We start from the raw sequence: 45,846 nt of genomic DNA, 5'->3' as shown, positions 1-45,846 counted from the left end.
CGGCGGCCCGGCGTAGCCTTTTGGCATGAGCACTTTCGTAGATCCCCCCACCCCTGAGTCGTTCGAGCACAACGGGCAGCACCCCGAGGTCGACGACGAGTACGAAGAGACCGACAGCTTCGACGAGAAGGTCGAAGACGAGTTCAAGGAGTTCATCGGCGACGCCACGCCCACCGACGGCCCCGCGCCCGCAGGCTGATCACGGGCCCCTGCGAATCCCTCCGGGCCGAGCGTCAGCGCACCGAAGCGCAACTCGCCGCCCTCTCGAGCGCGCTCGATGAGCTGAGGCGCATCCGTGAGTCGTCGTCGGATGACGACGAGCACGATCCTGAAGGGCCGACCCTCTCCAGCGAGTGGTCGCGATTGGACGGTCTGCAGCGCGAGGCGACGGCGCGCCTGGCCGAGGTCGACGCCGCCGTCGCCCGCGTGGCCGAAGGCCGCTACGGCATCTGCGAATCCTGCGGCGGGCGGATCGCCTCCGGCCGCCTGGAGGTCCGCCCCACCGCGACCTTCTGCGTCACCTGCGCGTCGCGCCCCGTACGCCGCTGAGGTCAGTCGCGGCGCGGGCCGCCGAGCTCCCAGGGGAGGTCGTCGTCGTCGAGCTCGACCGGCTCTTCGGGCGGGCGGTCGAAACCGCCGGGGCGCTGCACGCGGCCGAAGAAGCCCATCTGGTTCGATTTGGGGAGCGAGGACTCGCTCTCGGCTTCCGCCGCCGCATCCGTTCCCGGGCGGGTCCGGCCGAAGTAGCGGTCGCGCAGACGCTGGTTGAAGGTCTTGTTGTGCGCGCCGTCGCCCTCGGCGTCCGGGTTGTCGTCGTGCTCGACGGTGCCGGCGCTCATCGTTCGAGGTGCTTCAGCATGCGGGTGTTGCCGAGGGTGTTGGGCTTCACCCGGGCGAGGTCGAGGAACTCGGCGACACCTTCGTCGGGGGAGCGCACGAGTTCGGCGTAGACCTCGGGCTCCACCAGCGCGAGCGGCGAGGCCGTGTAGCCGTTGCGCTCGAAGAACGGCACCTCGAAGGTGAGGCAGAACAGGCGCGAGAGACCCAGGTCAACCGCATCCGTCTCGATCTGCGCGAGAAGGGCCCGGCCCACGCCCCGGCCGAGCCAGTCGTCGTGCACCGCGAGAGTGCGCACCTCGCCGAGGTCTTCCCAGAACACGTGCAGGGCGCCGCAGCCGACGAGATTGCCCTCGCCGTCTTCGGCCACCCGGAACTCCTGCACGGCCTCGTAGAACACCACCGCGTCTTTGCCGAGCAGGATTCGTCGCTGCACCAGGGGCTCCACCAGCTCCTGGATGCGGGGGACGTCACTGGTACGCGCACGCCGCACGGTCACGGCGCTCTGCGTCTTGCTCGAACTCATCGCACCAGCGTATCGCCGCCTGCCCGGTGCTCGTGCATCCGCTCCCCCGCCTCGACCCGTCACGTAGTCCCGCTATGTGCGTGCGATAGCGGGACGACGAAGGGCCGGACACCGCGTGGTGTCCGGCCCTTCGGGGAGGCGGCCGGGGCCGCCGAGGGGTGACTAGTCGAGGTCGCCGAGGGCGGCCGCAGCCGCAGCGGCCGAGGCCTGCTGCTGGTCGCCGGCACCCGCGCCGATGGCGACGGGCTCCCGCGAGGTCTGCGTGAACAAGAACTTGCCGTCGGCGAAGTCGACGTGCACGTGGTCGCCCGCGTTCAGCTCACCCTGCAGGATGCGCTCGGACAGCTGGTCTTCGACCTCGTGCTGGATCGCGCGACGCAGCGGGCGCGCACCGAGCGAGGGGTCGAAGCCGACCTCGATCAGGCGCTCCTTGGCCGCGAGCGTCAGCTCGATGGTCATGTCGCGGTCGAGCAGGCGGTCGCGCAGGCGCTTGATGAACAGGTCGACGATCTGCAGCAGCTCGACCTTGTTCAGCTGCGGGAACACGATGGTGTCGTCGACGCGGTTGAGGAACTCCGGCTTGAAGTTCTTCTTCAGCTCCTCCGAGACCTTCGCCTTCATGCGGTCGTACGAGGTCGACTCGTTGCCCGACACCTGGAAGCCGATGGGGCTGCCCGTGATGTCCTTGGTTCCGAGGTTCGTCGTCATGATGATGACCGTGTTCTTGAAGTCGACGACGCGACCCTGACCATCCGTCAGACGCCCCTCCTCGAGCACCTGGAGCAGCGAGTTGAAGATGTCGGGGTGGGCCTTCTCGATCTCGTCGAACAGCACCACGCTGAACGGCTTGCGGCGCACCTTCTCGGTGAGCTGGCCGCCCTCTTCGAAGCCGACGAACCCGGGAGGGGCACCGAACAGCCGCGAGACCGTGTGCTTCTCGCCGTACTCCGACATGTCGAGGGAGATCAGCGCGTTCTCGTCGTCGAACAGGAACTCGGCGAGCGCCTTGGCGAGCTCGGTCTTACCGACACCCGTGGGGCCGGCGAAGATGAACGAGCCCGAGGGGCGCTTCGGGTCTTTCAGACCCGCACGCGTGCGGCGGATGGTGCGCGAGAGGGCCGCGATGGCCTCGTTCTGGCCGATGACCCGCTGGTGCAGAGCCTTCTCCATGAACACGAGCCGAGCCGACTCCTCTTCGGTGAGCTTGAACACCGGGATGCCTGTGGCCTGGGCCAGCACCTCGGCGATGAGCCCCTCGTCGACGATGCCGGAGGTCTGCACGTCGCCCGACTTCCACTGCTTCTCCAGGCGCAGTCGCTCGCCGAGGAGGTTCTTCTCCTCGTCGCGCAGGCTGGCGGCCTTCTCGAAGTCCTGGTCCTCGATCGCGGCCTCTTTCTGGCCGCGGACGGCGGCGATCCGCTCGTCGAACTCACGCAGCTCCGGCGGGGCCGACAGGATCGAGAGGCGCAGGCGTGCGCCGGCCTCGTCGATCAGGTCGATGGCCTTGTCGGGCAGGAAGCGGTCTTGCACGTAGCGGTCGGCGAGGTTCGCGGCGGCGACGATCGCGCCATCCGTGATCGACACCTTGTGGAAGGCCTCGTACTTGTCGCGGAGCCCCTTCAGGATGTTGATCGCGTGGGGCAGCGACGGCTCGGCCACCTGGATGGGCTGGAAGCGGCGCTCGAGCGCGGCATCCTTCTCGAAGTGCTTGCGGTACTCGTCCAGCGTGGTGGCGCCGATGGTCTGCAGCTCACCGCGGGCGAGCAGCGGCTTCAGGATGCTCGCCGCGTCGATCGCACCCTCGGCGGCACCCGCACCCACCAGGGTGTGGATCTCGTCGATGAAGGTGATGATGTCGCCGCGGGTGCGGATCTCCTTCGTGACCTTCTTCAGGCGCTCCTCGAAGTCGCCGCGGTAGCGGGAGCCGGCGATCAGCGAACCGAGGTCGAGCGTGTAGAGCTGCTTGTCCTTCAGGGTCTCGGGCACGTCGCCGCGCACGATCGCCTGGGCCAGGCCCTCGACGACGGCGGTCTTGCCGACGCCGGGCTCACCGATCAGCACGGGGTTGTTCTTGGAGCGGCGCGAGAGGATCTGCATGACCCGCTCGATCTCCTTCTCGCGGCCGATCACCGGGTCGAGCTTGTTGTCGCGCGCGGCCTGGGTGAGGTTGCGGCCGAACTGGTCGAGGATCTGCGATCCCTTGTCGGGCGCCTGGTCGTTCCCGCCGACCGCGACCTGCTCCTTGCCCTGGTATCCGCTGAGCAGCTGGATGACCTGCTGACGCACCCGGTTGAGGTCGGCGCCGAGCTTGACGAGCACCTGCGCGGCCACGCCTTCGCCCTCGCGGATGAGGCCGAGCAGGATGTGCTCGGTGCCGATGTAGTTGTGGCCGAGCTGCAGGGCCTCGCGGAGGCTCAACTCGAGCACCTTCTTCGCGCGCGGCGTGAAGGGGATGTGACCGGTGGGCTGCTGCTGGCCCTGGCCGATGATGTCTTGAACCTGCTCGCGCACGGCATCGAGCGAGATGTTCAGCGACTCGAGAGCCTTCGCTGCGACACCCTCACCCTCGTGGATGAGTCCGAGCAGGATGTGCTCGGTGCCGATGTAGTTGTGGTTGAGCATCTTGGCCTCTTCTTGGGCCAGGACGACGACGCGACGGGCGCGGTCGGTGAATCTCTCAAACATGTCTGTCTCCTTGGCCGCCAGGGCAGGATGACGGCCGATACGAAGAGACTAGCCAGCGAACCGACCCCCGACAGCCCCTGTTCGCCGTGGGCGTGACTGAGTTACGCCCCGTTCTCCACAGGCGCGCCCCCGCGCGAGGTTCTGCACAGATTCCGGATGCGCCACCCTCTCGCGATTCGCATCACCGACGATCAAGCATGACTATTGCTCAATACAAGTTGACTTGTAGCCTTCGATGAGCCGACATGTTTGAGAAGTACGAGCCCAAAGACGAAGATCTGATCGACGGCCCCGCCTACGACGCCCTGTGGGAAGCAGCGGCCGCCCGGCGGAATGCAGAGGTGGTGCTCGCAGATGCCATAGCTGCCGCGCGCGCCGGCAACATCAAGTGGGGCACGATCGGCGCCGCCCTGGGCACCTCGGGAGAGGCGGCCCGGCAGCGATACGGGCGGCCACGGCGAGAAGCCGCGACCGCCCGTGAACGCGAGTAGGTGATCAGACGGTGACGGCGGGGGCGGCGCCCTCGGGGCGGGGGCCCTGGTACTGGGCGCTGCCGAAGCCGAGGATCGGGTAGCCGATGAAGGGGAGCGGCCAGAAGAGCAGGAAGAAGCCGAAGACACCGCCCTTGCCGAAGCGGCGGGCGACCTCGAGCGCGACGATGATGCCGACGATGATGTTCGCGATCGGGATGATGTACCAGATGAACCACCAGCCGGGGCGTCCCGCCAGCTTGCACAGCGTCCAGATGTTGTAGAACGGCACGATCGCGGCCCAGCCGTGCAGGCCGGCCTTGTTGAACGTGAGCCACATGCCGATGATCGTGAGCGCGACGAGCACGGCACTGATGATCGACGAGAACGGGTCGGCCTGGTAGCTGTAGGAGTACGAGTAGCTCTCGGCGAGCGTGGACGTGATCATTGGTTTCCCCCGGATTGTCGGATTGTCGGATGCGCGGGGGCGCGACGAAAGCGATCCCCCGTCGAGAATCGTAGCGAACGTAGGATTCGTTCATGAGCAACCTCGAGCAGAAGCCCGCCGAGACCTGGGTCGAGTGCGACGCCGTCCTGGCCGCGGGCCCGGCACTGCCCGAGATCATCCAGGCGCGTGAGGTGCCGCTCGGCGGACCGCGCGCGATGACGGTTCACCGCACGCTCCCCAGCCGCGAGCGCACCCTCATCGGAGCCTGGTGCTTCGTCGACCACTACGGTCCCTCCGACGTCTCGGTGACCGGCGGGATGGTGGTGCCGCCGCATCCGCACACCGGGCTGCAGACTGTGAGCTGGCTGTTCGCCGGCGAGATCGAGCATCGCGACAGCGTGGGCAGCCACGCCTTCGTGCGCCCCGGCGAGCTCAACCTGATGACCGCAGGCCGCGGCATCTCGCACTCCGAGATCTCCACCTCCGCCACCACCACGCTGCACGGCGTGCAGCTCTGGGTGGCGCTACCGGAGGCCTCGCGCCAGGTCGGCCCGTTCTTCGAGAGCCACCGCGCGGTGCCGGCCACGGTGCAGGATGCCGAACTCGCCGTTTTCGTGGGCTCACTCGCCGGCGCGAGCGTCGGGGCCACCACCTTCACGCCCTTGGTGGCCGCCGAGATCCGCCTGCCGGCCGGCGGCGTGGCCGAGCTCCCCGTGCGGGCCGACTTCGAGCACGGCGTGCTCGTGGATGCCGGGGAGCTCTCCGTGGAGGGCGGCCGGGTGCAGCGCACCGAACTGGCCTACACCGGGCTCGGCCGCACGAGCATCCGTCTCGAAGCGGGCGCTCGGCCCGTGCGCGCGCTGCTGATCGGCGGCGCCCCGCTGCGCGAGCAGATCCTGATGTGGTGGAACTTCGTGGGCCGCAACCACGAAGAGGTCGTCGGCTACCGCGCCCAGTGGCAGCGGGAGTCGGGCGCCGAACCCGCGGATGCCCCGGATGCGTCGTCCGGGCCCGCGGACCAGGCCGCAGCATCCGCACTCCCCCGCCGTTTCGGCGACAGCGACCACCACTTCGCAGGGAACCCGCTGCCCGCCCCGGTGCTGCCCGGCGTGCGACTGCGGCCCCGCGACTAGAGCCCAGAGACCCCGCGGCTAGAACGGCCCCTACTGGATGGCGGAGGTGAGGCGCGCGAGGTTGTCGAGGATCGTCGAGCGCAGCGGCTGCTTGTGCCACTCCTCGAGGGTCAGTTCGCGGCTGACGGCGCGGTACCCGTCTTCGACCGCCCGCATCTCGCTCACGAACGAGCGGCCGCGCACCATCAGCGACACCTCCATGTTGAGGCTGAACGAGCGCATGTCCATGTTCGAGGAGCCGATCACGGCCACGTCGTCGTCGATCGTGAAGTGCTTGGAGTGCAGGATGTACGGCGACTGGTACATCCAGATCTTCACGCCCGCCCGCAGCAGCACCTCGTAGTACGAGCGCTGCGCGTGGTAGACGAGCGCCTGGTCGCCGATCTCGGAGACGAACAGCTGCACCTCGACACCGCGCTGCGTGGCCGTGGTGATGGCGTAGAGCATCGCGTCATCCGGCACGAAGTAGGGGCTCGTGATGATGATGCGCTGCTGCGCGTTGTAGAGCAGCGCCAGGAACAGGCGCAGGTTGTTCTCGCCGTCGAACCCGGGACCGGACGGCACCACCTGCATATCGAGGGCATCCGGCTCGTCGTCGATCACCTCGTCGGTGATGGCCCGCGTCTCGCGCAGCAGCAGCTCGTTCGACTCGCTGTACCAGTCGGTGATGAAGATGGCGTTGATGCCGGCCACGATCGGGCCTTCGAGGCGGGTCATCAGGTCTTGCCATTTCAGGCCGCGACGGATGTTGCCCTTCTTGTTGTAGCTGCGATCGACGACGTTCTGCGAACCCATGAAGGCCAGGTCGCCGTCGATGACCAGGATCTTGCGGTGGTTGCGCAGATCCGGCCGCTGCCACTTGCCCTTGAGAGGCTGCACCGGCAGCATGTAATGCCACTTCACGCCCATCGCGTTCAGGCGCTTGGCGGTCTTCTTGTTCCCCGGGGCGCGCACCGAGGCGATGTGGTCCAGCAGCACGCGCACGGTCACGCCGCGCTTGGCGGCGGCCTCGAGGGCGTCGAAGAACGGGGCCGTGGTCGCATCCAGCGACAGGATGTAGAACTCGGCGTGCACGTAGCGCTGCGCCTGGTCGATCGCCACGGTCATCTGGCGGATCGCCTCGTCGTAGTCGCCCACCAGGCTCGCGTTGTTGCCGCCGACCAGGGGCATCGCGCCGAGGGTGCGGTTCAGCTCGACGACGTTCTTGAACCAGGGCGGCCAGGGCTGGTTGTTGCTGACCCGCTCGATACCTTCGGTGGTCTCGATGATGAACTCGTTGATGGCGTGCTGCTTGTCGCGCCGCGACTTCGGCAGCTTGTACGAGCCGATCAGCAGGAACAGCAGAAAACCGACGTACGGCAGCACGAAGATGGCCATCAGCCAGGCGATGCCGGTGGAGGGCCGGCGGTTGCGCGGAACCACGATCACCGCGATCACACGGATCACCAGGTCGATCAGCAGCAGCGCGAGGGCGACGAAGACCGCCACATCAGATGCCGACATGCTCCCCGCTCCCCTGGCGAACTCCCTGTTCCCTAGGGATACCGTATCGGGTCGGAGCGAATGCGCCGGGCAGGCGATCGGGGGTGACCTGACCTATTCGGCGGACGCCTTGGCGGGCAGGCCGAGTCGCGCGCGCTCCTGGGCCTCGATCTTCGCCTTCGCCCGGCGCTCGGCCTTGTCGGAGCGGATCAGGGCGCGCATGACGAACCAGAACACCAGCCCGATCAGAACCGTCGGTGCGAGTGCCGCGAGTGCAGGCCAGAGATCGTCCATCCCGTCAAGGGTACGCCATCCGGATGCGGCCGGGCTGTGCCCGGCCTGACCGCTCAGCCGCCGTTCGTGATGATGCCGTAGATGCCCGAGCCGATGAAGTAGAGGCCCACGGCGCTGACGATGATCCAGATCGCGATGCGCGTGGTTGTGGGCTTGCTCGGATCCCGGTCCTTGTCGTCGGGGTTCACCCGGCCCGCGTTGCCCGCGTTGTTCTCGCGCTCGGTCTTGCCGGGCTGGTACGGATCTTTGGGACCGCTGCCGAGAAAGCTCATGCGCTCATCCTCGCACGCCCCGCTGAGAGGGCTACTTGACCAGGGGGAACAGGATGGTCTCGCGGATGCCGAGACCGGTGATCGCCATCAGCAGGCGGTCGATGCCCATTCCCATGCCGCCCGACGGGGGCATGCCGAACTCGAGCGCGCGCAGGAACTCCTCGTCGAGCCGCATCGCCTCGTCGTCACCGGCCGCGGCCTGCTTGGCCTGCTCGACGAAACGCTCGCGCTGGATGACGGGGTCGACCAGCTCGGAGTATCCGGTGGCCAGCTCGAAGCCGCGGATGTAGAGGTCCCACTTCTCGACCACGCCCGGGATGCTGCGGTGCGCGCGGGTGAGCGGGCTCGTCTCCAGCGGGAAGTCCATCACGAAGGTGGGGCGGGTGAGGCCGCCCTTCACGAAGTGCTCCCAGAGCTCTTCGACCAGCTTGCCGTGGTTGGGCAGGTGCACCTCGACGCCCTCGCGGTCGGCGATGGCCTGTAGCTCGGCCACGCTCGTCGACGGGGTGATCTCCACACCGGCCGCCTCGGAGAGCGAGCCGTACATGCTGATGCGGTCCCACTCGCCGCCGAGGTCGTACTCGGTGCCGTCGGCCCAGGTGACCACGTGCGATCCGGCCACGGCGAACGCCGCGTTCTGGATGAGCGACTGGGTGAGCTCGGCGATCGAGGTGTAGTCGCCGTAGGCCTCGTAGGCCTCGAGCATCGCGAACTCGGGGCTGTGGGTGGAGTCGGCGCCCTCGTTGCGGAAGTTGCGGTTGATCTCGAACACCCGGTCGATGCCGCCCACCACGGCGCGCTTGAGGAAGAGCTCCGGAGCGATGCGCAGATACAGCTCGGTGTCGAAGGCGTTGGAGTGCGTGGCGAACGGACGGGCCGCGGCGCCGCCGTGCATGGTCTGCAGCATCGGCGTCTCGACCTCGAGGTAGTCGCGATCGGCGAAGGTGCTGCGCAGCGATGCCATCGTCTGCGCCCGGGTGCGCACCATCTGGCGGGCCTGGTCGCGCACGATCAGGTCGAGGTAGCGGTTGCGCATCCGCACCTCCTCCGAGAGCTCGGAGTGCAGGTTGGGGAGGGGCAGGACGGCCTTGCTGGCGATCTTCCAGCCGGTGGCCATCACGCTCAGCTCGCCGCGGCGGCTGGAGATGACCTCACCCGAGACGAACAGGTGGTCACCGAGGTCGACGAGTTCCTTGAACTCGGCCAGCGACTCCTCGCCCACGTTCGCGAGCGAGAGCATGGCCTGGATGCGGGTGCCGTCGCCCGACTGCAGCGAGACGAAGCACAGCTTGCCCGTGTTGCGGAGGAACACGACACGACCGGCGACCCCGACGGTCTCGCCGCTGGTCTCGTCGGCGGCCAGGTGGCCCCACTTCGCGCGCACGGCGGGGATCGTGGTGGTGACGGGAACGGCCACCGGGTAGGCCTCGGCACCGGACTCGTTCAGCTTGTCGCGCTTGGCCAGGCGCACGGCCTTCTGCTCGAAGATCTCGTCCTCGGTGGGCTCGACGATCTCGGTCTCGGCGGAGGCGGGGGTGGTGCGGGGCGCGGATGCGTCGGTCATGCGGAACGGGTCTCCTATAGTCCCGCCCAGTTTACCGGGACCGCGCGGGCCGCCCGCCGCCCTTGCGGTCCACTGCAGCGACTCTCAGCGCAAGCTCGGCCATAGTGGCGGAGTTCGGGGTCAGGCTCGCTGGAGTGAACGCGACGAAGCGGGTCGCGGCGACGTCAGGCGCCGAGGTAGATCGCGGCGTTGTCGATCAGGCGGTTGTCGCCCACGCGGGCGGCGATGATGACGCGGGCGCGGCCGGTGTAGTCGTCGTCGACGGGCAGGAAGGTGTCGGGATGCACGATGGCCAGGTAGTCGAGGTCGACCAGCTGCTCGCCCATGGCGGCCGCCTGTGCCGCCGCGAGCACCGCGTCGATGCCACGGTCGGCCGCGGACTCGGCCGCCTCGAGCACGTGCGGGAGCGTGACGGCGGCCCGGCGCTCGCGCGCGTCGAGGAAGCGGTTGCGGCTGGAGAGCGCGAGTTCGTCGCCGTCGCGCACGGTCTCGATGACGTCAAGCGTCACCGGCATGTTCAGCTCGTCGATCATCCGCCCCACCAAGAAGACCTGCTGGGCATCCTTCTGGCCGAACAGGATGACGTCGGGTCCGACCGCGTTGATCAGCTTGGCGACGACCGTGAGCACCCCGTCGAAGTGACCCGGACGGCTGCGGCCCTCGAAGAGGCCGCCGACCCGCCCGGCGGTGACGCGGGTGGCCACGTCGCCGTGCGGGTAGAGCTCGGTGACATCCGGGGCGAAGACGTAGTCGACGTGCCCACCGCCGGCGGCGATCGCGGCGAGGTCGCCGTCGAGATCGCGCGGGTAGCGATCGAGATCGGCCGGATCGCTGAACTGCAGCGGGTTCACGAAGATCGACACCACGACGATGTCGGCGACCTCGGCGGCCCGGTCGACCAGGGCCAGATGCCCGGCGTGCAGGGCGCCCATGGTGGGGACGAGGGCGACCCGCGCCGTGCTGCCGCGCGCGGTGCGGGCCTCGGCGAGCGCCTCGCGCAGGCCCGCCACCGTCGTCACCACGACAGGCGTCGATGCGGCGACCGGAACGGTGCCCGCTGCGGCGCTCGGCGCGGCGTTCAGGGCGAGGTCTTCCGAGAGGGAGACGGAGTCGGCCACCTGGGGCTCCTTCGAGGGTGCAGTGGCGCCCGAGGATCCGGCGCCACGACGATGCTACCCGGGCAGCGGGCCTCCGGCGCGCGTCAGGGCGTTCTCCACCGACGAGCGCACGAGCGGAGCGAGTAGGCGGCCGGGCCTCTCGATTCCGATCCCGCTCAGGATGCCGGCGGCCTGTTCCACGATCGCCGTCGAGAAGGTGGTGGCCGTCTCGATCGCCTCGGCGTAGGCCGCGCGGTCGGCCTCGTCGACCACCACCGGTTCGCCGCCCATCTCGACGACCAGCGCCTGGGCGATCGGCAGCACGGGCGTGGGGGCGGTCACCGCGAAGTGGGTGCCGGCCAGCCGCGCCAGGTCGACGCTCGTGCCGGTGAACGACATCGCCGGATGCACCGCGAGCGGGATGACACCGGCTGCACGGGCGGGCGCGAAGACCTCGACGCCGAAGGGCGCCGCGGTGTGCAGCACGAGCTGGCCGGGCTGCCAGGCGCCGGTCTCGGCCAGGCCCTTCACCAGCGCGGCGAGCTGGTCGGAGGGGATGGCGATGATCACGAGCTCGCTGCGCTCGACGAGCTCGGGAATGGGGAGCACGGGCACTCCCGGCAGCATCGCATCCGCTCGCTCGCGACTCGCCTCGGAGATGGCGGAGACGCCCACGAGCGCATGGCCCGCTCCGGCGAGCGCCGCGCCGATGACGGGGCCCACGCGGCCCGCGCCGATGATGCCGACACCCAGGCGGCCGGTGCGTTCGGACGGTCTCATCGTTCTCCTCCGGGGTCGGGGGCGGAATTCGGGGTGGGGGCGGTGCCGGCTTCGGATGCGCCGCGGTCGGCGGGGCCCGGCGTCTGGTCGGGCACGGCTCCGGATGCGGCCCAGCGGTGCGAGCGGTCGGCCCTGTCGGCCGCCACCACCTCGGCCGACCAGCGGGCGAAGGCCTGTTCCCCCACCGAGCGGTCGAGCACGGGCACCGTGGCGCGCACCGGACCGGCGACGGTCTGCACGCTCAGCTCGACGAGGTCGAGCATCCGGAGCAGGGGGCCCTGCGAGACGCGCAGGCTCTGCACCCGCGCGAGCGGCACGACCGTGAGGTGGCGCCAGGCGAATCCCGAGCGGATGAGCACGGCGTCCGGAGTCTCGGCCCAGCCGGTGCGCCGCCACGAGAACGGGCGCAGCGGCCACGCCCGCCGAGGCGCGTCGACGAAGCCCTCGCCGGCGCGCGCCTGGAGACCCGCGAGCACGAGCTCGCGGGTCTCGGCGCCGGCGAGTCCCGGAAGCAGCAGTCCGAGCACCTTCCGCACGTCGTCGACCGTGCCCACGGGCAGCATGAGCGTGCTCGTCTGCGCGCTCCCCTCACCGGCCGCCCCCGCCCGGTTGATGCGGATCATCCACCACCCCGCCGGCCGCCAGAGCAGCGGCTGGCTCACCTCGACGGCGTGGATGCGCCCGGGCGGCAGGGTGTCGTTGCTCGTGGAGAGCAGGCCGAAGCCCACCCGCACACCGTCGGAAGTGCCGGCGATGCTGTAGCGCAGCGACTTCGTGGTGCGGTTGAAGTAGTAGCCGATGGCGGCCGCGGCACCCGGCAGCACGAGGATGGCGAAGAACTCGCGCCGCCCGAGCAGACTCGTGGTCACGACGAACGCGCCCACGATCAGCAGCGCCACGGTGAACCCGCTCAGCACCAGCGACGCGATGAGCCGGCCGGCCGGGATGCGCACCACGGACTCGGGAGGCGCCGCCGAGGGGTCGAGCTCGGGGGCGAGCAGCTCGCGCATCCGCCGGTCGACGACCCCGGTGCGGAGAGGCTCGGAGCTCACCGAGGCGCCAGGCGCTGGGGCGGGAGCGGGAGCAGATACGGACACGGATGCGGTTGCGCGCAGGCCGGAGGCGAGGGTGAGCACCTCGCGGCGGAGGCGGTCGGCGTCGGCACTGCCGAGGTAGGCGAGCTGCACCATGGCGTCTTGGCCGGCGACACTGATCTCCAGGCGCGCCGCACCGAACAGGCGCGCGAAGAGCGGACGGCCGATCGCCACCCCTTGGATGCGGTCGAGCCGGGCACGCCGATGAGTGCGGAACAGGATGCCGCTTCGCACCTCCACCACGTCGTCGCCGACCCGGAACGAGTGCATGCGCCACGAGGCATAGAAGACGATGACGCCGACGACCAGCCCCACGGCGAGGATGACGACGGCCCAGCCGAGCTGCCCGCGCTCGTACGCCACCTGGAACGGATCGCCCGGCAGTTCGGGGGCCGCGAAGACCCAGTCGAGGAAGCGCTCCCGGAAGTTCGCGATGACGAATCCCAGGATGGCGATCAGGACGATGCCGCCGCGCAGCAGCGGCGTGGCCGGGTGCAGCCGGTGCCACTCGCCGTCGACGAGGTCGCCCGGCTCGCGGCGGAGCCCGCCGGGCCCGCTGCCGTCGGTCTCGCCGCCGGATCCGCCGGTCATCGCCACACCGTCAGAGCCCGACCCGGCGCGACTCCGCGAGCGACACCAGCTCGTCGCGCAGGCGCGTCGCCTCGGCGTCGACCAGACCCGGGATGCTGACCCCGGTCGAGGCGGCGGCGGTGACGAACTTGAGGTCGGCGAGCCCGAGAGCGCGCGAGACCGGCCCACGCGTGATGTCGATCAGCTGCATCCGGCCGTACGGCACGGAGACCACCCGGTGGAACATGATGCCGCGCTTGAAGACGAGGTCGTCCGAGCGCAGCCGGTAGCCGATCGAGCGCACCCGGCGCGGCGCGAGCGCGATCGTCACCACGCCGATCACGAAGGCCAGCACGAGCGCCGGCCAGCCGAACCAGGTACCGAGCAGGATGAACGGCACGGTGATGCCGCACAGCACCACGAGTCCGATGATGCTCGACACGATCTCCACGCCGAGGTATTTGGGGCTCACCCCGCGCCACTCGCCGTCGACGGTCAGCCGGTTCGAGGATGCCGGGGCCGGCCCGGGCGCGTCGGCCGGCCCGGACGGCGCCACGGCATCCGGATTCTGCACCGCATCCGCCGGCCCGGGCTCAGGAGGCACGGCACTCACTTCGTCTCGGGCTCGTCGGGCGGCAGCGTGCACAGCCGCTCGGCCACGAGACCCGCCACGAGCAGCACCGCGCCGGCGAGCGCGGCCACGATGCCGGGCCAGAGCGAGCCGACGTCGGCCACCACGGGACGGGTGAGGAGGAACACCAGCACGCCCGCACTGAAGCCGGCGATCAACGCGCCGACGAGACTCGAGGCCTTCGCGAGAACCACCACCCGCATCGCGCGGAACGGATTGATCCGGGTGGCGGACGTGCCGCGGATGGCACGGCGGATCGGCACGGCGAGCACGACCACGATCACCGCGGCGGCCACCAGCGTGACGGCGAGCGTGTACGGCGGGATCATCACGGGCTGTCCGGCGGCAGCCAGCGCGACCTCCAGCACGAATCCCGCGATGGCGCCGACGAGGCCGAACAGCACCACCGTGGCGGGGCGGGTGTGTCTCACCGGGGCTCCCCCACGTACGGCTGCAGGGTGGTGTCGGGGATGGTGGCGAGCAGCCGGTCGATCCGGCCACGGCCCGGCAGTGTCGCATCCGGAGCGATCTCGAGCCAGGGCACGAGCACGAAGTCGCGCTCGGCCGCGCGCGGGTGCGGCAGCGTGAGGCGCTCGGTGTCGCGCACCACCGAGGCGAAGGTCACGATGTCGACGTCGAGCGTGCGGTCGCCCCAGCGTTCGGCACGCACCCGCCCGTGCTCGTGCTCGATGCGGTTCACGACGCCGAGCAGCTCTTCGGGATGCAGGGTGGTGCGGATGCTCGCCACGGCGTTGAGGTAAGGCGGCGCCGAGTGGTCGATGCCGGTGAGCTTGACCGCGGTGGTCTGGTAGAGCCGGGAGACGGCCACGACCTCGATGCCCTCCTCGGCGCGCAACTCGTCGACGGCCGCCAGGATGGTGGCCTCGCGGTCGCCGAGGTTGCTGCCGAAGGCCAGCACGGCCGGCAGACCGACGAGGCGCTTGGTGACGACCGGGATCGGGCGGGGGTTCAGGGCGTTCATGCTGGGGGCGTCTCTGCTCGGAGCGGGCGGGCGCCGGGGGCGTCGGCGAGGGCTGCGGCGTGGGCGCGGCGGCGCGTGATCGTGATGCTCACATCGCCGAACGGAACCGTGATCGGCGCATCCGGCTTGTGCACCACCACCCGCACGCGCTGCACGGGTTCGTGGGCCAGCACGACGCCGGCGACCCGCTCGGCCAGCGTCTCGATCAGGTCGACCGGATCGGCCGCGACCGCACCCGAGATCTCGACCGCGAGCTCGCCGTAGTGCACCGTGGCGGCGAGCTCGTCGCCGGCCGCGGCGGGGGCGGTGTCGAGCCAGAGTGCGACGTCGATCACGAAGCGCTGGCCGTTCTCGCGTTCGAAGTCGAAGACGCCGTGGTGCGCGAACACCTCCAGACCGGTGAGGGTGAGGATGTCGAGCTCGTCGATGTCCGTCATGCTTCGATCCTGCCCTTCGTCCACGCCTTGGCCACGTCGAGGGCCTGGCGGGTTCCGGATACGTCGTGCACGCGCACTCCCCAGACGCCGTTCGCGGCCGCGAGGGCGGCGACGACCGCCGATGCGAAGTCACGCTCTTCGACGCGCGTGCTGCCCGGTCGCAGTTCGCCGATGAACCGCTTGCGCGAGGCGCCGACCAGCACCGGCACGCCGAGCGCGGTGAGGCGATCCAGATGCGCCAGCACCGTCCAGTTCTGCGGGCCGTTCTTCGCGAAGCCGAGACCCGGATCCAGGATCAGGCGTTCGGGCGCGACGCCCTTCACGATCAGCTGGGCGGCGCGCAACTCGATCTCGCGGGCCACCTCGGCCACGACGTCGGTGTAGCGCGCGTTGTCGTTCATCACGTCGCTGTGCCCGCGCCAGTGCATCACCACGAAGCGGGCGTCGCTGCCGATGATCACGTCGTCCATCTCCGGATCGGCCAGACCGCCCGAGACGTCGTTCACGATGGCGGCGCCCGCGTCGATGGCGGCCGCGGCCGTGGAGGCGTTCATGGTGTCGACGCTCACGGTGATGCCGCGCGCCACGAGCTCGCGCACCACCGGCAGCACCCGCCGATGCTCCTCGGAGATGGCCACGCGCGGCGCGCCCGGCCGGGTGGACTCGCCGCCGACGTCGACGATGTCGGCGCCACGGGCCACCATCCCCTCGGCGTGGCGGATGGCGGCGTCGCCGTCGAACCAGAGCCCGCCATCGCTGAAGGAGTCGGGTGTGACGTTGAGGATGCCCATGATGACGGTCATCGCGGATCGCCTCCGGGGGCTGCGCCCGCGCCGATCAGTGCGGTGATCTCGGCCCGGGCGGCCGGGTCGGCCAGCTCGCCGCGCGCGGCGAGGGTGACGGTGCTGCTGCCGGTCTGACGGGCACCCCGAGCCGTCACGCAACCGTGCTTGGCGTCGAGCACCACCAGCACGCCGCGCGCGCCGAGGCCGCGTTCGAGCGCTTCGGCGATGTCGTCGGTGAGGCGCTCCTGCAGCTGCGGGCGCGATGACGCGGACTCCACCACGCGGATGACGCCGCCGAGACCGGCGACGACGCGGTCGGGCACGTATGCGACGTGCGCCACCCCCTCGAAGGGGAGCAGGTGGTGCTCGCAGACCGAGCGGAAGGCGATGCCGCGCATCAGCACGGGCTGCCCGGCAGGCGCGACCGGCGATTCGGTAGGGTCGGCCGCATCTGGGGTCGCCGGCCCGGACGGATTCGACTCGGCGGCCGGCGCATCCGGAGCCGGAAAGGCCTGCCCGAGCGCGTCGGCCGGATCCTGCCCCACACCGCCGTAGAGCTCGGCGAAGAGTTCAGCGACGCGCCGCGGGGTCTCCTGCAGGCCCGCGCGGGCGGGATCCTCACCGATGGCGGCGAGGATCTCGCTGACCGCGGCCTCGATCCTGTCCCGGTCGACGGATGACACGGGCGCTCAGGCGGTGGCGGGGCGCGGGTTGATCCGCGGGGTGCGCGCCGGCTTCGACTCCGGCTCGGGCTCGGAGTCGACACCACCGTCGACGGCCGAGCTGTCGATCGGCGCCTTCTGAGTGGGGAAGGCGATGGGCGGCAGCGACGACACCGGGCGGTGCTCGCTGGAGAGCCACTGCGGGCGCAACGGGAGCTTCTTCACACCCTCGAAGATCGAGGCGAGCTGCTCGTGGTCGAGCGTCTCCTTCTCGAGCAGCTCGGCGGCCAGCCGGTCGAGGATGTCGCGGTTGTCGTTCAGCACCTGCCAGGCCTCGTCGTGCGCGGCCTCGATCAAGGTTCGCACCTCGGCGTCGACCTGCTGGGCGAGGCTCTCGGAGTAGTCGCGCTCATGGCCCATGTTGCGGCCGAGGAACATCTCGCCGGAGGCCGCCCCGAGCTTGACCGCACCGAGCGAGGCGGTCATGCCGTACTCGGTGACCATCTTCTTGGCGGTGCCGGTGGCCTTCTCGATGTCGTTCGAGGCGCCGGTGGTGGGGTCGTGGAACACGATCTCCTCGGCGACGCGCCCGCCCATGGCGTAGGCCAGCTGGTCGAGCAGCTCGTTGCGGCTGACCGAGTAGCGGTCTTCCAGCGGCAGCACCATGGTGTAGCCGAGGGCCCGGCCGCGCGGCAGGATCGTGATCTTGGTGACCGGATCGGTATAGTTCATCGCCGTCGCCACCAGGGCGTGACCGCCCTCGTGATAGGCGGTGACGAGCTTCTCCTGGTCGCGCATGATGCGGGTGCGGCGCTGGGGGCCGGCGATCACGCGGTCGATGGCCTCGTCGAGGGCGCGGTTGTCGATCAGCTGCGCGTTGCTGCGCGCCGTCAGGAGGGCGGCCTCGTTCAGCACGTTGGCCAGATCCGCTCCGGTGAAGCCCGGCGTCTTGCGGGCGACGACCTCGAGGTCGACGCCGGCCGAGAGCGGCTTGCCCTTGCCGTGCACCTCGAGGATCTTCTTGCGGCCGTTCAGGTCGGGCGCGTCGACGCCGATCTGGCGGTCGAAGCGGCCCGGGCGGAGCAGGGCAGGGTCGAGGATGTCGGGCCGGTTCGTGGCCGCGATCAGGATGACGTTCGTCTTCACGTCGAAGCCGTCCATCTCCACCAGCAGCTGGTTCAGCGTCTGCTCGCGCTCGTCGTGACCGCCGCCCATGCCGGCGCCGCGGTGGCGGCCGACGGCGTCGATCTCGTCGATGAAGATGATGGCCGGGGAGTTCTCCTTGGCCTGCTGGAACAGGTCGCGCACCCGGCTCGCACCCACACCCACGAACATCTCGACGAAGTCGGATCCGGAGATCGAGTAGAAGGGCACGCCGGCCTCGCCCGCGACGGCGCGGGCCAGCAGGGTCTTGCCGGTACCGGGAGGGCCGTACAGCAGCACGCCCTTCGGGATGCGGGCGCCGACGGCGAGGAACTTGGCCGGCTCCTTCAGGAAGTCTTTGATCTCTTCGAGCTCTTCGAGCGCCTCCTCGGCACCGGCGACGTCGTCGAACGTGACCTTGGGCGTCTCCTTCGAGACGAGCTTCGCCTTCGACTTGCCGAACTGCATCACCTTGTTGCCGCCGCCCTGCATGCCCGAGAGCATGAACCAGAAGAAGGCGCCGATCAGCAGGATCGGAAGGAACAGGCCCAGGGCCGAGAGGAACCAGTTGGGCTGGGGCACCTGGTCGTTGTAGCCGTCGGAGGGGTTCGCCTCGGTGACGGCGTTCACCACCTCGGTGCCACGCGGGGCCACGTAGTAGAACTGCACCTTGTCGCCGTACTTGTCGTCGGCGGTGGCCAGCGTCATGTCGACGCGCTGCTCACCGTCGATGATGGTGGCTTCGGAGACCTTGCCGCTCGAGAGGAACCCGAGGCCCTCCTGCGTCGTGACCTGCTGATAGCCGACGCTCGTGATCAGGCTGAACCCGATCCACAGCGCGATCGCACCCAGGAGGATGTAGGGAATGGGAGATCGGAAGATGCGTTTCGCGTTCATGTCTCTTCATCGCTTCGGTACCGCACGAGTCGGCACTGGCTTAGGTCGTGGTGCAAGGGTACTCGTCGCGCGCTGAGCGGCGCCTCCATGTTCCCCGTGGGCGTAACAAGCGCCGCCCACGCTCTCTCGACCCCGCGCGGCAGGCCGGGCGTCAGGAGTAGACGTGGGGGGCGAGCACGCCGATCGACTTGAGGTTGCGGTAGCGCTCGGCGTAGTCGAGGCCGTAGCCGACGACGAAGGCGTTCGGGATGTCGACGCCGACGTACTCGACGTCGATCTCGACCTTCACCGCCTCCGGCTTCCGCAGCAGGGCGCAGATCTCGACGGATGCGGCACCGCGCGACCGCAGGTTCGCCAGCAGCCAGGAGAGGGTGAGGCCGGAGTCGATGATGTCTTCGACGATCAGCACCTTGCGGCCCGAGATGTCGGTGTCGAGGTCTTTCAGGATGCGGACGACGCCGCTGGACTGCGTGCCGGATCCGTACGAGCTCACCGCCATCCAGTCCATGTTGAGCTGCAGGCGCAGCTCGCGGGCGAGGTCGGCCATCACCATCACGGCGCCGCGCAGCACGCCCACCAGCAGCAGGTCGTCGGCATCCGTGTAGTCGGCCTCGATGCGCCGGGCCAGGCCCGCGATCGTCTCGGCGATCTGCTCCTCGGTGAGCAGCACCTCGGTGATGTCCGACTCGATGTCGCTGATGTCCATCCGGCTGTCCCTCTTCTCGTCAGTGCTCGCGCTGGTCAGTGCTCGCGCTCGTCGCCGCGGACCGCCCGGCTGAACACCAGCCGGCCGCCCTGCCGCACCACTCTAATCCCTGTCAGATCGACGCCCTTCTGGCCGTGCCAATCCGTCACCAGCGCGGCAGTCGCCACGGTCTGCACGCGGGACAGCGCCACCCCGAACTCGCTCTCGACGACGTACCGGATGATGCGGTTGCGGAGCGCCGGCGGGTTCGCCTCGAGCGCGCCCACCGAGATCGCGATGCCCGCCTCGGCGTGCTCGACGAGGTCTTCGATGGTCTCGATCGCCATGTCGTGCAGGGTCTCGTCGTCTTCGCGCAGCTGCTCGGCGGTGCGGGCGAGCGCCTCCGCGATGCCCGGGCCGAGCTCGGCCTCGAGCACGGGCAGCACCGAGCGGCGCACGCGCACCCGGGTGAAGCGCTCGCTGTCGTTGTGCGGGTCGTGCCACGGCGTGAGGTCGGAGTCGGTGCAGAACGCCTCCGTCTGCGCACGACGGATGCCCAGCAGCGGACGCAGGCGCGAGCCGAGGGGAACGACGGATCCGGATGCGCGGCTGCCGCCGTGACCGTGGTCGTGGTCGTCGTGCCCGGGTGGCGGCGTGACGGCCGCCATGCCCGCGAGGCTTCCGGCGCCGGCACCCCGGGCGAGGCCGAGCAGCACCGACTCGGCCTGGTCGTCGAGGGTGTGGCCGAGCAGCACGGCGTGGGCGCCGGTGGTGGCCAGTGCCTCGTCGATCGCCGCGTAGCGGGCGTCCCGGGCTGCGGCCTCCACGCCTCCGGTGACGGATGCCGGACCCGCGGCGACTTCGACCCGCCGCACGAGCACGGGGTCGAGGCCGAGAGCGCGCGCCTGGCCGGCCACGCGCTCGGACACCGCATCCGACCCCTCTTGCAGACCATGGTCGACGATCACCGCGCCGGCCCGGATGCCCGCCCGCGGCGCCTCGAAAGCCGTCGCGGCGGCGAGCGCCAGCGAATCGGGTCCGCCGCTCAGAGCGACGAGCACCGCGGTTCCCTCGGCGAGACCCGCCGCGGCGAGACCCTCGCGCACCGCGCGGCGCACGTCGGCGATGGCCGGGGTGAGGCGCGGTCGGCGGCCGTCCATGTGCATCCAGTAACGTTATTGCACTCAGACCGCCACACATCGAGGGAGCACCACCTATGGCCGCGTACGACGTCGTCGTCGAGATTCCCAAGGGAAGCCGCAACAAGTACGAAGTCGACCACGAGACCGGTCGCGTGTACCTCGACCGCGTGCTCTTCACGAGCTTCGCCTACCCCACCGACTACGGGTACTTCGAGAACACCCTGGGCTTGGACGGCGACCCCGTCGACGCGCTCGTGCTGCTCGAGTACCCCGTCTTCCCGGGTGTCGGTGTGAAGGTGCGCCCCGTCGGTGTGCTCAACATGAGCGACGAGGCCGGCTCCGACGCCAAGGTGGTCGTGGTTCCCCACAAGGACCCGCGCTGGCTGCACATCCAGGACATCACGGATGTTCCGGAGCAGACCCGCAAGGAGATCGAGCACTTCTTCGCCCGCTACAAAGACCTCGAGCCCGGCAAGTTCGTGAAGATCGAAGGCTGGGGCGACGCCGCCGAGGCCGAGGCCATCGTCGAGGCCGGCTTCAAGAAGCTCGCCGAAGAGGGCGCAGGACACTAGTCACCCTCTCGCGCCCAGCGCACTCGGGCCCCGCCCACTCTCATCGCGACCCGTCACTTTCGGCCCTTCTCAGCACCTTTTCGGGCCAAAACTGACGGGTCGCGATGCATTTCACCACCCGACGCGCGACAAGGTCGCGGGCCGTACTCGACGACCCAGGGTGAGCGTGTGGTCGCCAGGTGCGAGCGAAGCCCGGCCGCCCCGGCAGCTAGCAACAGCTCAAAAACCCACGTAGTTCCGCGGGTTCTGCGCGCTCCCGTCAACGCGGGTCTCGAAGTGCACGTGGCAGCCGGTGGAGCTGCCGGTGGTGCCGGCCCAGGCGATGATCTCGCCGCCGCCGACGTCTTGGCCGCGGCCGACGTTCAGCGAGGAGTTGTGGCCGTACACGGTGGTGAGGCCGCCGCCGTGGTTGATCGTGACGGAGTTGCCGAGGCCTCCGTTGTAGCTGGCCTGGGTGACGGTGCCGGCCGCCGCCGCGTAGACCGGAGCACCGCAGGTGCCACCGCCGCGCACCAGGTCGATGCCGGCGTGCAGCCGCCAGACGCGATCGATCGGGTGGAAGCGGTTGCCGAACTCGTCGCTCACGATCCAGTTCGAGAGCGGGCTCGACCAGCCGTCGACCGACGGACCGGGACCGGAGTCGCCGCCCCCGGCGGCCTCCCGGGCGGCCTTCGCGGCTGCCTCGGCCGCCGCGCGAGCCGCCTCCTCGGCCTTGCGCCGCTCCTCGACACCCTTCTCGTACTCCGCCACGGTCTTCTGCGTGGCCGAGGTGAGGGATGCGAGCTGCTCCTGCAGCACCGCGCCTTGCGCCTGCTGCTCGGCCAGCGCCGCTTCGACCTGCTCCTGGGCCGCGATCGCGGCGTCGAACGCCTCCTGCGCCGCGATCTTCAGCGCCTCCAGAGCGGATTCGGCCACCTCTGCCTGCTCGGTGAGCGACTGCGCCGTGTTGCGGTCGTTCGCGGCCTGCTCGTAGAGCTGCCCGGTCTTCTGCGAGAGCTGGCTCATCGCGCCGAGCTGGTAGAGCAGATCGTCGGAGTCGTCTCCGGCCACGATCAGGTTCAGCGTGAGATCGGCGCCGCCGGCCCTCGTGAACTGAGTGATGAGCATGCCGGCCTGCGCGTTCGATGCCTCGGCGCGCGATGCCGCCTCGACGGCCTGCGCCGCCAGTTCGTCGGCCCGGAACGCCGCCGAGTCGTAGGCGGCCTGCGCCGCCGAGTGCTCGTCGGCCCGCTGCACCGCGAGCGCCTGGGCGGCCACGACTTCGGCCTGCAGACCCGCGATGAGACCCTGGATGCGCGTGACCTCGGCCTGCTTCGTCGACTCGCTCGCGCGTGCCGCCAGCACGTCTTCCCAGCTGGGGTAGTCGGCGGCCGATGCGCCCTCGGTTCCGCGGAACACGTCCACCGCGAGGATGCCGGCCGCGAGGGCCATGGCGGCGGCGAGACGGAAGCGCGGGACGGCCCTCCCGGAGCCGTGTGCTCGCGTGGCGCCCGGGACTCGTCGGGTCGGTCTGGTCATCGTCATGAATGCTCGTACCAGAAGGTGATCCCCTGCGCCTCCATGAACGGCCGCGGGTTGACCGCGGTGCCGTTCTGGCGCACCTCGAAGTGGAGGTGGCAGCCGGTGGAGTTGCCGGTGGTGCCGGCAAGCGAGATGGGCTGGCCCACCGAGACGTAGTCGCCGTTGCTCACCAGCAGCTGGGTGTTGTGGCCGTAGGCGGTGGCGATGCCGCCGCCGTGGTCGATCTGGATGAAGTTGCCGTAGCCGCCGTTCCAGCCCGCGTAGTTCACGAGCCCCTCGGCCGCCGCATAGACGTAGGCGCCGCAGGTGCCGCCGCCGTAGACGAGGTCGATGCCCGAGTGCAGCCGGTAGCCGCCGTCGACCGGATTGACGCGCATCCCGTACTCGTCGGAGGAGAACGCCCCCGGGAACGGGCTCGACCATCCGCTCGCCGCGATGAACGGCAGGGTGGGCAGGCCCGCGGCCGCGGCCGCGCGTGCCGCCTCCGCCCGGGCGTCGACGCCCTTCTGGAAGTCGGCCTCGGTGGCCGCCCGGTTCTCCTGCAGCACCTGCAGCTGGGCCGAGAGCTCGACCTGGTGGTCTTGCTGCTCCTGCAGCGCGGACTCGGCCGCCTGCTGGGCGGCCACCGCCTCGTCGCGCAGGCGCTGGGCCTCGTCGGCCAGACCCTTCAGCTCGTCACGGGCGACCTGCGCCTGCGCGGTGAGGGCCGAGGCCGTGTTGCGGTCTTGCTCGGCCTGCGCGTAGATCTGCGAGGTCTTCTCGCTGAGCTTCGACATCGCGCTGAGCTGGTAGAGCAGATCGCTGGAGAGCTGGTCGCCCCCGACGATGAGGTTCAGCGTGAGGTCGCCCCCACCGGAGCGCGCCAGCTGCGCGGCCAGCAGCCCGGCCTGGCGGTTCGAGGTGTCGGCGCGGGTGGCCGCCTCGGCCGCCTGCGCCTCTAGTTCACCGGCGACGTAGTTCGCCGTGTCGTACTTCTCCTGAGCGGCCTGGTACTCGGTTCCGCGCTGCGTGGCGACCGCCTGCGCCGCGGACACCGCCGAGTTCATGCTCTCGATCAGGCCCTGGATGCGCGTGACCTCTTCGCCCTTGGCCGCCTCGTTGGCCTGGGCGTTCTTCACGTCGTCCCAGGTGGGGTACTCATCGTCGGCATAGGCAGGCCCGGCAGCGATCCCGGCGGACACCACGAGCGCCAGCGCGACGAGCCCCGTGAGGAAGCCCCGCCTGCGCCGTCGAGGTGTGACGTGGTTCCCGGTGCTCATGCTCCCCTGCCGTGCTGATGGCCGAGCCGTGCCCGCGGCCTGCCGTGCTGTCGTCTTCGCATCCGTCACATCTGTCACAGCGCTCCCAGGAATCTAACCCGGGCGCGTGTGGATTGCACGGACATCCGGCCGGATGTGGGCAACTCGTCGCGAATTGGTTCCTGCGCACAAGTTGTGGCATACTCGATGAGTTGTCGCCGCGGCCCTATCGTTTAGCGGCCTAGGACGCCGCCCTTTCACGGCGGTAGCACGGGTTCGAATCCCGTTGGGGCTACGAACACCGCAGGTCACGAGCACCGCGCGGCAACAGATACAATAGAAAAGCAAGCGAATAAAGTAAGGCCCTGTAGCGCAGTTGGTTAGCGTGCCGCCCTGTCACGGCGGAGGTCGCGGGTTCAAGTCCCGTCAGGGTCGCAAGGCGTGAAAGCCCTTCCACACCGGAAGGGCTTTTCGCTAGAGCGGCGCAGTATTCTGGTAGTACGGCACCCGTTCGGCTCTGTAGCTCAGTTGGTAGAGCGCACGACTGAAAATCGTGAGGTCACGGGATCGACGCCCGTCGGAGCCACGAAGCCCTCTCCCTAGCTTCTACATGGGAGGGGGCTTTTTTCGCGCCCGGCCTCCCGCGCGCGCGCTCCTACTGGTTGCCGAAGGCGCTGTCGAACGAGGCCTCGGGAACCGGCCACATCAGCGAGCGGATGAACGTGACGGCCTCCCGGGCGCCGTGCAGCCTCTCCATGCCGGCATCCTCCCACTCGATCGAGATCGGCCCGGAGTACCCGATGCTCCGCAGAGCGCGGAAGCAGTCCTCCCACGGAACGTCGCCGTGTCCGGCGGAGACGAAGTCCCAGGCGCGACGAGGATCCCCCCAGGGGAGGTGCGAGCCGAGCACGCCGGAACGACCATCAGGTCGGCGCAACCGCGTGTCCTTGCAGTCGACGTGATAGATGCGGTCGGCGAAGTCGACGATGAACGCGACGGGGTCGATGTTCTGCCACATCATGTGCGACGGATCCCAGTTGAAGCCGAACGCGGCGCGGTGCTCGATCGCCTCGAGCGCTCGAACGCCGGTCCAGTAGTCGTACGCGATCTCACCGGGATGCACCTCGTGGGCGAAGACGACCCCCTCGGAGTCGAAGACGTCGAGGATCGGGTTCCACCGGCGCGCGAAATCCTCGTAGCCGGCGTCGATCACCGATGCCGGGACGGGCGGGAACTGCGCCACATAGGGCCAGATCTTCGAGCCGGTGAATCCGACGACCACATCGGCTCCCAGCCGGCGGGCGACGCGGGCGGCACGCTTCATGTCCTCGGCGGCACGACCCCGCACGCCTTCGGGCTCGCCGTCGCCCCAGGTCGAGGGCCGGAGCATCGCCTCGTGACGGAAGTCGATCGGGTCGTCGCAGACGGCCTGCCCGGTGAGGTGGTTCGAGATCGCGGACACCGTCAACCCGTGGCGGTCGAGGATCTCCGTGCGGGAACGGAGGTAGGCGTCATCCTGGTCGGCTCGTTCGAGGTCGAGGTGGTCGCCGGATGCGGCGATCTCCAGGCCGTCGTATCCCCATCCGGCCGCCAGGCGGGCGACCTCCTCGAAGGGCAGGTCGGCCCACTGCCCGGTGAACAGCGTGACGGGCCGGCCGTTCTCACGCATGGATCAGCTCCCGATGGTCGACGACGGCCACGCGGGTTCCGGTGCGGGCGGACTCCACGACCGCATCGACGATGCGTGCGGATCGGACCCCGTCGGCGAACGTGGGCAGGCCGTCGCGGTGCTCACCGCGGACGGCGGCGTAGGTGTCGTCGACGAAGGCTTCGAAGCACTGCGCGTAGCCCTGAGGATGCCCCGCGGGAAGCGTCGACAGCCGGCGCGCGTCGGGGGCGCCGTGGCCGGCCGTGCGGCGGATGATCTCATCGGATGCCTCGGAGCCGAGCCAGGCGGTCTCCGGATTCTCCTGATCGAAGACCGCCGACTTCTCCGCACCGTCGAACTCGAACCAGAGCCGGTTCTTGCGCCCCGCCGAGACCTGCGAGACCGTCACGCTTCCCAGCACTCCGGAGCGGGTGCGGAAGAGCACGGCGGCCGCATCCTCGGTGTCCACCCTCATCCGCTCCCCCGCGTGGGCACCGCCCGAGGGAACCGGCCGTTCGGGGATCGTGGTGGTCATCTCGCAGATGACGGTCTCGATCCGTTCGCCGGTGACGAACTCCATCAGGTCGCACCAGTGCGATCCGATGTCGGCGAAGGTGCGGGAGGGACCGCCCTGCGCAGCATCGACGCGCCAGTTCGTCGCACCGGACGGCAGCAGCCAATCCTGCAGGTAGCTGCCGTGCAGGAGTTGCCAGGCGCCAAATCCGCCCGCCAGCGCTCGAGCTCGGATCTCTCGCACGAGCGGGTGGAAGCGGTACACGAAGGGGACGGTCGCGACCCGGCCGAGCGCGGCGGCGTGGTCTGCGAGGGCGGCGGCGTGGTCTGCGAGGGCGGCCGCCTGGTCGCTGGCGACCGAGAGCGGCTTCTCGCAGATCACGTGCGCTCCGCCGTCGAGCGCGGCCCGGGTGTGCTCGACGTGCAGCGCATTGGGCGAGCAGACGTGCACGACATCCGCCTCGAGCGCATCGAGATCGCGGAGGGACCGGATCGGGGCGGTTCCCCACGCCGTCGCGATGCGATCGCTGCGGTCGGGCGTGGACGCCAGGACACCCACGATCTCGGCTCCCGCCAGGAGCGCGGCCCGCCGGTGCACCGCTCCGATCATGCCGGTGCCGAGGATGGCGACGCGGGTCATCGTTCCCTTTCCCTTCCGTCGTGCGATCGCGAGTCGACCAGGGTGGTCTGCCGTGCCATCACGGGGTGATCGTCAGCAGTTGGGCCGTGGCATCCCAGGTGACGGTGTACCCGAGCGCCTGCTGGAAGAACGTCGCGGCGATGTAGAAGCGACCGCCGACCCACAGGCACGGCGCATCCAGGTGGATGACCGTCGCCCCGGCGTGGGCCGAACTGCTGGCGACCTGGGCGATCAGCGTCGTCCCGGTGTGCCGGGCGACGAACCACTGGGTGTCCGGGCGCCACTCGGGGCGACCGCCCGTCGCCTCCACCACATAGGCCGCAGGCACCATCGGCGTGCCGTTCGGGGCGAGCAGGGGAACCGCGGTGCGGGAGTACTTGCCGCCGACGAGCAGCGCCGGAGGGGTGAGCGGCACCTTCACCACGCCGATCTCGTCGATCGTGAAGTCGCCGGGCGTCGACATCATGTCGATCCGGATCTGCCGGATCGTGCCGACCCATTTGGCGTTGCCCCACGCCGCGATGTACCCCACGCCGAATTCGTCGTTGTACGAATCGACGATCACCTGCGCGCCTTTGTCCTGGCTCCACGTCGAGTCGGCCTCGGTGATGAAGTAGAAGTACTCCGGAGGCGTGTCGCTCTTCATCCGAATCCGCACCCACGGCGCCCGATTGGCGTCGATGCCGAGATGGTCGGGTGACACCAGGCCCGGGTCGGTGCCGATCGAGGTGGCCGTCAGCACACCGTCCTGCACCTGGATGTTCGTGACCTGGTTGTTCTCGCTGTTGGTCCAGCCCTCGACGTCGCCGTCGGTGTCGAACGTCCATCGCGTCCAGTAGTCGTCGGGCTTGGCCGGCGCCGGCAGCTCCTTGAGCGGCTGGGTGCGGTCGGCCGGGTAGAGCAGGCCCAGCCGCTCCGCCTGTGCGGTGGTGGGAGTGACGTTCGCGCCGGGCGTGGCCGAACCGAACACGTTCGCGACCGCGTTCACGTAGCCGAATCCGGCCAGCGCACTGGGCATCACGAAGTGGCCCTCGCCGAATTCGTTCCAGTTGTCGACCAGCACCATCGACCGGCCGAGACTCGACGTGGGTAGCGCCGGCATGAAGTCGTCGCGCACCCAGGTCGCATTCGCCTCGAAATCGGTCACGCTCGCCCACGCTCCTGGCGTGAGGTTCCAGGGCAGCTGGTCCTGCCCCATCGAGATGGTCGGCACCACGTCGACCACGGCGTTGCCGCGCCAGGTGAGCAGGTTCTGCCGGTAGCCCTCGGTGAGCGCGGCGACGGCGCCGACGCTGTACTTGTACTGGGCATCGACGCCGACGGTCGGCGCATTAGCGTCGACCTGCGGGGCGATGATGATGAGGTCGTCGAACCCGGCGGCCTGCACCGCCGTGCGGAGATACGCGACCTCCGCAGCCGCCGCCGCAGCGCTGCCGAAGGTCGTGATGAGCTTCGGAATGGAGTAGATCGAGAACACCGGCTTGTTGTCGATGACCAGGTAGCTCGGGTCGCGGAAGTAGTACTCGATCCAGTACGGCACCATCACCGTGCGGAAGTCGCTGCTGTTGGTGGCGCCACTGCTGATGTTCTCGTACATGATGGCGAACTTCACGAGCGACTTGTAGCGCGAGGTGAAGAGCCCCTGGTGGAGGTGGTGGCCGAGGTCGGGCACCTTGATCGGCTGCCCCACCCCGTCCAGCGGGCGGAACCAGCACGCCAGCTCGAACGAGATGCCGTTCTCCACCATCCACTTGATGCCCCAGTCGGTGACCTCCGGGTCGCCTTCGTCGTACCAGCCGAGCAGCGGCTTGCGGCTCGGATAGGGGCTCAGAGCATCCCAGCCCTGGTGATGACCCTCGCGCCAGCCGGCGAAGGTCTGCACGCCGACGAGGTAGTCGCCGGTGTCCAGCGGCACGGGGGTGGGCACGTAGTCGGTGGGATCCGGGGGCGTGACCGAGAGCCGGATGTCGTCGAGGTAGACCTTGCCCGACGGCCCCGCTCCGACTCCGAACGTCAGGGTGTCGACCGCGGTGACGGCCGGGATCGCGACTCCGGATGCGGCGGTCTTGCCGTTCACGACGATGGTGGCCTGATTGTTCGCCGCGTCGGTCGTCACGCGCACGTGGTACCAGAGGTTGGGCTTGCAGTCGTAGCAGACCACCGGTGCTCCGCTCGCATCCGCGTAGGTGATGCTGCCGGCGGAGGCCCCGATCTGGAGCCCGGGCTGCGTGCCCTCCGAGAGCACCGCCGAGACGTTCTGTGCGCCGGATGGGGCGAGGAAGCGGAACTCGAAGGTCAGGTCGTCGGTGAGCGCCGTGAAGGTGCGCTGGAACGTCGCGGGCGCGGTGGCTGCGAGCGTGTTCACCAGCAGGCTGTAGCGATCTGCGTAGCTCGATCCGTGCAGCTCGGCGATCGAGAAGACCGCACCCGCACCCGCCGCGGCCCAGTCGGCGGGAAGGCCGCTCGGCACGGTCACGAACGACTCGTTCACCACGAAGCCGCGGTGGATGCGCACGGTGTCGATGTAGAAGTTGCCGACGAAGGCCTCGCTCGTCTGGATGGTGAAGAGGTCGAGCACGGTCGCGGCCTGGGCGAAGGGGATCGCGGCAGTCGCCGTGGCCCCGTTGACGGAGACGGTGAACTGCCCCGCGTCGAGGTCGAGGATCACGCGCACGCCCACCGGCGTTCCGACGGTGAGGCTCGCCAGGGCCTGGGCTCCCGTCGGCGTCTGCACGCTCAGCTGGCCCGCGTCGGCGGTGAGCACGACCGCGTTCGCCCCGGTGGTTCCGACCGTCCAGGTCACGCCGTTGAGCGCGGTGAGGGGTTCGAACCGGAAGTCGACGGTGAGCACGCCGGCCTCGTGCGCCGTGAACCGCCGCTGCATCACGACGGGCAGGCCTCCGCTGTCGGTCACCTTCGCCCAGCGTCCGTACGCGAACGTGAAGCTGCCGCCGGCCTGACGGACGTCCCACCCCGACGGCACGATCAGAATCGGGTCGGTGACGGCGTTCGGCATGTGGAAGTCCTCTTCCACCAGGTACCGGGCCGTGCCGGCGGAGCCCGACGTGTCTCTGACGAAGGCGGCGGGGAGCGGATGTGCCGACGCCTGCCCCGGCTTGTCCATGAGCAGCAGGCCACTGACGGCCGACGCGGCAGCGGCGATGGAGAGAAAAGAGCGACGGCTGATCCCCCGGCCGGGGACCGGTTCCATCAGCCACTCGCTCTGGGCCGACGGAACGGCGTCTGGATCGACTGCATCGTGCACGAGGACTCCCTTATCCTAGAGTTCACTATTCTGAACTTAAATACGTCAGAATGAACTTTTCGACACGACGCTACTGGAGCGCCGCCGTCGAAGGCAAGACGCGATCGCCAAATCGCCCCGCCGGCAGCAGGAAAGGCAGGGCAGTGGAACACCGCCCGGGAAAGGAAGTCGCCAGATCGCCTCTAGGGGCGGATGGTCGCTTCGAGCTCGGTCACCGTCGCGCGCAGCTGGCCCAGGATGTCACCCGGCCACTGCTCACCGGTGCGCGAGGTGGGCATGGTGAGCGAGATCGCCATCTGGCGGTGCGCGTCGGACAGGAACGGCAACGGCACCGCGACACAGCGGCATCCGCTCATGTACTCCTCGTCGTCGAGGGCGAAGCCCTCCTCGCGCACACGGTCGAGCACGACGAGCAGCTCGTCGACATCGGAGACCGTGCGCTCGGTGAGGTGCTCGAGCGGTGCGGCCGCGCGCAGGCGCCGTTCCGCCTCCGCGGGCGGCAGCAGACCGAGGAGCGTCTTGCCGATGCCCGTCGCATGAGCCGGCAGCTGCGTGCCCACCGACGACGCGAGCCGCATCGTGCGAGCGGCCTGGCTGATGGCGATGTAGACGTTGTTCACGCCGTCGAGCTGCGCGAGCTGAACCGTCTCCCCCACAGCGCCGGCGAGCTTGTCCATGAAGGGGCGCACGATGCCAAGCAGGTCGGTGTGGCCCCGGAAGTTCTGCCCGACCTGCCAGGCACGGAGCCCGAGCGAGTACTGGCGGGTGCGCGGGTCGTGCGCGACCCAGCCCGTGGCCGTGAGCGTCTGGAGGAGTCCGTGCGCACTGGATCGCGGGATGGAGAGCTCGGTCAGGATCTCCCCGAAGCTCACACTCTCGTGCTCGCTCACGAACTCGATCAGTCCGAGCGCCCGTTCGGCGGACTTGACGCTGGTGCCCTTGTCGTCCGTCGCCATGACTTCCTTCCCTCACGCCGCATCCGAGCCGGCGCATTGAGACCGGAACAGCGTCCCGTCTATAGGATCAGGATACAGCTCGATGAACTTATGGGGCCGGATTCAGCCCATAGTTCACCCACGTGAACGCCGATTCCTTGACATGAACCTTTTGGTCTGCGAGACTTTCGTGCGTTCGGCCGATTGCGCCCTTGAAGGCGCGCTTTCGGTCACGCGCTGACGCCGACGATCTCCACCTCGATCGCGGCAGCCGGCGCCTACTCAACGTGGAGGGCACATGGCCATACAGACACCTGACCGGGTGGTGCCGGATGCGATGGTGATCACCGCAGACACCCGTCCGCCGAAGCGCCGTCCGCGCCGGCGATCGATCAGCTGGGGAGCGTATCTCGGGCTCGTCCCGCTGGCCGTCATGCTGGGGGTGTTCTGCTACTACCCCGCCGCGAGCGGCATCTTCCACTCGTTCTGGAACTGGAACCCGGGCGGGGAGTCGACCTTCATCGGCTTCGACAATTACTCCGCCATGATGGGCGATCAGCTCTGGTGGGAGTCGTTCAAGAACCTCGGCATCATCTTCGTCTTCGGCGTCGTCTCCTGGGTGATCCCGCTGGCGGCCGCAGAGCTGCTCATCTCCCTGCGCAGCGAGCGCGCGCAGTTCGTGTACCGCACGCTCCTGATCGTGCCCATGGCGTTCCCGGGCGTCGTCACCGCGCTGATCTGGTCGTTCCTCTACCAGCCCAACGACGGAGTCATCAACACCTTCCTCACGTCGATCGGCCTCGAGTCGCTCGCCCAGAACTGGCTGGGCGACCCCCACCTCGCCCTGCTCTCGCTGCTGTTCATCGGCTTCCCTTTCATCGCGGGCCTGCCGTTCCTGATGTTCTACTCGACGCTGCAGAACATCCCGAAGGAGATCTTCGAGGCCTGCTCGCTCGACGGCGTGAACCGGATGCAGCGGCTCTTCCTGATCGACCTGCCGCTGATGGGCCGGCAGCTGCAGCTGCTGCTCGTGCTGGTGGTCATCGAGACCCTGCAGTACGGGTTCGTCGCCTACATCCTCACCAGCGGAGGGCCCGACAACGCGACGACGGTGCCCGTGCTGCACATGCTGAGCGAGGCCTTCAACGGAGGCAACTGGGGCTATGCGGCGGCGCTGTCGACCACGCTCTTCGTGCTCACCATCGTCTTCAGCACGATCGTGGCCCTCGCCAAGCGCCGCGATTCCACGACCAATGTGAAAGGGATGTGACCGTCATGTCTGCAGCGACCATCCAGGCCCCGAGCCGGCCTCCCCGCACGAAGGTGAGACGCCGCCGCAGCGGCGCCGGCATCCACATCGCCCTGATCACGATCGTGGCCGTGGGGCTGCTGCCCTACCTCTTCGTGCTCACCACGTCGGTGAAGACCAACGAGCAGTTCGCCACGAGCTACTGGGCACCGTCGTTCCCCCTGCACTTCGAGAACTACGGAACGGCCTGGAACCAGATCGCTCCGTTCATGCTGGTCTCCGTCGTGGTCGCCGCGGTCTCGATCGTCGGGATCGTCGCCCTGAGCCTGCTCTCGGGATACGTCTTCGCCCGCTTCCAGTTCCCCGGCCGCCGGTTCTTCTTCACGATGGTGATCGCCCTGCTCATGGTGCCGAGCATCGCGAGCCTCATCCCGCTGTTCGTGATGATGCGCGACCTCGACCTGCTGAACACGCTCTGGGTGCTGATCATCCCGAGGATCGCGGGGGGAGCGGTGCTCGGCACCATCCTGATGAAGACCTTCATCGAGGGCATCCCGCAGGAGCTGTTCGACGCCGCACGGGTCGACGGCGCCGGCGCGGGCCGCCTGTTCCGCTCGATCATGCTTCCGCTGTCGCTGCCGGTCGTCGGCACCGTCTCGCTGCTCACCGTGATCGGCGTGTGGAACGACTTCTTCTGGCCGCTGCTCACGGTGACCGACAACGCCCTGAAGCCGGTGAGCGTCGGGCTGCTGTTCTTCCGTGGGCAGGCGGGCACCGACTACGGCGCGATGTTCGCGGGCTACATGATCGCGAGCCTTCCGCTGCTGCTGCTGTTCCTCTTTCTCTCCAAGTACTTCCTGGCCGGAATCCAGGGTGGGCTCCCGGGCTCGCACTGACCGCACCTCCGGCGTCTTCGTCACCGATCACACATCGTCATTACTCACACAGAAGGGCAATACAAGGATGTATAGCAAGCTCAAACCGATCATCGCGCTCGGGGTGGTCGCCGCCACCGCCCTCGCACTCGCCGGATGCGCTCCCGGCGCCAGTTCGGACAAGACCACCATCACGATCGCCGGGCCGAACCAGTGGAACACCGACCCGCAGAGCTTCGGACCGGCCTGGGAGGACCTCGTCGACCGCTTCGAGGCCGCCGAGCCGAACATCGAGGTGAAGACGGTGGTGCTGCCGCTCACCGAGTTCTACCAGACGCTCTCGACGCAGCTCGCCGCCGGAACGGCCCCGGAGCTGATCTTCAACCAGGTCTCGCACAAGCCCGATCAGGTCGTCGCTCTCGACGACTACTTCGAGCAGCCGAATCCGTACATCGAGGGCAACGAGAAGTGGATCACGGCCTTCAACCCCGACTACATCGGCGGCGAGGCGAACGTGGGCCGCAATGCGGCGCAGCACTACGAGTTCGTGCCGTTCAATCTCTATCTCAGCGGCATCTACTACAACAAGGACGTGTTCGCGGCCGCCGGCATCGACGAGCCGCCCGCGACTTACGGCGACCTCATCACGGACTGCAAGGCGATCAGCGCGGCGGGCTTCACGCCCCTGGCCTTCGACAACAGCTACCTCGCCCAGGCGAACGTGGTGAAGCCGATCACCTCGATGCTGCTCACCAAGTACTTCGACGAACTGAACTACTACGGGCCCGACGGCAAGCCCGGCACCTCGAAGCAGATCTCGGTGAAGGACTATTCGAAGGGCGTTCTCACCGGGGAGTTCACCCCGCAGAACACCCCCGAGATCGGTGAGGCGTTCACCCTCGCCAAGGAGGTCGTCGACGCGTGCGCCACCCCGAACTGGTCTGGTGTGGCCAGCACGGGGGCCGCCTTCACCGGCGCCCAGGAATTCCTGGCCGGAAAGGCCGCGATGTCGTTCGGCGCCAACTTCTCGGCGACCAGCCTCGACGACGTCGGCTGGGACTACGGAACCCTCCCGTTCCCGACGATCACGAAGCAGGACAGCCCGCTCTCCACCGGTGAGGGCGCCCGCTCCGGTGCGAACACGGGCGGAACGAGCTACATGATCCCGGCCACCACCGAGGGCGACAAGCTCGACGCGGCCGTGAAGTTCCTGCAATTCGCCTCCAGCCCCGTGGGCATCCAGCCCTGGCTCGACAAGACCGGCGGCATCCCCGCCCTCGCCGACGCGAAGCCCGCACCGGGACTCGAGGGGCTCACCACGGGCGACTGGGCCCTCAGCCCCACCGTTCCGCAGCCGGCACTGCTGCCCAAGGCGCTTCTCGGGCAGGCGATCTACACGGGTTACCTGACGGGCAACAAGTCGCTCGACGACCAGCTCACCGAGACGCTGGACCAGTGGACGACCAGCGCGAAAGAGGTCGCCTCCGACGGCAAGTGGACCGACGACTGGGCGCAGCAGTAGCACCGAACCCACAGGATCTGGCCCGCGATCGCGCATCGCGGGCCAGTTCCGCATGAGGAGGCATGATGATTCGAGTAGGTCTGACCGGCTGCGGCTGGTGGGCCGCGCACGCGCACGTGCCGGCCATCGAGGCGCATCCGGATGCGGCGCTGGTCGCGGCGAGCGACCCCGACCCGGCGCGCCTCGCCTCCGTGACGGCGGGGGCTCCGGATACGCGGGGATTCTCGACGGTCGAGGAGATGCTGGCGGTGTGCGACCTCGACGTGCTGGTGGTCGCCTCCCCCGCCGCGTTCCACGCCGGAGCCGCACGGGCCGGCATCCTGAGCGAGGTCAGCGTGCTCGTGGAGAAGCCCTTCACCCTGCAGGCCGCCGAGGCCCACGAACTCGTGCGCCTCGCCGCCTCGCGGCGCGTCGGCCTCTCGGTGAGCCTGCCCTACCAGTACACCGCGGCGGCACGAGCGATTCGCGCGCTGCTGACGGAGGGCAGGCTGGGTGACCTCGTCGGCGTGCACGCCGTGTTCGAGTCGTACACGGCTCCCCTCTATACCGGCGACGTCGACGAATACCTCCGGCGCGTGAATCGTCCGCACACCGTCGCTCCGCTGCCCGAAACCTACGCGGATGTTGCGGTCTCCGGCGGCGGTCACGGCCAGTCCCAAACCTCCCACGTGGTCTCGGCGATCATGGATGCCACGGGGGCACGGCCGGAGCGGATCACCGGCGAGAGCGTGTTCGTCTCCCCCGGCATGGACACGGCCAACGCGATCTCACTGCAGCTCTCCGGCACGGCGGTCGCGACCGTCTTCTCCTCGGGAGGCGCCCTGCCCGGCCTGGCCGCGCAGCAGTCCGTCAGCTATCTCGGCACCGCCGGATCGGCGCGGCACGACCTCGCCCGGGCGACGCTCGACTGGGCGACGGCGGATGGCGCGAGCGGCCACGTCGAACCGGGCGAGGGCGAGTCGGCCTATCCGAACGGCGCCCCGGTCAGCACCCTGATCGACGCGGTGGCCCAGGTGCGCGCCGGCCACTCCGATGAGCCTCTGATGACCCTCACGGCCGGTGCGGAGCGCGCTGCCCGCGCGGTCGAGGTGATCGAGAGCCTCTACGACGACGACGCGAGGCGCGGCTGATCGGCCGGCACCTGGCCATTCAGACGGTGCCGGCCGGCGGCGACCGCCCATTCGCTCTCTCCGAGCCGCACGGTCGCCACGGCTCCCACCGGGATCTCGACGTCGATGACGACGCCGGGCCCCTCGGTGCGCCAGCTGACTCCGGCCCGCCCGAGCGGGGTGAGCACCTCGGCCTCGGCGGAGGCCAGGCCGAGCACGGCGGGTTCGATCCGGATCTCGCGCCAGCCGGCCGCCGCCGGGGAGATGCCGGCGACGGAGCGGAACAGCCAATCGTCGATGGTGCCGAGGAAGTAGTGACCGTGCGACCGGGCGGCCGGGCTCCAGTGCTCCCAGAGCGAGGTCGCACCCGCCTCGACCCAGAGGCCCCAGCTCGGATAGTCGGTCTGCAGCGCCACGGCGAGCGCCGTATCGGCGTGACCGTAGCGGGTGAGCTGCGGCAGCAGGTACTTGGTGCCGAGGGCGCCGGTGTTCAGGTGGTCGCCGTTCTCCCGGATCAGCCGGGCCAGGGTGTCGGCCACCGGCCGGCGGTGCCGCTCCGGCAGCAGGTCGAAGGCGAGCGCGAGCACCTGGTGGGTCTGGCGGTCTCCCCGGTCCCCCGCGCCCACGACCTGTTCGCGATCGGCGGCGAAGAACTCCTCGACGAAGCGCCGGCGCAGGCGGCCGGCGTGGGCGCTCCAGCGGTGCGAGTCGTGACCGAGCACGGCGGCCGTGCGGGCGGCGATGTCGAGAGCCGCGATGAGGAGTGCGGTGGCCGCCACGCGGGTGTCTTCGGGCGCGTTGCCGCCGCCGGGGTCGGCATCCGGACTCACCCAGTCGCCCAGGGTCGAGTCGGCGATCCCGTCCGGCCAGCGCGACAGCTCGAACTCGAGGTAGGCGCTCGCGTCGGGCCAGGTGTCGGCGAGCACGCGCACGTCGCCGCGCTGCCAGTAGATCTCCCACGGCACGAACAGCAGCGACGCATGCCAGGGCGGCGCCGGCGTCCAGTCCATCGACCAGCCGCCGTGCGGTGCGATCACCTCGGGCGCCCCCTCGCCGTGGCGCGAGGCCGCGATGTCGTCCGCCCACTTCGCGAGGAGCTCGTGGCTGTCGAGATTCAGCAGCATGAGCTCGGCGCCCAGCATCCCGTCGCCCGTCCAGCCGTTCTTCTCGAACTTCGGGGTGTCGGTCGGCAGCCCGTGCAGATTGTTGAGCACGGTGCCGACGGTCAGGTCGTGCAGGCGGTTCAGCAAGGCGTTCGAGCAGTGGAAGCGGCCGGTGCGGGCGACCGCGCTGTGCAGCAGCTCGGCCTCGACCACGGGTTCGCGCGCCGCCTCGACCTCCACGTACCGGAAGCCCTGGTAGCCGAACCGCTGCGTCCAGCCGAGCGGCTCTCCGGCGAGAGTGATCCGGCTCTCCTGGAACCGCCCCGCGTAGTAGCCGAGCGGATCGTCGTTGTCGGGCCGGCCGTCCGCCCGGAGCCGCTCGGCCGTGCGGACGGTCACCACCTGCCCCGCTGCGCCGTCGAGCTGGAGACGGATGCGTCCCGCGATCACCCGGGGAAAGGTGAAGAGCCACCGGCCCGGCGCTCTCTGCTCCACCCGATCGGGAGCGAAGGTCTGCATGACCGCGATCGGTTGCTGGCGCTGGTCGACGCTCCGGCCGCGGGGGCCTTTCGCGCGCGTGACCGGCGCCCAGCCCTCGTCGTCGTAGCCGCCCAGGGAGAAGCCCGGGCGGTCGCACCGCGCGTCGAAGTCCTCGCCGCCGTAGAGATCGTCGTAGCGGGTGGGGCCGTCGACGGCCCGCCAGCTCTCGTCGGAGAGCGCGAGCACCTCGTCGCCCGTCACGATCAGGAGGCGCACACAGGGCTCGTCGTGCCACGGCGCGGTCTCCCAGTTCCAGGTGGAGGGCGCGGCCATGCCGTAGAAGCCGCGGCCGAGCTCGACGCCGATGGCGTTGCGGCCGGGCACCAGGAACTCGGTGATCTCCACCATGACGTACTGGGCGGTGACGTCGTAGTCGGTGAACCCGGGGGCGAGGTCGAAGCCGGGCACGAGCATGCCGTTGATCTCGGGGCGCGCATAGCCGCCGGCGCCGACCACGAGGTAGCTCGGTGCGGCCGGCCGGGGCTCGGCGATCTGCGGCACCGTGAACTCCTGGCGCAACAGCGGTGCGGCGCCGCCCGGGGTGGGGTGGGAGATCCACTTCGCTCCACGCCAGTCGTCGTCGAGGATGCCCGTGACGAACGCCGAGGATGCTCGCGTCGTGCCCTCATCGGCCGTCACGGTGACCTGCCAGCGGTACCGGGTCAGGGAGCGGAGTGCGGGTCCGTCGTACTCGACGTCGACGCCCGGGCCACCGCTCGGGTCGTCGCGAGTCCAGAGGCGCTCCCCGTTCGGCGCGAACAGCTCGAGCCGCCAGCTGCGTACCCGGGTGCCGGCTCCCCCGCCGTCGACCACCCAGCCGAAGCGGGGCCGCACGTCGACGCCGAGCGGCTCCTCGGCGTGCTCGACGGTGAGGCGCGTGAGGCGCACGGCCATCGGCGGCTAGCCGATCCGGTAGCGGTCGAGCGCGTCGTCGTCGACGTCGATGCCGAGCCCGGGCGCCGTCGGCACGCTGATCCGCCCGCGGTCGACGCTCCACGGCGCACTGCGGATCACGCTCTCGTTCAGGCTCCACGCCTCATCCGGATGCAGCGTCGGCGGGATGATCGCGAGCTCCTGCCATTCCGGCCCGATGAGCGCGGCAGCCTGGAGCCACCCCGGCAGCCGCAGTCCGCCCGTGCCGTGCAGGCACACCGGCACGCCCAGCGCCTCGGCCGTCGCTGCTACGCGAACGGTGGGCAGGATGCCGTTGGCGATCGACGCATCCGGCTGGATCACGTCGAAACTGCGCGCCACGAGCGCCGCGGCGAACTCCTCCGGCGTCGTGTAGCCCTCTCCGCCCACGATCTGCATGTCGATCTCGTCGGCGAGCCGGGCCTGGCCGCTCAGGTCGTAACGGTCGAGCGGTTCCTCGAGCCAGCGCACCCCGACGTCCTGCAGTTCGCGCGCCTCGGCGAGCGCCTGCTCGTAGCTCCAGGTGGCGCCGGAGACGTGGGCGGTGCGATCGACCATCAGGGTGAAGTCCGGGCCGGTCGCGGCCAGGATCGCTTCGCACACTCGCGCGTTCTCGCCGGGCTCCCGCCAGCAGCGGATCTTCACGCCCTCGAACCCCGCCGCCTGGTAGGCCAGCACGGCGTCGACGGTCTGGGCGTGACTGACGTGCGACTGCGAGGGGTCGCCCGGCCAGACGAGCGTGACGTAGGCCTTGAGTTGCTGCATCCGCGCGCCGCCCAGCAGAGCGTGCACGGGTTCGCCGAGCGTCTTGCCCAGGGCGTCCCAGGCCGCGTGCTCGGCGCCGGCGCCGCGATTGAGGCCGCGGCGCAGCATCCCGTCGATGTCGGTGATCGACGACCCTTCGGTGGCGGCGACGACCGCCGGCCAGACCGCGCGGTCGATGGGCCCCGCGAAGCTGTGGCCGCGCACGCCCTCGGTCGTGGTCAGGCGCACCACGCAGTAGCGGTGGTAGTACCCGGCCGCAACCTGGTCCGGCGTGGCGGGCAGGTTGATGGGAAAGATCTCGGTGCGGGCGATCGTCACGCCTGCGGTTCTCGACTGTGAGCCGTCAATCATGATTTCGAACTATAGCCGGGAAATCGACGAAGAAGCCAGGGAAAAGTTCTGTATTTCGAACTTGTTATCATTCGGGTGAACTTTTTGATAGGGTGGGACCGCTTCGACGGACGTCGGGCGACTCCGATGCGACGATGCGAGACGAGAGGAAATCGACCGTGCGAACACTGGTCCTGGAGGAATTCGGGCGCATGGCCCTGGCCGATCGCCCCATACCGGAGGTGCCGATCGGCGAGGTGCTGATCCGGGTGGCGTTCACGGGCATCTGCGGCTCGGACATCCACGGATACACCGGTCACAACGGGCGCCGGGCGCTCGGCCAGGTGATGGGTCACGAGAGCTCGGGAACGATCGAGGGATTCGGGCCCGGGGATCAGCCGCTCGGCTTGGCCGTCGGAGACGCGGTGACCTTCAACCCCGTCGTGCTCCCTCTCGAAGACCGGGTGGAGTTCGTCGACCGCGAGCAGCACTCGCCCCGCAAGTCGGTGATCGGCGTCGATCCGGCCCGGTACGCCTCCTTCGCCGACTACGTGGTGGTGCCCGCGGCCAACGTGCTGCGGCTCGCCGACGGCATGCCCGTCGCGCACGGCGCCCTGGTGGAGCCGACCGCCGTCGCCCTGCACGCCATCCGCCGCGCCGGGGTGACCGGGCAGCAGCGCGTGCTGGTCGTCGGCGGAGGGCCGATCGGGCAGTCGGTGGTGCTGGTTCTGCAGGCACTCGGTGTTGCGGAGATCTCCGTCAGCGAGATCAGCCCGGCCCGCCGGAGACTGCTCGAAGGGATGGGCGTTCCGGTGATCGATCCGTCGGCGGGCGATCTCGCCGGCGCTCTCGGCCGGCTCGGCGGCCCCGTCGACGTCGCCATCGACGCCGTGGGCAGCACGCACTCGATCGCCGACGCCCTCGCCTGCACGATGCTCGGCGGCACGGTCTGCCTCGTCGGCATGGGTGAGCCGCAGGTGCGCCTCGACGCCTTCCAGATCAGCACCGCCGAGCGCACCCTGGTCGGCAGCTTCACGTACTCGGCTCGCGATTTCGCCGATGCCGCCGAGCTGGTCGCCGACAACCCCCTGACCGCCGGGGCCCTCATCAGCCGAGTGATCGGACCCGAGAGCGCCGACGAGGCGTTCATGAACCTGGCCAACGGCGACGAGATCCCGGGCAAAGTGCTCGTGGCCTTCGCCCAGTCGGCCGACTACGCGAAGTGAGCACACGAGTGGCACAGAATCTGGTCTTCATCGGAGACAGCATCACCGAAGACGGACGACGGATCGACGATCCGCACGACCTCGGAACCGGCTACGTGGCGCGCGTGGCCCGTCGTCGTGCCGAGGCCGGCTTCGACGGCCGCGTGGTCAACACCGGCATCGGCGGCAACCGGGCGGTCGACCTCGCGGCCCGTTTCGACCGCGACTGCCTCGGGCACGACCCCGACGTGGTGTCGATCCACGTGGGCATCAACGACACCTGGCGCCGCTACGACGGCGGCGAGGCCACCTCCACCGAGGCGTTCGAGGCTTCGTACCGCGACCTGGTGACGCGGGCGACGGATGCCGGGGCGCGCCTGGTTCTGATCGAGCCGTTCCTGCTCGCCCTCACACCCGAGCAGGCGGGCTGGCGCGAAGACCTCGACCCCAAGATCGAGGTCGTCCGCGGGCTCGCGCGCGAGTTCGACGCCCAGCTCGTGGAGGCCGACGTGGCATTCACCCGGGCGGGCTACGAGCGCGATCGGGCCGGGCTCCTCTGGGACGGCGTGCATCCGACCGACGCCGGTCGCGAGCTGCTCGCGCGTACCTGGTTCGAGTCGGTGACGATCTGATGCGGGTCGCGAACCTGAACGGCCGCGCGGTGCTGCTCGGCGACATCCGCGCGCTCGACATCGCCACTGCCGGCGCCGGCCGCTTCCCGGCCGACCCGCAGCGGGTCTACACCTCGTGGCGCGAACTGTGCCAGTGGGGCGAGGGGATCGACGTCGACCGGCACCCGCGTGCGGTCGACGTCGACCTCACCACGCTCGGGCCGCCGGTGCCCCGGCCCGGTCAGATCCTCGCCGTCGGGCTCAACTACGCCGACCACGCCGCGGAATCCGGGCTCGAGCTGCCGGAGCATCCGCTCGTCTTCACGAAGTTCGCCTCCAGTCTCACCGGCCCCGACGCCGTGGTGCGGTTGTCGGGCGAGCGGGTCGACTGGGAGGCGGAGCTCGTGGTCGTGATCGGCACGGGCGGGCGCGACATCCCGGCCGCGGAGGCGTGGGACCGCATCGCCGGTCTCACGATCGGGCAGGACATCAGCGACCGCGACGTGCAGTGGTGGGGTGCGTCGGCGCAGTTCAGCCTCGGCAAGTCGTTCCAGGGTTATGCGCCGACGGGACCCGCGGTGGTGAGTGTGGCCGAGATCTCGGCCGGTCGGGACCGTGACGACCTGCGGGTGAGCTGCCGCAGCATCGACGCGTCCGGACGGGAGCGCGTGCTGCAGGACGGCCGCACCCGGGACATGATCTTCACGATCCCGGCGATCATCGAGCAGCTCTCGGCCATCGTCGAGCTGCAGCCGGGCGATCTCGTCTTCACCGGAACGCCCGCCGGTGTAGGCCAGGGCCGCACCCCCGAGGAGTTCCTCAGGCCCGGGAACATCCTCGTCACCGAGATCGACGGGCTCGGCTCGATCCGGCAGGAGTTCGTCTGACATGCTGCTCGGGGTTCAGTACTACCGCCCGCCGTCGCCCGACCCCGCGCTGTGGGAGCAGGACATCGCCGACATCGCGCAGGCCGGGTTCGGCACCGTGCAGCTCTGGCTGATCTGGGGCTGGGTGGAGGCGACGCCGGGTGAGTTCGAGTGGGGTGACTACGACCGCATCCTGGATCTCGCGCACGCTCGTGGTCTGCGTGTGGTGATCAGCACGATCGCCGAGATGCAGCCGGCGTGGCTGCTGCGCCGGTATCCGGATGCCGCGATGGTCGACCATCTGGGCCGGGTCACGCCGTCGACCACCCGGGTCGAGGCGCAGGCCGGGGTCACGCCCGGCGGCTCGATCGACGACCCGCGGGTGCTGGGGCACATGCGCGACTTCCTCGACGCGGCTGCGCGGCACTTCGCCTCGCATCCCGCGCTCGTGGCGTGGGACTGCTGGAACGAGAACCGCTGGGCGATGGAGGGCGACGGATACCTGGACTACAGCCCCGCGAGCATCCGGGCGTTCCACTCGTGGCTTGTGTCGCGGTACGGCGACCTCGACGGGGTGGCGCGGGCCTGGCGGCGGCGGTTCGCGACATGGGACGACGTGCAGCCCGGCCGGAAGCCGGGGCTGCCCTACACCGACCTCGTGGCGTTCCAGCGCTTCCTCACGGAGCGCGCCGCCGAGCATCTGCGCTTCCGGCGCGACACGATTCGCGCCGCCGACCCGTCGCATCCGATCTCGGCCCACTGCGGCGAACCCTCGGTGAACTCGGCCGGCAGCCTGTTCGAGCAGCCGCTGTCGCGGGGCAACGACTTCGCGCTCGCCGCCGAGCTCGACGGTTACGGATGCTCGAGCTTTCCGCACCTGCAGGGCATGTCGATGCTCGACCTCGGTCTGCGCATCGAGGCCACCCGCAGTGCCGCCGGCGATCGTCCGTTCTGGCTGGCCGAGCTGCAGGGCGGCGGTGGCCGGCTCGGCCATCACGTGCTGCCCGCCGTGCGGGCCGACGAGCAGCAGCGCTGGCTGTGGAACGGGATGGGCCGCGGCGCGAAGGGCACGATCGTCTGGCAGTGGCGCGACGAGGTGCTCGGCCGCGAGTCGGGCGGTTTCGGTTTCGCCGGCGACGACGGCCACGCTTCTGCGCGGGCTGAGGCGATGGCGCGCACGGCCGGCATCCTCGCCGAGCACGGCGACTTCCTCGACGCCTACCGCCCGGAGCCCGCCCAGGTGGGCGTGCTGTTCCTCCCTGACACCTACTATCTCGAGTGGGCGCAGGACGGCACCTTCGGGCTGCAGACGCGCGAGAGCATGCTCGGCTGGATGCGGGTGTTCGAGGAGCTGCAGCTGCCCTATGAGGTGCTCGACCCCGATCACCTCTCGCGCCTTTCGGACCTCAAGCTCCTCGTGCTCCCCTGGCCGCTGAGCGTTCCCCCGGCTGCGCTGTCGGCCGTCGCCGCCTGGGTGGAGCGCGGCGGCCTGCTCCTGACCGAGGCCGACCTAGCGGCGTTCGACGAGGAGGCCTTCTACCACCCACCCGGGTCGCGCGGCGCGAGCACCCTCGGCCTGCGCTCGCTCGGTCGGCGCGAGCTGCCCGCATCCGGAACCCTCTCGCTGGAGCTCGACGGCGCGAAGTTCCAGCTCCCCGCCGCGAGCTGGCTCGAGCACTACGACCCGGCGGATGCGCGGGTGCTCGGCACCGACGACGGCCACCCGATCGCCGTGGAGCGCGCTCTCGGTGCCGGGTCGGTGATCTCGATCGGCAGTTTCCCCGGCCTCGCGCACAGCCTCACGCCCTCGTCGGACGTGCCCGATTTCTCCAGCCATCTGGTGAGCCGCGCAGGAGTCACGATCTCGGCGCGCGTGCGCGGCACCGACGGTGCGACCGTGCAGTGGCGCCGCGGAACGAGCGACGACTGGTCGGTGCTCTTCCTCATCGGCGCCCCGTACAGCGAGCACTTCGTCGACGTCCCCAACCTCGGCGAGGTCGCCGAGATCGAGGAGCTCACGGATGGCCGAGCCATCGTCGCACGGCAACGCCTCGTCGTCGGCCTCTCGGCCTGGGGCGTCGCGGTAGTGCGCTGGCGCTAGCGAGCCTCGGCTGCGAATGATGCGCTGCCAACCACGAAGTCGACATCGGGCACGCGCCACCCCTTAGACCGGGGACTCGCGGTGAGCACCTCGGGATCCAACCACTCATCTCGCACACCCTAAATCAATCGTCATCGACTCCTAGCCTGCATAAATTGAGGGCTTAAGATGGAGTCATTGGACCTTCGCAACTGACCAACCAGGAGTTCAACGTTGTCAAACGCGATAACAGCAACGCCTGCCTGTGCAACGCCGTTCAGGTACGAGGCCGATATGATCCCATCCCTGCGACGCGATTTGCCGAGGATGGCATTCGGGCACCGCGTGGGAATAGACGTTAAGGTATTCGCCGAAGTGCCCTCCGTCGCTGGGGTGCCGGACTTGGCAGGAGTACGCTTCGACGCACGTGCGATCCAGGCCCGGCGCGAGGGCGAGGTTCGTCCGCTTGCAACAGAGGCCGAAGTCAAAGCAGTCCTTGCGATTACGTCTGGGCCGCTGCAGATCGGGGAACTTGCGCGTCGCATCCGAAGGTCTCCGGACTACGTTCGGCGCGCGGTTGTACCGCTGTTGATTCAACAAGGCTGGGTAACCGAAGTGGATGGTCTAGTTCGTCGACGCGGCGAAGCTCGGTGGATTGCACAACGCGTTGTGACAGTCGAAGCAAAGCTGCGTGACTGGACAAAGGCGATCGGACAAGCGCGTCGACAACAAATGTCGGCAGACGCCGCCTATATTGCGCTGGACGCTTCTGGTATGAGATCGATCACGCCTCATCTCGATCGCGTCGCCGAAGGCGGGGTTGGCGTGATTGCCGTCGACTCGCAGTCGCAACGCTCGCGGGTTCTTGTCCGACCTCGCCGCATTCAGCCAGAGCGCACGCTCGTCGGAAGAATGCTGATCGCAGAACGGTGCCTTGAAATGTGGGGTCGAGGCCAGATGAATGGACAGATCTATCCAGTATTCGGCTGGACGGTGCCTGAGCTAACTCAGGACTGATTCCCAAACGTCAAGGTGCGTTGGCCTGTTGGCGCCCGTGGGTTTGTCAACACGATCGAGACCGTCGATGAACTTCAACCCTTTACGCACTCGACGCAGCGCAGCAAGGTTCGGGCGCTGAGTTGAAAGTTGGGCCTGCAAGTCGGCTACTGCCATCAGGTAGTGAAGTCCAGCCAGAGCGTGGTCATGACCATCGGTTTCCATCTCAAGAGAAAACGAGCTGTTGTACTTCTTGTGACCTCGCAACGCGACGAGCCTGTCGAACTCTGTCTGCTCGATCGTGTGAAGTAACTTCGAGTCGAAAACACGCTTGATCCGCGGGGGTGGCGCCTGGCCTGGTCTACCGCCAGCCCTAGCTTGTCGAGCGAAGGCCTGTTCACCCCATGAGGTGCCTGTAGAGAAGCCGTTGGCACCTAAAGCAGTGACAACCCAACCCGTGAGACCCGCGTTAGGCAGGTAGAGGTGCTTGGACTCGAGAGCGGCAGTAGTTGCCAGTTCCTTGTAGCCTTCCAGGATTTGTCGATCCGCTAATTGCCCATATCGTGGCCTCACCTCGGGCCAATAGAACCGGAGGTACCAGCGCTTCTCGCCGCTCTCATAGTAGTGCCCCGTAGAGTGGTGTAACGAACCCCGAGTAACAACGGCCCCACTGAAAGAACAGCGTGGCCACCGGGGACACCTTCGAGAAGCCTTCTAACTCTCACTCGAAAGGGC

Annotated in this window: 42 protein-coding genes and 3 tRNA genes; 17 read left to right on the top strand and 28 right to left on the bottom strand. The window is 69.3% G+C overall.

From position 1 onward, the window contains the following. The first annotated feature begins 25 nt into the window (after nucleotides 1-25). Nucleotides 26-199 carry a hypothetical protein gene (locus tag Q0D75_RS14705; RefSeq protein WP_291054888.1) on the top strand — a complete coding sequence of 58 codons (174 nt, stop codon included), beginning with the start codon at nucleotides 26-28 and terminating at the stop codon, nucleotides 197-199. A 164-nt stretch (nucleotides 200-363) separates the two neighbouring features. Further along, entirely contained in the window at nucleotides 364-549 is a 186-nt protein-coding gene (locus Q0D75_RS14700; protein WP_291054886.1) for a TraR/DksA C4-type zinc finger protein, read from the top strand. 2 nt (nucleotides 550-551) lie between these two features. Here Q0D75_RS14700 and Q0D75_RS14695 read toward each other — a convergent pair whose 3' ends face one another. The 3 genes from Q0D75_RS14695 to Q0D75_RS14685 form a co-directional block, all read right to left on the bottom strand. Further along, nucleotides 552-839 carry a hypothetical protein gene (locus tag Q0D75_RS14695; RefSeq protein WP_291054883.1) on the bottom strand — a complete coding sequence of 96 codons (288 nt, stop codon included), beginning with the start codon at nucleotides 837-839 and terminating at the stop codon, nucleotides 552-554. Then, nucleotides 836-1,363 (bottom strand): amino-acid N-acetyltransferase, encoded by a 528-nt coding sequence (locus tag Q0D75_RS14690; RefSeq protein ID WP_291054880.1) that lies wholly within the window; start codon nucleotides 1,361-1,363, stop codon nucleotides 836-838. Before Q0D75_RS14690 ends, Q0D75_RS14695 begins: the two co-directional genes overlap by 4 nt. Nucleotides 1,364-1,525: 162 nt before the next feature. After that, the gene (locus Q0D75_RS14685) at nucleotides 1,526-4,048 is read right to left on the bottom strand and encodes an ATP-dependent Clp protease ATP-binding subunit (protein ID WP_291054877.1); all 2,523 of its coding nucleotides are present in this window, start codon (nucleotides 4,046-4,048) and stop codon (nucleotides 1,526-1,528) included. 245 nt (nucleotides 4,049-4,293) lie between these two features. On the opposite strand from Q0D75_RS14685, the gene Q0D75_RS14680 reads away from it, so the two are divergent. After that, a complete protein-coding gene (locus Q0D75_RS14680; RefSeq protein ID WP_291054874.1) occupies nucleotides 4,294-4,539 on the top strand; it encodes a hypothetical protein in 246 nt (81 codons plus the stop codon). A 4-nt stretch (nucleotides 4,540-4,543) separates the two neighbouring features. Here Q0D75_RS14680 and Q0D75_RS14675 read toward each other — a convergent pair whose 3' ends face one another. Next, nucleotides 4,544-4,966, bottom strand: a complete 423-nt coding sequence (locus Q0D75_RS14675; RefSeq protein WP_291054870.1) for a DUF5684 domain-containing protein — start codon at nucleotides 4,964-4,966, stop codon at nucleotides 4,544-4,546. Nucleotides 4,967-5,058: 92 nt separating this feature from the next. On the opposite strand from Q0D75_RS14675, the gene Q0D75_RS14670 reads away from it, so the two are divergent. After that, nucleotides 5,059-6,099: a pirin family protein gene (locus Q0D75_RS14670; RefSeq protein ID WP_291054867.1), complete on the top strand. Its 1,041-nt coding sequence runs from the start codon at nucleotides 5,059-5,061 to the stop codon at nucleotides 6,097-6,099. A 30-nt stretch (nucleotides 6,100-6,129) separates the two neighbouring features. On the opposite strand, the gene cls is transcribed toward Q0D75_RS14670, so the two are convergent. The 16 genes from cls to tilS all read right to left on the bottom strand — a co-directional run bounded on the left by cls (nucleotide 6,130) and on the right by tilS (nucleotide 20,634). Then, entirely contained in the window at nucleotides 6,130-7,602 is a 1,473-nt protein-coding gene (cls, locus tag Q0D75_RS14665; protein ID WP_291054863.1) for a cardiolipin synthase, read from the bottom strand. 93 nt (nucleotides 7,603-7,695) lie between these two features. Next, complete coding sequence (locus Q0D75_RS14660; RefSeq protein ID WP_291054860.1) at nucleotides 7,696-7,875, bottom strand: hypothetical protein; 180 nt, start codon at nucleotides 7,873-7,875, stop codon at nucleotides 7,696-7,698. A gap of 53 nt (nucleotides 7,876-7,928) precedes the next feature. Then, nucleotides 7,929-8,147: a hypothetical protein gene (locus Q0D75_RS14655; RefSeq protein WP_291054859.1), complete on the bottom strand. Its 219-nt coding sequence runs from the start codon at nucleotides 8,145-8,147 to the stop codon at nucleotides 7,929-7,931. 31 nt (nucleotides 8,148-8,178) lie between these two features. Continuing rightward, entirely contained in the window at nucleotides 8,179-9,711 is a 1,533-nt protein-coding gene (lysS, locus tag Q0D75_RS14650; RefSeq protein WP_291054835.1) for a lysine--tRNA ligase, read from the bottom strand. A 164-nt stretch (nucleotides 9,712-9,875) separates the two neighbouring features. Continuing rightward, entirely contained in the window at nucleotides 9,876-10,730 is an 855-nt protein-coding gene (gene panC, locus Q0D75_RS14645; protein WP_291054893.1) for a pantoate--beta-alanine ligase, read from the bottom strand. Between the two features lie 153 nt (nucleotides 10,731-10,883). Beyond that, nucleotides 10,884-11,588, bottom strand: coding sequence for a DUF2520 domain-containing protein (locus tag Q0D75_RS14640; RefSeq protein ID WP_291054832.1), 705 nt, complete (start codon nucleotides 11,586-11,588; stop codon nucleotides 10,884-10,886). Continuing rightward, a complete protein-coding gene (locus Q0D75_RS14635) occupies nucleotides 11,585-13,273 on the bottom strand; it encodes a PH domain-containing protein (RefSeq protein ID WP_291054829.1) in 1,689 nt (562 codons plus the stop codon). The genes Q0D75_RS14640 and Q0D75_RS14635 overlap by 4 nt, the downstream gene beginning before the upstream one ends. 10 nt (nucleotides 13,274-13,283) lie before the next feature. Beyond that, nucleotides 13,284-13,856, bottom strand: coding sequence for a PH domain-containing protein (locus Q0D75_RS14630; RefSeq protein WP_291054826.1), 573 nt, complete (start codon nucleotides 13,854-13,856; stop codon nucleotides 13,284-13,286). A 5-nt stretch (nucleotides 13,857-13,861) separates the two neighbouring features. Further along, complete coding sequence (locus Q0D75_RS14625) at nucleotides 13,862-14,314, bottom strand: DUF3180 domain-containing protein (RefSeq protein WP_291054823.1); 453 nt, start codon at nucleotides 14,312-14,314, stop codon at nucleotides 13,862-13,864. Next, a complete protein-coding gene (gene folK, locus Q0D75_RS14620) occupies nucleotides 14,311-14,865 on the bottom strand; it encodes a 2-amino-4-hydroxy-6-hydroxymethyldihydropteridine diphosphokinase (protein WP_291054820.1) in 555 nt (184 codons plus the stop codon). The genes Q0D75_RS14625 and folK overlap by 4 nt, the downstream gene beginning before the upstream one ends. Beyond that, nucleotides 14,862-15,302 carry a dihydroneopterin aldolase gene (gene folB / locus Q0D75_RS14615; RefSeq protein WP_291054817.1) on the bottom strand — a complete coding sequence of 147 codons (441 nt, stop codon included), beginning with the start codon at nucleotides 15,300-15,302 and terminating at the stop codon, nucleotides 14,862-14,864. The genes folK and folB overlap by 4 nt, the downstream gene beginning before the upstream one ends. Then, on the bottom strand, nucleotides 15,299-16,105 hold the full coding sequence (gene folP / locus Q0D75_RS14610) for a dihydropteroate synthase (RefSeq protein WP_291054815.1): 807 nt from the start codon (nucleotides 16,103-16,105) through the stop codon (nucleotides 15,299-15,301). The genes folB and folP overlap by 4 nt, the downstream gene beginning before the upstream one ends. After that, entirely contained in the window at nucleotides 16,102-16,770 is a 669-nt protein-coding gene (gene folE / locus Q0D75_RS14605) for a GTP cyclohydrolase I (RefSeq protein ID WP_291054813.1), read from the bottom strand. The genes folP and folE overlap by 4 nt, the downstream gene beginning before the upstream one ends. Before the next feature lie 6 nt (nucleotides 16,771-16,776). Next, nucleotides 16,777-18,789 (bottom strand): ATP-dependent zinc metalloprotease FtsH, encoded by a 2,013-nt coding sequence (gene ftsH / locus Q0D75_RS14600; RefSeq protein ID WP_291054810.1) that lies wholly within the window; start codon nucleotides 18,787-18,789, stop codon nucleotides 16,777-16,779. A gap of 151 nt (nucleotides 18,790-18,940) precedes the next feature. Next, a complete protein-coding gene (gene hpt, locus Q0D75_RS14595) occupies nucleotides 18,941-19,495 on the bottom strand; it encodes a hypoxanthine phosphoribosyltransferase (protein WP_291054807.1) in 555 nt (184 codons plus the stop codon). Nucleotides 19,496-19,530: 35 nt separating this feature from the next. Continuing rightward, on the bottom strand, nucleotides 19,531-20,634 hold the full coding sequence (tilS, locus tag Q0D75_RS14590; protein ID WP_291054890.1) for a tRNA lysidine(34) synthetase TilS: 1,104 nt from the start codon (nucleotides 20,632-20,634) through the stop codon (nucleotides 19,531-19,533). Nucleotides 20,635-20,690: 56 nt separating this feature from the next. On the opposite strand from tilS, the gene Q0D75_RS14585 reads away from it, so the two are divergent. Further along, complete coding sequence (locus tag Q0D75_RS14585; protein ID WP_291054804.1) at nucleotides 20,691-21,188, top strand: inorganic diphosphatase; 498 nt, start codon at nucleotides 20,691-20,693, stop codon at nucleotides 21,186-21,188. Nucleotides 21,189-21,407: 219 nt separating this feature from the next. On the opposite strand, the gene Q0D75_RS14580 is transcribed toward Q0D75_RS14585, so the two are convergent. After that, nucleotides 21,408-22,706, bottom strand: coding sequence for a M23 family metallopeptidase (locus Q0D75_RS14580; RefSeq protein ID WP_291054801.1), 1,299 nt, complete (start codon nucleotides 22,704-22,706; stop codon nucleotides 21,408-21,410). 2 nt (nucleotides 22,707-22,708) lie between these two features. Then, entirely contained in the window at nucleotides 22,709-23,968 is a 1,260-nt protein-coding gene (locus Q0D75_RS14575) for a M23 family metallopeptidase (RefSeq protein WP_291054798.1), read from the bottom strand. Nucleotides 23,969-24,169: 201 nt separating this feature from the next. Between Q0D75_RS14575 and Q0D75_RS14570 the strand changes: the two genes are divergently transcribed. The 3 genes from Q0D75_RS14570 (at nucleotide 24,170) to Q0D75_RS14560 (ending at nucleotide 24,533) form a co-directional block, all read left to right on the top strand. Next, a tRNA-Glu gene (locus tag Q0D75_RS14570) sits at nucleotides 24,170-24,242 on the top strand. 66 nt (nucleotides 24,243-24,308) lie between these two features. Further along, nucleotides 24,309-24,382 (top strand) — tRNA-Asp (locus Q0D75_RS14565). Nucleotides 24,383-24,460: 78 nt separating this feature from the next. Continuing rightward, a tRNA-Phe gene (locus tag Q0D75_RS14560) sits at nucleotides 24,461-24,533 on the top strand. 69 nt (nucleotides 24,534-24,602) lie between these two features. Here the strand turns inward: Q0D75_RS14560 and Q0D75_RS14555 are convergent. The 4 genes from Q0D75_RS14555 to Q0D75_RS14540 all read right to left on the bottom strand — a co-directional run bounded on the left by Q0D75_RS14555 (nucleotide 24,603) and on the right by Q0D75_RS14540 (nucleotide 30,969). After that, nucleotides 24,603-25,616 carry a sugar phosphate isomerase/epimerase family protein gene (locus Q0D75_RS14555; protein WP_291054795.1) on the bottom strand — a complete coding sequence of 338 codons (1,014 nt, stop codon included), beginning with the start codon at nucleotides 25,614-25,616 and terminating at the stop codon, nucleotides 24,603-24,605. Further along, nucleotides 25,609-26,748, bottom strand: coding sequence for a Gfo/Idh/MocA family oxidoreductase (locus Q0D75_RS14550; RefSeq protein WP_291054792.1), 1,140 nt, complete (start codon nucleotides 26,746-26,748; stop codon nucleotides 25,609-25,611). Before Q0D75_RS14550 ends, Q0D75_RS14555 begins: the two co-directional genes overlap by 8 nt. Before the next feature lie 58 nt (nucleotides 26,749-26,806). Then, a complete protein-coding gene (locus Q0D75_RS14545) occupies nucleotides 26,807-30,013 on the bottom strand; it encodes a stalk domain-containing protein (protein WP_291054789.1) in 3,207 nt (1,068 codons plus the stop codon). 182 nt (nucleotides 30,014-30,195) lie between these two features. Beyond that, nucleotides 30,196-30,969 carry an IclR family transcriptional regulator gene (locus Q0D75_RS14540; RefSeq protein ID WP_291054786.1) on the bottom strand — a complete coding sequence of 258 codons (774 nt, stop codon included), beginning with the start codon at nucleotides 30,967-30,969 and terminating at the stop codon, nucleotides 30,196-30,198. Between the two features lie 277 nt (nucleotides 30,970-31,246). Between Q0D75_RS14540 and Q0D75_RS14535 the strand changes: the two genes are divergently transcribed. From Q0D75_RS14535 to Q0D75_RS14520, 4 genes are all read left to right on the top strand, one after another. Continuing rightward, the gene (locus Q0D75_RS14535; RefSeq protein WP_291054783.1) at nucleotides 31,247-32,218 is read left to right on the top strand and encodes a sugar ABC transporter permease; all 972 of its coding nucleotides are present in this window, start codon (nucleotides 31,247-31,249) and stop codon (nucleotides 32,216-32,218) included. Between the two features lie 5 nt (nucleotides 32,219-32,223). Beyond that, nucleotides 32,224-33,093 carry a carbohydrate ABC transporter permease gene (locus Q0D75_RS14530; RefSeq protein ID WP_291054780.1) on the top strand — a complete coding sequence of 290 codons (870 nt, stop codon included), beginning with the start codon at nucleotides 32,224-32,226 and terminating at the stop codon, nucleotides 33,091-33,093. Between the two features lie 67 nt (nucleotides 33,094-33,160). Then, nucleotides 33,161-34,594, top strand: coding sequence for an extracellular solute-binding protein (locus Q0D75_RS14525; protein WP_291054777.1), 1,434 nt, complete (start codon nucleotides 33,161-33,163; stop codon nucleotides 34,592-34,594). Between the two features lie 62 nt (nucleotides 34,595-34,656). Further along, entirely contained in the window at nucleotides 34,657-35,724 is a 1,068-nt protein-coding gene (locus Q0D75_RS14520) for a Gfo/Idh/MocA family oxidoreductase (RefSeq protein WP_291054774.1), read from the top strand. On the opposite strand, the gene Q0D75_RS14515 is transcribed toward Q0D75_RS14520, so the two are convergent. Further along, nucleotides 35,697-38,240, bottom strand: coding sequence for a family 78 glycoside hydrolase catalytic domain (locus tag Q0D75_RS14515; RefSeq protein WP_291054771.1), 2,544 nt, complete (start codon nucleotides 38,238-38,240; stop codon nucleotides 35,697-35,699). The genes Q0D75_RS14520 and Q0D75_RS14515 overlap by 28 nt on opposite strands. 6 nt (nucleotides 38,241-38,246) lie before the next feature. Then, nucleotides 38,247-39,374: a mandelate racemase/muconate lactonizing enzyme family protein gene (locus Q0D75_RS14510; protein ID WP_291054768.1), complete on the bottom strand. Its 1,128-nt coding sequence runs from the start codon at nucleotides 39,372-39,374 to the stop codon at nucleotides 38,247-38,249. Between the two features lie 158 nt (nucleotides 39,375-39,532). On the opposite strand from Q0D75_RS14510, the gene Q0D75_RS14505 reads away from it, so the two are divergent. The 5 genes from Q0D75_RS14505 to Q0D75_RS14485 all read left to right on the top strand — a co-directional run bounded on the left by Q0D75_RS14505 (nucleotide 39,533) and on the right by Q0D75_RS14485 (nucleotide 45,132). Further along, a complete protein-coding gene (locus Q0D75_RS14505; RefSeq protein ID WP_291054765.1) occupies nucleotides 39,533-40,579 on the top strand; it encodes a zinc-binding dehydrogenase in 1,047 nt (348 codons plus the stop codon). 8 nt (nucleotides 40,580-40,587) lie between these two features. Beyond that, entirely contained in the window at nucleotides 40,588-41,190 is a 603-nt protein-coding gene (locus Q0D75_RS14500; RefSeq protein ID WP_291054762.1) for a GDSL-type esterase/lipase family protein, read from the top strand. After that, a complete protein-coding gene (locus Q0D75_RS14495) occupies nucleotides 41,190-42,056 on the top strand; it encodes a fumarylacetoacetate hydrolase family protein (protein WP_291054759.1) in 867 nt (288 codons plus the stop codon). Before Q0D75_RS14500 ends, Q0D75_RS14495 begins: the two co-directional genes overlap by 1 nt. 1 nt (nucleotide 42,057) lies before the next feature. Beyond that, entirely contained in the window at nucleotides 42,058-44,136 is a 2,079-nt protein-coding gene (locus Q0D75_RS14490) for an alpha-amylase family protein (protein ID WP_291054756.1), read from the top strand. A gap of 273 nt (nucleotides 44,137-44,409) precedes the next feature. Then, a complete protein-coding gene (locus Q0D75_RS14485; RefSeq protein ID WP_291054753.1) occupies nucleotides 44,410-45,132 on the top strand; it encodes a hypothetical protein in 723 nt (240 codons plus the stop codon). The last annotated feature ends 714 nt before the right edge of the window (nucleotides 45,133-45,846 follow it).

Source organism: Herbiconiux sp., from assembly GCF_023264855.1.
Classification (GTDB): domain Bacteria; phylum Actinomycetota; class Actinomycetes; order Actinomycetales; family Microbacteriaceae; genus Herbiconiux.
The sequence above is the reverse complement of the archived record's forward strand: the minus strand, read 5'-3'. Positions and strand labels throughout refer to the sequence as shown.

Coding starts and splice junctions, on each gene's coding strand:
- cls (WP_291054863.1), bottom strand. CDS start 7,602: ATGTCGGCATCTGATGTGGCGGTCTTCGTCGCCCTCGCGCTGCTGCTG.
- Q0D75_RS14685 (WP_291054877.1), bottom strand. CDS start 4,048: ATGTTTGAGAGATTCACCGACCGCGCCCGTCGCGTCGTCGTCCTGGCC.
- Q0D75_RS14540 (WP_291054786.1), bottom strand. CDS start 30,969: ATGGCGACGGACGACAAGGGCACCAGCGTCAAGTCCGCCGAACGGGCG.
- Q0D75_RS14495 (WP_291054759.1), top strand. CDS start 41,190: ATGCGGGTCGCGAACCTGAACGGCCGCGCGGTGCTGCTCGGCGACATC.
- Q0D75_RS14510 (WP_291054768.1), bottom strand. CDS start 39,374: ATGATTGACGGCTCACAGTCGAGAACCGCAGGCGTGACGATCGCCCGC.
- Q0D75_RS14515 (WP_291054771.1), bottom strand. CDS start 38,240: ATGGCCGTGCGCCTCACGCGCCTCACCGTCGAGCACGCCGAGGAGCCG.
- Q0D75_RS14520 (WP_291054774.1), top strand. CDS start 34,657: ATGATGATTCGAGTAGGTCTGACCGGCTGCGGCTGGTGGGCCGCGCAC.
- lysS (WP_291054835.1), bottom strand. CDS start 9,711: ATGACCGACGCATCCGCGCCCCGCACCACCCCCGCCTCCGCCGAGACC.
- Q0D75_RS14705 (WP_291054888.1), top strand. CDS start 26: ATGAGCACTTTCGTAGATCCCCCCACCCCTGAGTCGTTCGAGCACAAC.
- Q0D75_RS14670 (WP_291054867.1), top strand. CDS start 5,059: ATGAGCAACCTCGAGCAGAAGCCCGCCGAGACCTGGGTCGAGTGCGAC.
- Q0D75_RS14555 (WP_291054795.1), bottom strand. CDS start 25,616: ATGCGTGAGAACGGCCGGCCCGTCACGCTGTTCACCGGGCAGTGGGCC.
- Q0D75_RS14695 (WP_291054883.1), bottom strand. CDS start 839: ATGAGCGCCGGCACCGTCGAGCACGACGACAACCCGGACGCCGAGGGC.
- Q0D75_RS14675 (WP_291054870.1), bottom strand. CDS start 4,966: ATGATCACGTCCACGCTCGCCGAGAGCTACTCGTACTCCTACAGCTAC.
- Q0D75_RS14490 (WP_291054756.1), top strand. CDS start 42,058: ATGCTGCTCGGGGTTCAGTACTACCGCCCGCCGTCGCCCGACCCCGCG.
- folB (WP_291054817.1), bottom strand. CDS start 15,302: ATGACGGACATCGACGAGCTCGACATCCTCACCCTCACCGGTCTGGAG.
- folK (WP_291054820.1), bottom strand. CDS start 14,865: ATGAACGCCCTGAACCCCCGCCCGATCCCGGTCGTCACCAAGCGCCTC.
- Q0D75_RS14550 (WP_291054792.1), bottom strand. CDS start 26,748: ATGACCCGCGTCGCCATCCTCGGCACCGGCATGATCGGAGCGGTGCAC.
- hpt (WP_291054807.1), bottom strand. CDS start 19,495: ATGGACATCAGCGACATCGAGTCGGACATCACCGAGGTGCTGCTCACC.
- Q0D75_RS14585 (WP_291054804.1), top strand. CDS start 20,691: ATGGCCGCGTACGACGTCGTCGTCGAGATTCCCAAGGGAAGCCGCAAC.
- Q0D75_RS14530 (WP_291054780.1), top strand. CDS start 32,224: ATGTCTGCAGCGACCATCCAGGCCCCGAGCCGGCCTCCCCGCACGAAG.
- Q0D75_RS14680 (WP_291054874.1), top strand. CDS start 4,294: ATGTTTGAGAAGTACGAGCCCAAAGACGAAGATCTGATCGACGGCCCC.
- Q0D75_RS14485 (WP_291054753.1), top strand. CDS start 44,410: ATGATCCCATCCCTGCGACGCGATTTGCCGAGGATGGCATTCGGGCAC.
- Q0D75_RS14525 (WP_291054777.1), top strand. CDS start 33,161: ATGTATAGCAAGCTCAAACCGATCATCGCGCTCGGGGTGGTCGCCGCC.
- folP (WP_291054815.1), bottom strand. CDS start 16,105: ATGACCGTCATCATGGGCATCCTCAACGTCACACCCGACTCCTTCAGC.
- Q0D75_RS14635 (WP_291054829.1), bottom strand. CDS start 13,273: ATGACCGGCGGATCCGGCGGCGAGACCGACGGCAGCGGGCCCGGCGGG.
- Q0D75_RS14655 (WP_291054859.1), bottom strand. CDS start 8,147: ATGAGCTTTCTCGGCAGCGGTCCCAAAGATCCGTACCAGCCCGGCAAG.
- Q0D75_RS14575 (WP_291054798.1), bottom strand. CDS start 23,968: ATGAGCACCGGGAACCACGTCACACCTCGACGGCGCAGGCGGGGCTTC.
- Q0D75_RS14640 (WP_291054832.1), bottom strand. CDS start 11,588: ATGAGACCGTCCGAACGCACCGGCCGCCTGGGTGTCGGCATCATCGGC.
- Q0D75_RS14580 (WP_291054801.1), bottom strand. CDS start 22,706: ATGACCAGACCGACCCGACGAGTCCCGGGCGCCACGCGAGCACACGGC.
- Q0D75_RS14535 (WP_291054783.1), top strand. CDS start 31,247: ATGGCCATACAGACACCTGACCGGGTGGTGCCGGATGCGATGGTGATC.
- tilS (WP_291054890.1), bottom strand. CDS start 20,634: ATGGACGGCCGCCGACCGCGCCTCACCCCGGCCATCGCCGACGTGCGC.
- ftsH (WP_291054810.1), bottom strand. CDS start 18,789: ATGAACGCGAAACGCATCTTCCGATCTCCCATTCCCTACATCCTCCTG.
- Q0D75_RS14660 (WP_291054860.1), bottom strand. CDS start 7,875: ATGGACGATCTCTGGCCTGCACTCGCGGCACTCGCACCGACGGTTCTG.
- Q0D75_RS14690 (WP_291054880.1), bottom strand. CDS start 1,363: ATGAGTTCGAGCAAGACGCAGAGCGCCGTGACCGTGCGGCGTGCGCGT.